At 63.6% G+C, this 57671-nt stretch carries 49 protein-coding genes (2 of these 49 only partly in view); 28 read left to right on the top strand and 21 right to left on the bottom strand.

All coding sequences use genetic code 11. The features are described from left to right. Together HF916_RS40205 and HF916_RS40200 are read right to left on the bottom strand one after the other, a co-directional pair. Window positions 1-395: the start of an alpha/beta fold hydrolase gene (locus HF916_RS40205; RefSeq protein ID WP_168794265.1), read on the bottom strand. 595 nt of this gene lie to the left of the window's left edge; the window shows 395 of its 990 coding nt (coding positions 1-395); it begins with the start codon at window positions 393-395; its stop codon lies beyond the left edge, outside the window. A gap of 104 nt (window positions 396-499) precedes the next feature. Continuing rightward, the gene (locus tag HF916_RS40200; protein WP_168794264.1) at window positions 500-1990 is read right to left on the bottom strand and encodes a flavin-containing monooxygenase; all 1491 of its coding nucleotides are present in this window, start codon (window positions 1988-1990) and stop codon (window positions 500-502) included. 155 nt (window positions 1991-2145) lie between these two features. Between HF916_RS40200 and HF916_RS40195 the strand changes: the two genes are divergently transcribed. Further along, window positions 2146-2835: a TetR family transcriptional regulator gene (locus HF916_RS40195; RefSeq protein WP_206001968.1), complete on the top strand. Its 690-nt coding sequence runs from the start codon at window positions 2146-2148 to the stop codon at window positions 2833-2835. Window positions 2836-2941: 106 nt separating this feature from the next. On the opposite strand, the gene HF916_RS40190 is transcribed toward HF916_RS40195, so the two are convergent. From HF916_RS40190 to HF916_RS40180, 3 genes are all read right to left on the bottom strand, one after another. Then, on the bottom strand, window positions 2942-4138 hold the full coding sequence (locus tag HF916_RS40190) for a tetratricopeptide repeat protein (protein ID WP_168794263.1): 1197 nt from the start codon (window positions 4136-4138) through the stop codon (window positions 2942-2944). Between the two features lie 88 nt (window positions 4139-4226). Next, on the bottom strand, window positions 4227-4907 hold the full coding sequence (locus HF916_RS40185) for a PspA/IM30 family protein (protein ID WP_168794262.1): 681 nt from the start codon (window positions 4905-4907) through the stop codon (window positions 4227-4229). Between the two features lie 570 nt (window positions 4908-5477). Continuing rightward, on the bottom strand, window positions 5478-6104 hold the full coding sequence (locus HF916_RS40180) for a hypothetical protein (protein ID WP_168794261.1): 627 nt from the start codon (window positions 6102-6104) through the stop codon (window positions 5478-5480). A 491-nt stretch (window positions 6105-6595) separates the two neighbouring features. Between HF916_RS40180 and HF916_RS40175 the strand changes: the two genes are divergently transcribed. Next, window positions 6596-9097, top strand: a complete 2502-nt coding sequence (locus HF916_RS40175; protein ID WP_168794260.1) for a penicillin-binding protein 1A — start codon at window positions 6596-6598, stop codon at window positions 9095-9097. Between the two features lie 432 nt (window positions 9098-9529). Beyond that, window positions 9530-10381 (top strand): lipid A biosynthesis lauroyl acyltransferase, encoded by an 852-nt coding sequence (locus tag HF916_RS40170; RefSeq protein WP_240975702.1) that lies wholly within the window; start codon window positions 9530-9532, stop codon window positions 10379-10381. Window positions 10382-10821: 440 nt separating this feature from the next. Here the strand turns inward: HF916_RS40170 and HF916_RS40165 are convergent, their stop codons facing one another. Genes HF916_RS40165 through HF916_RS40155 form a run of 3 tightly spaced genes read right to left on the bottom strand, consistent with a single transcriptional unit; the run spans window position 10822 to window position 16639 of the window. Then, window positions 10822-12351 (bottom strand): efflux transporter outer membrane subunit, encoded by a 1530-nt coding sequence (locus HF916_RS40165; RefSeq protein ID WP_168794258.1) that lies wholly within the window; start codon window positions 12349-12351, stop codon window positions 10822-10824. 2 nt (window positions 12352-12353) lie between these two features. Continuing rightward, the gene (locus HF916_RS40160; RefSeq protein WP_168794257.1) at window positions 12354-15491 is read right to left on the bottom strand and encodes an efflux RND transporter permease subunit; all 3138 of its coding nucleotides are present in this window, start codon (window positions 15489-15491) and stop codon (window positions 12354-12356) included. Further along, on the bottom strand, window positions 15488-16639 hold the full coding sequence (locus HF916_RS40155; RefSeq protein WP_168794256.1) for an efflux RND transporter periplasmic adaptor subunit: 1152 nt from the start codon (window positions 16637-16639) through the stop codon (window positions 15488-15490). Before HF916_RS40155 ends, HF916_RS40160 begins: the two co-directional genes overlap by 4 nt. A gap of 218 nt (window positions 16640-16857) precedes the next feature. Between HF916_RS40155 and HF916_RS40150 the strand changes: the two genes are divergently transcribed. Further along, complete coding sequence (locus tag HF916_RS40150; RefSeq protein ID WP_168794255.1) at window positions 16858-17475, top strand: TetR/AcrR family transcriptional regulator; 618 nt, start codon at window positions 16858-16860, stop codon at window positions 17473-17475. 18 nt (window positions 17476-17493) lie between these two features. Here HF916_RS40150 and HF916_RS40145 read toward each other — a convergent pair whose 3' ends face one another. After that, window positions 17494-17706, bottom strand: coding sequence for a hypothetical protein (locus HF916_RS40145; protein WP_168794254.1), 213 nt, complete (start codon window positions 17704-17706; stop codon window positions 17494-17496). Window positions 17707-17995: 289 nt separating this feature from the next. On the opposite strand from HF916_RS40145, the gene HF916_RS40140 reads away from it, so the two are divergent. Then, a complete protein-coding gene (locus HF916_RS40140) occupies window positions 17996-19054 on the top strand; it encodes a LysR family transcriptional regulator (protein ID WP_168794253.1) in 1059 nt (352 codons plus the stop codon). Window positions 19055-19171: 117 nt separating this feature from the next. On the opposite strand, the gene HF916_RS40135 is transcribed toward HF916_RS40140, so the two are convergent. The 8 genes from HF916_RS40135 to HF916_RS40100 form a co-directional block, all read right to left on the bottom strand. After that, window positions 19172-19561: a cupin domain-containing protein gene (locus HF916_RS40135; RefSeq protein ID WP_168794252.1), complete on the bottom strand. Its 390-nt coding sequence runs from the start codon at window positions 19559-19561 to the stop codon at window positions 19172-19174. Between the two features lie 99 nt (window positions 19562-19660). Continuing rightward, window positions 19661-20578 carry an AraC family transcriptional regulator gene (locus HF916_RS40130; RefSeq protein ID WP_206001967.1) on the bottom strand — a complete coding sequence of 306 codons (918 nt, stop codon included), beginning with the start codon at window positions 20576-20578 and terminating at the stop codon, window positions 19661-19663. Continuing rightward, entirely contained in the window at window positions 20575-20805 is a 231-nt protein-coding gene (locus HF916_RS40125) for a DUF2795 domain-containing protein (protein ID WP_168794251.1), read from the bottom strand. The genes HF916_RS40130 and HF916_RS40125 overlap by 4 nt, the downstream gene beginning before the upstream one ends. 188 nt (window positions 20806-20993) lie before the next feature. Beyond that, entirely contained in the window at window positions 20994-21248 is a 255-nt protein-coding gene (locus tag HF916_RS40120) for a hypothetical protein (protein ID WP_106284270.1), read from the bottom strand. A 289-nt stretch (window positions 21249-21537) separates the two neighbouring features. Continuing rightward, window positions 21538-22875: a C45 family autoproteolytic acyltransferase/hydolase gene (locus HF916_RS40115; RefSeq protein WP_168794250.1), complete on the bottom strand. Its 1338-nt coding sequence runs from the start codon at window positions 22873-22875 to the stop codon at window positions 21538-21540. Window positions 22876-23039: 164 nt separating this feature from the next. Beyond that, window positions 23040-24773 carry a ClcB-like voltage-gated chloride channel protein gene (locus tag HF916_RS40110; protein WP_168795816.1) on the bottom strand — a complete coding sequence of 578 codons (1734 nt, stop codon included), beginning with the start codon at window positions 24771-24773 and terminating at the stop codon, window positions 23040-23042. Window positions 24774-24885: 112 nt separating this feature from the next. Beyond that, entirely contained in the window at window positions 24886-25623 is a 738-nt protein-coding gene (locus tag HF916_RS40105; protein ID WP_168794249.1) for a glutathione S-transferase family protein, read from the bottom strand. 184 nt (window positions 25624-25807) lie between these two features. After that, the gene (locus tag HF916_RS40100; RefSeq protein WP_168794248.1) at window positions 25808-26905 is read right to left on the bottom strand and encodes a YeiH family protein; all 1098 of its coding nucleotides are present in this window, start codon (window positions 26903-26905) and stop codon (window positions 25808-25810) included. Between the two features lie 121 nt (window positions 26906-27026). Between HF916_RS40100 and HF916_RS40095 the strand changes: the two genes are divergently transcribed. The 8 genes from HF916_RS40095 (at window position 27027) to HF916_RS40060 (ending at window position 34951) form a co-directional block, all read left to right on the top strand. Further along, complete coding sequence (locus tag HF916_RS40095; RefSeq protein WP_168794247.1) at window positions 27027-27917, top strand: LysR family transcriptional regulator; 891 nt, start codon at window positions 27027-27029, stop codon at window positions 27915-27917. A gap of 160 nt (window positions 27918-28077) precedes the next feature. Then, complete coding sequence (locus HF916_RS40090; protein ID WP_168795815.1) at window positions 28078-28851, top strand: sugar phosphate isomerase/epimerase family protein; 774 nt, start codon at window positions 28078-28080, stop codon at window positions 28849-28851. Between the two features lie 217 nt (window positions 28852-29068). Next, window positions 29069-30040 carry a sugar kinase gene (locus HF916_RS40085; RefSeq protein WP_168794246.1) on the top strand — a complete coding sequence of 324 codons (972 nt, stop codon included), beginning with the start codon at window positions 29069-29071 and terminating at the stop codon, window positions 30038-30040. 123 nt (window positions 30041-30163) lie between these two features. Continuing rightward, window positions 30164-31459 carry an MFS transporter gene (locus HF916_RS40080; protein WP_168794245.1) on the top strand — a complete coding sequence of 432 codons (1296 nt, stop codon included), beginning with the start codon at window positions 30164-30166 and terminating at the stop codon, window positions 31457-31459. Then, on the top strand, window positions 31459-32424 hold the full coding sequence (locus HF916_RS40075) for a 2-hydroxyacid dehydrogenase (RefSeq protein WP_168794244.1): 966 nt from the start codon (window positions 31459-31461) through the stop codon (window positions 32422-32424). Before HF916_RS40080 ends, HF916_RS40075 begins: the two co-directional genes overlap by 1 nt. Before the next feature lie 25 nt (window positions 32425-32449). After that, window positions 32450-33538 carry a LacI family DNA-binding transcriptional regulator gene (locus HF916_RS40070; protein WP_168794243.1) on the top strand — a complete coding sequence of 363 codons (1089 nt, stop codon included), beginning with the start codon at window positions 32450-32452 and terminating at the stop codon, window positions 33536-33538. Between the two features lie 71 nt (window positions 33539-33609). Then, on the top strand, window positions 33610-34428 hold the full coding sequence (locus HF916_RS40065; protein ID WP_168794242.1) for a YhfC family intramembrane metalloprotease: 819 nt from the start codon (window positions 33610-33612) through the stop codon (window positions 34426-34428). A 154-nt stretch (window positions 34429-34582) separates the two neighbouring features. Then, window positions 34583-34951 carry a DUF3022 domain-containing protein gene (locus HF916_RS40060; protein ID WP_168794241.1) on the top strand — a complete coding sequence of 123 codons (369 nt, stop codon included), beginning with the start codon at window positions 34583-34585 and terminating at the stop codon, window positions 34949-34951. An 18-nt stretch (window positions 34952-34969) separates the two neighbouring features. On the opposite strand, the gene HF916_RS40055 is transcribed toward HF916_RS40060, so the two are convergent. Both HF916_RS40055 and HF916_RS40050 read right to left on the bottom strand, forming a co-directional pair. Continuing rightward, window positions 34970-35407 (bottom strand): PGDYG domain-containing protein, encoded by a 438-nt coding sequence (locus HF916_RS40055; RefSeq protein ID WP_168794240.1) that lies wholly within the window; start codon window positions 35405-35407, stop codon window positions 34970-34972. A 296-nt stretch (window positions 35408-35703) separates the two neighbouring features. Beyond that, window positions 35704-36225: a Spy/CpxP family protein refolding chaperone gene (locus HF916_RS40050; protein WP_168794239.1), complete on the bottom strand. Its 522-nt coding sequence runs from the start codon at window positions 36223-36225 to the stop codon at window positions 35704-35706. 198 nt (window positions 36226-36423) lie between these two features. Here HF916_RS40050 and HF916_RS40045 point away from each other — a divergent pair, with 198 nt between their 5' ends. The 3 genes from HF916_RS40045 to HF916_RS40035 all read left to right on the top strand — a co-directional run bounded on the left by HF916_RS40045 (window position 36424) and on the right by HF916_RS40035 (window position 39225). Next, window positions 36424-37308 (top strand): LysR family transcriptional regulator, encoded by an 885-nt coding sequence (locus HF916_RS40045; protein ID WP_168794238.1) that lies wholly within the window; start codon window positions 36424-36426, stop codon window positions 37306-37308. 138 nt (window positions 37309-37446) lie between these two features. After that, window positions 37447-37905, top strand: coding sequence for an Lrp/AsnC family transcriptional regulator (locus tag HF916_RS40040; RefSeq protein WP_168794237.1), 459 nt, complete (start codon window positions 37447-37449; stop codon window positions 37903-37905). A gap of 222 nt (window positions 37906-38127) precedes the next feature. Further along, complete coding sequence (locus tag HF916_RS40035; protein WP_168794236.1) at window positions 38128-39225, top strand: saccharopine dehydrogenase family protein; 1098 nt, start codon at window positions 38128-38130, stop codon at window positions 39223-39225. Window positions 39226-39356: 131 nt separating this feature from the next. Here the strand turns inward: HF916_RS40035 and HF916_RS40030 are convergent, their stop codons facing one another. Next, window positions 39357-39974, bottom strand: a complete 618-nt coding sequence (locus HF916_RS40030; protein WP_168794235.1) for an AAA family ATPase — start codon at window positions 39972-39974, stop codon at window positions 39357-39359. Continuing rightward, window positions 39971-40120: a cytochrome bd-I oxidase subunit CydX gene (cydX, locus tag HF916_RS40025; RefSeq protein WP_168794234.1), complete on the bottom strand. Its 150-nt coding sequence runs from the start codon at window positions 40118-40120 to the stop codon at window positions 39971-39973. The genes HF916_RS40030 and cydX overlap by 4 nt, the downstream gene beginning before the upstream one ends. Window positions 40121-40563: 443 nt before the next feature. Here cydX and HF916_RS40020 point away from each other — a divergent pair, with 443 nt between their 5' ends. The 12 genes from HF916_RS40020 to HF916_RS39965 form a co-directional block, all read left to right on the top strand. Further along, on the top strand, window positions 40564-40890 hold the full coding sequence (locus HF916_RS40020) for a hypothetical protein (RefSeq protein ID WP_240975701.1): 327 nt from the start codon (window positions 40564-40566) through the stop codon (window positions 40888-40890). Between the two features lie 179 nt (window positions 40891-41069). Continuing rightward, window positions 41070-42047, top strand: a complete 978-nt coding sequence (gene corA / locus HF916_RS40015) for a magnesium/cobalt transporter CorA (RefSeq protein ID WP_168794233.1) — start codon at window positions 41070-41072, stop codon at window positions 42045-42047. Window positions 42048-42399: 352 nt separating this feature from the next. Continuing rightward, on the top strand, window positions 42400-43362 hold the full coding sequence (locus tag HF916_RS40010; RefSeq protein WP_168794232.1) for a sugar ABC transporter substrate-binding protein: 963 nt from the start codon (window positions 42400-42402) through the stop codon (window positions 43360-43362). Between the two features lie 302 nt (window positions 43363-43664). After that, a complete protein-coding gene (locus HF916_RS40005) occupies window positions 43665-45263 on the top strand; it encodes a sugar ABC transporter ATP-binding protein (protein ID WP_168794231.1) in 1599 nt (532 codons plus the stop codon). Next, window positions 45260-46315: an ABC transporter permease gene (locus HF916_RS40000; RefSeq protein ID WP_168794230.1), complete on the top strand. Its 1056-nt coding sequence runs from the start codon at window positions 45260-45262 to the stop codon at window positions 46313-46315. The genes HF916_RS40005 and HF916_RS40000 overlap by 4 nt, the downstream gene beginning before the upstream one ends. A 168-nt stretch (window positions 46316-46483) precedes the next feature. Continuing rightward, window positions 46484-47524, top strand: coding sequence for a LacI family DNA-binding transcriptional regulator (locus HF916_RS39995; protein ID WP_168794229.1), 1041 nt, complete (start codon window positions 46484-46486; stop codon window positions 47522-47524). Window positions 47525-48115: 591 nt separating this feature from the next. After that, window positions 48116-49891 (top strand): methyl-accepting chemotaxis protein, encoded by a 1776-nt coding sequence (locus HF916_RS39990; RefSeq protein ID WP_168794228.1) that lies wholly within the window; start codon window positions 48116-48118, stop codon window positions 49889-49891. A 398-nt stretch (window positions 49892-50289) separates the two neighbouring features. Then, window positions 50290-51051, top strand: a complete 762-nt coding sequence (locus HF916_RS39985; protein WP_168794227.1) for a hydratase — start codon at window positions 50290-50292, stop codon at window positions 51049-51051. Window positions 51052-51857: 806 nt separating this feature from the next. Further along, the gene (locus tag HF916_RS39980) at window positions 51858-53780 is read left to right on the top strand and encodes a PrkA family serine protein kinase (RefSeq protein WP_132374241.1); all 1923 of its coding nucleotides are present in this window, start codon (window positions 51858-51860) and stop codon (window positions 53778-53780) included. Window positions 53781-54056: 276 nt separating this feature from the next. After that, window positions 54057-55328, top strand: coding sequence for a YeaH/YhbH family protein (locus HF916_RS39975; protein ID WP_168794226.1), 1272 nt, complete (start codon window positions 54057-54059; stop codon window positions 55326-55328). Continuing rightward, window positions 55325-57052 (top strand): SpoVR family protein, encoded by a 1728-nt coding sequence (locus tag HF916_RS39970; protein WP_168794225.1) that lies wholly within the window; start codon window positions 55325-55327, stop codon window positions 57050-57052. Before HF916_RS39975 ends, HF916_RS39970 begins: the two co-directional genes overlap by 4 nt. Window positions 57053-57325: 273 nt before the next feature. Next, window positions 57326-57671, top strand: the start of a protein-coding gene (locus HF916_RS39965) for an MFS family transporter (protein ID WP_168794224.1). The gene runs 959 nt beyond the window's last position; the window shows 346 of its 1305 coding nt (coding positions 1-346); the start codon lies at window positions 57326-57328; its stop codon lies off the right edge, out of view.

The following is a 57671-nucleotide window of genomic DNA, read 5'->3' as shown; positions in this document are numbered from 1 at the left end:
ATGCCGAGCGCCTGCATGAACATATCGATGAAACGCCGATAGGTCGGCAGATTCATCGTTTCGATTTCGCCGCTGCTGGAGCGCAGCGGTCCAGTCACGCCGAACGGCGGCAGGTCGAGGCGGATCACGCGATGCTCGCGCTTGAGTTCATCGGCGACCCGATTCCAAGTGTGCAACGAAGACGCGAAGCCGTGGATCATTACGAAGATCTCGCCGCTGCCTTCATCGACGTAATGCACGTCGGCGCCCATGATCTTCACGAATCTGGAGCCGCTTTGCGTGTAGCGTCGGCGCAATTCGTCGCGCGGCACACTGGTGATGCCGAGGCGCGCGGCGAGCGAGCGCGACGGTAGCGGGGATGTCGAGGCGGGCGTGCCGGAGTCGATGCTTGCCATGTTGGTTGTCTCCCTTGTCGTTCGATTTCTAGTTAGCGTGGCTTCGAATCGGATTCCATCGGCGGCGTCTTGTTCTCCCTGGCTGTCAGCCGCCGCGCGCGGCGTCAGGGCGCGAAGCGATAGTCGTGCGGACGCGCGCGGCGCGTGCGTTTTCGAAAGCTGAAGCTGAAGCCCGGCCACAACGCGGTAACTTTGCCGCTGCGGGTCTGATAGTAGCTACGACATCCGCTCGCCCACACGGAGTGCTGCATGTCCTTCTGCAAACGCGCGTTGAAATCGCGCTGCACGTCGGGCCGCAGATTCATCGTGCGTGCCTTGCGGCGACGCAGTACGCGCAGGCAATCGGCGATGTACTGCACCTGCGATTCGATCATGTAGAGCAGCGAGTTGTGGCCGAGGCCGGTATTCGGGCCCACGATCATGAAGAAGTTCGGAAAGTTCGCCACGCTGACACCGAGGTAGGCTTCCGGCCCGTCGCGCAGCCACTGAGCGCTGAGATCCGCGCCGTCGAGACCGGTCACCTCGAACGGCGCGGCGACGTCGTTGACCTGGAAGCCCGTGCCGCAAATGATCGCGTCGGCGGGGCGATGCACGCCGTCTTCGGTCACGATGCCGTCGGCGACGATCTCGCGGATGCCGCTCGTCACCACATCGACGTTCGGCTGGCTGAGCGCGGGATAGTAGTCGCTCGAGAGCAGCACGCGCTTGCAGCCGAACCGGTAGTTCGGCGTCAGCTTGGCGCGCAACTCGGGATCCTTGACGCGTCGTTCGAGGTAGCTCAGGCCGAACTTCATCGGCACCTTCATCAGTTCCGGATTGACGACGAATGCGATGGCGCGCGATTCGAGCTGCCAGTAGATCGCATTGCGCACGAAGCGCTGCGTGAACGGCAGATGCTGGAACAGCCAGCGGGCGCGCGCGTCGATCGGTTTGTCGGGCTTGGGCATGACCCACGGCGCGGTGCGCTGGAACAGATCGAGATGCGCGACGCGCGGCTGGATTTGCGGCACGAACTGGGCCGCGCTTGCGCCCGTGCCGATCACCGCGACGCGTTTGCTTTCGAGCGAATACGCATGGTCCCAGCGCGCCGAATGAAACAGCTTGCCTTCGAAGCGCTCGAGTCCGGCAATCCGCGGCATGGCCGGGCGGGACAGCGGACCGCTTGCGGCGATCACCACATCGGCCTCGATGTTTTCACGCACGCCGTTCACATCGATCTCCACGCGCCAGACCTGGCGCGCTTCGTCGAAACGCGCCGCGGCCACGCGCGCGTTGCAACGCACGTAACGCTCCACGCCATACTTGCGGGCGCAGTGCTTCAAATAGGCGAAGATTTCCGCCTGGCCGCCGAACGCGCGCGACCACGTTGGATTCGGCTCGAACGAAAACGAATAGAGATGCGAGGGCACGTCACAGGCCGCGCCGGGATAGGTGTTGTCACGCCAGGTGCCGCCGATATCGCTGGCCGCCTCGTAAATCGTGAACGACGTAATGCCCATTCGCTGCAGGCGAATCGCCATGCCGATGCCGGCAAACCCGCTTCCGACAATCGCGATGCGTGGCGCGGCAGGCGCGGCAGATGAGGCAGGCGTCACGGCGGTCTCCGGCATGGGGCGAGTTTCAGGCGTCTACATGTGTCTACATGTGTCTACTGCGGCATAACGCGCAGGGTAGACAACTGTGCACCTGACGTCAAGATCGTTTAGAGTACTGCTATTAAACGCGCGTAGCGCGCATCGATTGAAAACACATGACATCCGTACCGGAAGCGGCAGCCGCCGCCGAACACGGCGTTGCCGCAGGGCAGGAATTGCCGGCCGGCAAGCGCAAACTGATCGAAGCCGCGTTGCGCCTGACGGCGGGCGGCCGCAGTTTTACGAGCCTGGGTTTGCGCGAACTGGCGCGCGAGGCCGGGCTCAATCCCAACACCTTCTATCGTCATTTCGACACGCTCGACGATCTGGCGCGCGAAGCCGTCGAATCGGTGAGCCGCCGTTTGCGGCCGATGCTGCGGCGTGAGCGCTGGCTCGCCGCGCACGACGAACCGCATAGCGTGCCGCGTCGCGCCTGCGTTGCGTTCTTTGCGTTCGTGCTGGAGAGCCGCGCGGCGTTTTTGAGCGCGCTTGCCGAATATCATGGTACATCGCCGGCATTGCGCGAGGCCGTGCGCGCGAACCTTCACGAGGTGTCGGCGGAAATGGCCGACGACGTCGTTCAACTTGAATTGATGCCGACACTTTCCCGCGAAACCGTCGACGAAGTCTGCACGCAGATCGTGCTGCAACTCTTTCATCTCTCAGCTGAATATATCGATGCAGACAATGCGCGCCGCACTGCGCTGATCGCGTATGCGGAGCGTTTCATCGTCAGGCTGTTCGCCGGTTCGGTGGTGCTGGCGCAGCACGAGCCGGTCGGAGAACGGGTGCCGATGCGGGCGTGAAGCCTCAGAAAATGAATCGCCCATAACGAAACAGGCTCCATGAAGGAGCCTGTTTTCATTGACGCATGCTTGCCCGACTAGTTGGACTTCAGCAGCCGTGCGAAGCTCAGGTGTTGTCGTTCCAGCCGCCGGAGTCGTCGTTGCTGCCCATGTCGACGCCGCCGCTGTTGTCGCTCCAGTCGTTCGAACCCTGGCCGAAGTCGAGGCCGCCGCCATTGCCAGCGTCGTTGCCACGACGGCGCGCTTCGTCGTCGACGACCACGTCGCGCTCCACGACGCGCTCACGCCCGGAATTCAGCGCTTCGCCGAGTAGCACGCCGGTCAGCAGACCGCCCATGCCGCCGCCGAAACCACCGCCGCCTTGCTGCACGATAACCTGCGGCTGTTGCTGATACGGTCCTTGCTGCGGATAGGGCGCTTGCGGCGGATTGCCGAAACGTTCGGCTTCCTGCGCATACGGCGACTGCTGCTGCGCGCTGGCGGCCGGTGCGGCATACGGATCGGGCCGGCCCTCGAGGCGCGCGCGCATGCTACCGAGGCGCTGTTCCAGTTCGTCGAGCTGATACGGCGGCAGCGGATTCTTGCTGTTCGACAGCGTTTCGACGAGGCCACGCAACTGGTCTTCGGTTGCTTCGACTTCCTTCTCCAGCGCCTCATGACCTTGCACGGTGGAGAGCTTCACGTCGAGCTTGAGCGAACGCACGGTGTTGAGCATTTCCGTGGCGCGCTTGAGCTGCACGCGACGCTCGTCGTCGGCGCGCGTGTCGCCTTGGGCGCGGGCGCGCCGCAAGGTCCAGCGCAACACCAGCGCGATCACGCCGACAAGGACAAGGATGCCGATCCACATGCCCATGCCCGGACCATGCCGTTGCGGCGCTTGCGGCGCGATGGCCGACTGTTGCTGCACAGCCGGCGCGGTCTGCTGCGCGAACGGGTTGGCCGCGCGGCTGGTGGTGTTGCCGCCCGTGGCGCCTGCGCGTTCCGCGTCCTTGCGAATGCGCGCTTCGGTTTGCGCGAAGCGGGTCGGGTCAGTGAAGCGGATTTGCGGGTCGAGTGTCTTGGCCTGCTGCACCTGGGCGAGCGCGTCGGCGGAACGGCCTTCGCGGTCGAGCACCTGGGCATACAGATAGTGCGCGCGCGCATTGTTCGGATGCGCCTGCAGCACTTCGCTCAGACTGGCGTCGGCCTGTTGCCAGTTGCCTTGCGACATGGCCGATTCGATCTGCTGAACGGTGGGCACTGCGAACGCCACGGCCGACACGAACAGCAGTGAGGCAAACGCGGTTGCGAGAAATTTTTTCATTTACGGACCGGGCGCGTTGCGCCCGTCTCCTTCAGTCGATTCCGGCGGCTCACACGAAGGCCGCCGGTATGTACTGCTGCCGACGCAGTTACTGGGCCGGTGTATTGATCTGCTTCTTCAATGCTTCGAGACGATCTTCGACGGACGGCCCGCGGTTCAGATCCGCGAGCTTGTCGTCGAGCGCCTTGCCGCTCTTCACGTCGGCCGAATTCAGGCGGGCGTCCGAACGGGCATTCGACAGCGCGACCTTGTCTTCCATTTTCTGGAAATCTTCGGACAGATTCTTGCCGCCGATGCCGCCCAATGCCGTGGCCGCCACGTCTTTCGCCTGAGCGATCTGCTGCTTGGCTTGCAGAATGCTCGAGCGGGCGTTCAGGTCGTTGCGGCGCGTGCGCATGTCTTCGATCTGACTCTTGAGCTGCGCCACCGACGGCTCCAGCGTAGTCAGTTCCTTGGCGAGCGCGTCGCGTTCGGCTTCGGCCGTGGCTTGCGCGCCCAGGGCTTCCCGCGCGAGCGCTTCGTCGCCGGATTGCAGCGCGCGTTTCGCGCCGTCTTCGTATTTTTTCGCCTTGTCCGCGGCAACATCGCGCTTGCTTTGCTGCGTGGCCACTTGCGCCTGGATCTCGATCAGCGAGTTCTCGGCTTTGGCGATGCTCTCGTCGAGTTCGCGCACGATCTGGCGCGAGTCGCGCGACGGATCTTGCACGGAGTCGGCTGCGTCGTTCAGGAGACCTTTAAGCGTGCGGGAAATGCTGTCAAAAAGCGACATGAAAACCTCCAAAGAATGTAAACGGCGCTGAATAATCCCGCGCGCTTAACTGCATTCAACTGCTACTTTACGCCGCTGCGTGCGAAGCTGCGCAACGTTCGGACCGGAGTTCGGGGCGCGCGCGCCGATTGCAATAGCGGCAACGTAAATTGTTCGATTCGAATATCGAGTGGCAAACAGCTCAAAGGTTAAATCGCGCGACGCGTCATTCAGCCGCTCGCGGATATTACACCACGCGCTCTCTTAAAACCGCCTCAAAGGGCGCGATGACAGATTAGCCAACTTTGCGCGCGGCACGTGTCGTCGGCGTGAATAGGCGCGGTGCGCGTGTGCGGTGTTTACGTCCATTGTCGCCGTACGCGAGCATGGCTGAATACGTCCAACAGCCGTGCATGCAACGACACAAAAGACGCAAACGCCGAAGCTATTTTCAACGCGCAACGAGCCGCCGTTAATCGCTGGATGAGTGCCAACCTTGCAATGCCGAAAGCTCGCGCATTTTGAGTGACGCCGATGTAACGATATGCGACGCGCCGGAACGCGTCGTGCGTTATGCGTCGCACAGGCTCATTACGCGAAACGGCCGCCTTTCGTGCTGGGATCGCCAAGCGGATCGTCGTCGTCGCGCGGGGTGTCGACGCGCGGGCGTTTGAGCACGCTGCGCATTTGCGCTTCCGTATCGGTCGGCGGTGTGGATCCTCCCGCCGCCGCCGCTTCGGCCGCTGCCACGCGCGCGACGGCTTCGGCGGTTGCCGCGGCTTCCTCGTCGATGCCGACGGCGAGGGCGGCGGCGAGACCGGCCGGCAACAACGGCGCGGGCTCAGGCTCTGCTTGCCCCAAGGGCGCATGTGGCAATGCGCCCGGCGCCGGCGCGTTGGAACCCGCCGCGCCATCCGTGGACGCGCCGGTTGCGTTTTCGCCGCGCGTTTGCAAAGCCGGCGGTAATGCGGCGCGCGCGTGCCGCGTGCCGCGCGCGACCCGTTGCAGCGCGGCGTTGAGCGCGTCCGGCGCGCGGGGCGCGCGCAGGCGGTCGACGATGCTCGCCGCCTTCACCTGTTCGCTGGTCGCGCCGAAGCTCAAGACCGCGCGCCGCATCAGTTCGCTGACGCTGATGCCCATATTCTCGGCGGTGGTGGTGATCGCGAGTTTCTGCGCGGTCGTGACGAATACGACGATGCGTTCGCTGGGCTTATTCATAGTCGGCTCGCATACTTGTTGGCATGGGCGGTTCAAAGCGGGCATTTGGCGGACGCCGTGACGCGGGCAGGTGTTAGCGCGCGCCGAGTCCATCATATGACGAGTTGCCCCGCTGCGGAAAGGGCGCGACATGAAAATCCTGTGACATCAATGAGTTGTAGCGTTTGCGGGCCGCTTGTCCACAGGCCTTTCAACATTTTCTGTGAATAACTCGGGCGGCGCGTGAAAGCGCTCGTAAGACTGCCCGGAACGACAGACTCATTTCGCGCGAAGGGAATTCTTACAAAAAAACTAACTTGGACCGCGCGTGATTTCTTTTAAAATACGCTGTTACGTTGCGCCGGGCTCGGTCCGGGCGTGCCGTGCGGCCGGCCGGGGGCAAGGGGCCGCGCGGTGGTGTGCGCCTCAGGCTACGAGGCTCGATCACGATCCATGTGCGCGCCACGAGCGCGTGCAGAAAGGCGTTCAGTCATGCGCCCACTATTCCAGTCATGCCAATCATCAAACGACCGCATTCATCCAATTCTCCGTCTGGTGAAGACCGGGATTCCTACCAACGCACTCCAGGACGCAATGCAGCTTCGCGCGACGCCGAGGCCGGCCGCCGTTCCATCGGCGCGACTCTCGCTATCTGGTTCGCCAGCCTGCTCGCGACCATCGCGGTGGTGGGCGCGCTGATCGTCGGCTATGCGCTCGTGGTGATGGGGCCGCAACTGCCGTCGCTCGACGCGCTGACCGACTATCGTCCGAAGGTGCCGCTGCGGGTCTACACGGCGGACCATGTGCTGATCGGCGAGTTCGGCGAGGAGCGGCGCTCTCTCGTGCGCTTCCAGGACATTCCCGATCAGATGAAGAAAGCGGTGCTAGCGATCGAAGACTATCGCTTCTACGAGCACGGCGGTGTCGACTTCATCGGCATTCTGCGGGCGGGTGTCTCCGACCTCTCGCACGGCGGCGCCTCGCAGGGCGCGAGCACGATCACCATGCAGGTGGCGCGTAACTTCTTCCTCTCGAGCGAGAAGACCTACACGCGCAAGATTTACGAAATGCTGCTCGCGTACAAGATCGAGCGCGCGCTGACCAAGGATCAGATTCTCGAGCTGTACATGAACCAGATTTATCTGGGCGAACGCGCCTATGGTTTCGCCGCGGCCGCGCGCGTGTACTTCGGCAAGGATCTGAAAGACATCACGCTGGCGGAATCGGCGATGCTGGCTGGCTTGCCGAAGGCACCGTCCGCGTACAATCCGGTGGTCAACCCGAAGCGCGCGAAGATCCGTCAGGAGTACATTCTGCGGCGCATGCTCGAACTGAGATACATCAGCCAGGATCAGTACGATCAGGCCGTGAAGGAAGAGATTCACACCAAAAATCCGGGCAACGAATATAGCGTGCATGCCGAGTACATCGCCGAAATGGTCCGGCAGATGATGTATGCGCAATACAAGGACGAAACCTATACGCGCGGCCTGAACGTCACCACCACGATCGACTCCGCCGACCAGGACGCCGCTTATCGCGCGGTGCGCAAGGGCGTGATGGATTACGAGCGGCGCCATGGCTATCGCGGGCCGGAAGGTTTCGTGCAACTGCCCGCGCCGGGCGACGACCGCGATCAGACCATCGACGACGCGCTAACCGATCACCCCGACAACGGCGAGATTATTGCAGCGGTGGTGACGGACGTGGGTCCGAAGCAGGTCAAGACGCAACTCGTGGACGGTACACAGGTGACGATCAGCGGCGATGGTCTGCGTTTCGCCGCCGCCGCATTGAGCGCGCGCGCCACGGCCGCCACGAAGATCAAGGTCGGCTCGATCGTGCGCGTTATCGCCGACGACAAGGGCAACTGGCAGCTCACGCAATTGCCGCAGGTCGAAGGCGCGCTGGTGTCGCTCACGCCGCAGGACGGCGCGATCCGCTCGCTGGTGGGCGGCTTCGACTTCAACAAGAACAAGTTCAACCACGTCACGCAGGCGTGGCGTCAGCCGGGTTCGAGCTTCAAGCCGTTCATCTATTCGGCGGCGCTCGACAAGGGCCTCGGACCGGCCACGATCATCAACGACGCGCCGTTGTATTTCCCGTCGAGCACGCCGGGCGGCGACGCGTGGGAGCCGAAGGACGACGACCAGCCGGACGGTCCGATGCCGCTGCGTCTCGCGTTGCAGAAGTCGAAGAACCTCGTGTCGATCCGCATTCTGTCGTTCATCGGTACCAAGTACGCGCAAGACTTCGTCACGCAGCGTTTCGGTTTCGACGCCGACAAGACCCCGCCGTATCTGCCGATGGCGCTCGGTGCGGGCCTCGTTACGCCGTTGCAGTCGGCGGGTGCGTATTCGGTGTTCGCGAACGGCGGCTTCCGGATCAATCCGTATCTGATCAACGAGGTGACGGATGCGCGCGGCCAACCGCTCTCCAAGGCGCAGCCGCTGACGGCCGGACGCGATGCGCCGCGCACGCTGGAACCGCGCAACGCATACATCATGAACAGCCTGCTGCATTCGGTGGCGACGGCCGGCACGGGTGCGGGCACCAATGCGCTGCATCGTACGGACTTGCAGGGCAAGACGGGGACGACCAACGACGCGAAGGACGGCTGGTTCGCCGGTTATCAGCAGTCGCTCGTGGCGGTGGCGTGGATGGGTTATGACCAGCCGAAGAGTCTCGGCAGCCGCGAATTCGGCGCGCAACTGGCGTTGCCGATCTGGGTGGAATACATGCAGCGCGCGCTGCGCGGGGTACCGCAAAGCGAACCGGCGCAACCGGACGGCGTGACTTCGGTCGACGGCGAACTGTTCTATACGGACATGACGCCGGGCAATGGCTTCGTCGCCAGCATCGGTCTGGATTCGGCGAATCCCACCGCCGGCGTGAGCGATGCGGTCGGCGGCGTGGGCCCGGCGGGTATGACGCCGCCGGTGGTGCCGCCGCCGAGTGTCTCGTCGAACGAGAAGAAGCAGATCATGGATCTGTTCGAGTCGAACAAGCCGTGATGTTCTCCAAGGGGACTCCCTTGGAGCGCGGCGGGCGTGTGTGGGCCGTGTGAATCTTGCGGCCGCGCACGCGGGCAAGTTTTTGAAAGAGCAGGAAAGCGCCGCCCGGCACGGCTTTCGTGCCGTTTGTCGGGTGGTCCACCCGGCGGATTGTGTGCCCGGCATGCGCGGTGTGTTTTAATCACGCCGGCGGTGCTTTTCTCAAGGGTCCTGAAGGACGCCCGATCCCTAAACGGTGTCGGCCTCCGGCACCGCTGCGTCTCGCCGCGAGCGAGACGTCCATTCTCGAATTCCGCGCCGCGCGAGACCCGGTATGACGCGCGCGTATGTCACTTCGTCCGCCGGCAACGTTGAGGTTGCCACGGACGGCGTGTTTGCCATCCAGCATCCACCGGGTCCCGCCTTGTGAAAAGTCGAATCCTGATCTGTCTGATGACAGGTCTGCTGCGCGCGTTTGCTTTTATGCCGTATAGCGTCGTCGCGCGAATTGGCACCGGTATCGGCGCCTTGCTGTACCGCATTCCCAGCACGCGCCGGCGCGTCGTGCATACCAATCTGAAGCTGTGTTTCCCGGACATGAGCGACGAGGCGCGCGAACGTCTGGCGCGCGCGCACTTTTGTCACGTGATCCGCAGCTATGTCGAGCGCGGGCCGCAATGGTTCGGCAATGCGCAGGCGCTGGCGCGGCTCGTCGAAGTGGAGAGCGCGATCGATCTGTCCGACATGGCGGGGCAGCCGACGATTTTCGTCGGCTTCCATTTCGTCGGCATCGAGGCGGGCTGCATGATGTATTCGACGCGGCATCCGGTCGCCTCGCTCTACACGCCGATGTCGAACCTCCTGCTCGATGCGATGGCCAAGCGGCAGCGCGGTCGCTTCGGCACGGAGATGATTCCGCGCAGCGATAGTGTGCGACGCGCGTTGCGCGCGCTGCGCGACGGCAAGCCGGTGATGCTCGCCGCGGATATGGATTTCGGCTTACGCGATTCGGTGTTCGTGCCGTTCTTCGGCGTGCCAGCCTGCACGCTCACATCCGTCTCGCGGATGGCGCGCGCGGCGAATGCGCGGGTGGTGCCGTTCGTGACCGAAGTGCTGCCGGATTATCGCGGATACAAGCTGAGTATTTTCGAAGCGTTGAGCGATTTTCCGTCCGACGACGCGGCGGTTGACGCGCGGCGTATCACCGAGTTTCTCGAGACGCAGGTGAGGCGGATTCCTGACCAATACTATTGGGTGCACAAGCGGTTCAAGAATCGGCCGGCGGGTGAGGCGAGTGTTTATTGATGTGGGGCGGCGTTAAATGCGTCTGGGGGTGAATGTGGTGCGGGGTCAAGTACTTAGGTGGGATCTCCTGGCGTTATCAACAGCCCTGTCAACACGCTCTGTGGATAAACTGCAGCACCGCCAGTCATCCCCGCGGCACTTGACCCCGCTGCATCCACCGGCACCTCAAGTAACAAACCCATTCGGGTCAAGCAGTTAACCGTGTAGCCCCGGAGTTATCAACAACCCTGTCAACACAAACTGGGGATAACGTTGAGGCCTCCCAGGGTCTTCGTTGAGTGAAAAAGCCATCGTTCAACGCCCGCTGGTTCATTCCGTACCGCACACACAATTCCCCATGCGTTCAAGGTGTTAGCCTGCTTGTCAGATAGTTTTCAACAGGCTCATCAACAAAAAGTGGGGATAAGTCCGTGGCGATCAGTACGGAATCCCAGGTTTAGCTAATCGACAACGCCCGCGTTCGCCGCCGGAACCGCCGACGCCGAAGCCGCGGTCGCTGCGTTTGCGGAAGACGCCGCCGATTCAAGCGGCGGATTCCCCATCGCCTGGAACAACGCCGCCGTATCCGTCAAGCGCGCGCTCGTGTAGCGGATCTCATCGAGCTGCGCGTTGCGAAACTGCTGCTCACTCGAACGCGCTGACGCAATAGGCACCGCACCCAGCCGATAGCGCCCTGAGGTTTCGTCGAAGATACCTTGCGCCGAACGCGCGGCAATGTTCGCGGCATCGAGCGCCTGCGAGTCGTGCTCGAGCGCGGCGAGCGTGTCGGCGACATTCTGGAACGCGGCCAATACCGTCTGTTTGTACTGCGAGACCGTGGCATCGTACGTATCGACCGCCGCGCGCCGTTGCGCGAACAGGGCGCCGCCATGAAACAGCGGCTGCGACAGCGCCGCGCCGATGCTCCAGATCGCGCCCGCGCCGGAGAGCGCCACCGGCCAGCTAAAGCCGCCTTGTCCCATCGACGCGCTCAACGACAGGCTCGGGAACATCTGCGCCGTGGCGACGCCGACATCGGCCGCCGCGGCCTTCAAGGCGGCATCGGCGGCCTGGATGTCGGGACGCGCGCGCAGCAGTTCCGAGGGCACCACCACGGGCACCTGTTCAGGCACATGCAACTGCGCGAGTTCGAGATCGTCCGGCGCCGCATCCGGCGTGCGGCCCAGCAGCACCGCCAACGCGTGACGCGTGCTCAGCCATTGCTGCTTCAGCCCCGGCAAACTCGCGGACAGACTGGCCGCGCTTTGCTGCGCGCTCAACTGATCGGCATGCGAAACCGCGCCCAATGCATAGCGCCGCTGCGTATCGCGAGCCTGATCGTTGGCGATCGTCACGAGCCGTTCGGTCGTCTCGATCTGCGCATGCAGCGCGGCGCTGGTGATCGCGGCGGTCACGATATTGGCGGCCAGCGCGCGGCGCGCGGCGTCGAACTGATACGCCTGAACGTTGACGCGCGCCGCGAGCGCCGCGTCGGCCAGACGCGCGGCACCGAACAGGTCGAACGTATAGTGCGCCTGCAATTGACCGACGAAGATGTTGTATAGAAACGTGTTCGGTCCGATCTCGGGGATCGCCAACGCGCGATTGCGAGTCGCCTGGCCGCCCAGGTCGATGGTCGGCAACAGCGAACTGCCGATCTGCGCGCGCAACTGCTCACGCGCGGCGGCGAGGCTCTTGTCGGTCGCGGCGAGCGTTGGGCTGTTGCGCAGGCCTTCATCGACGAGCGCGTTCAGCGCGTCCGACTGATACAGCTTCCACCATTCGGGCACCGGCTTCGCGCCGACCACGAACTGCTGCGTGACGCCTTGCGCGGGCACGGTTTGCGTCGGCTGCGCCTGTGCGCCGTAGTGCGCCGGTTGCGGCATCGCGGGCGGCTCGCCGCTCGGCCCGAACGAGCAGGCGGCGAGCGTGCATGCCATGCCGGTGAGGGCGGCGATGCGCGAGTATCGGGAGAAGACGAAAGTGGCCATGCTCAATTTCCCGTATGCGTCGTGCCGGACGCGGACGGCGTCTGCGGCTCGCGTTCATCGGTACGCACGCGGAACGATACGGCGTACAGCGCGGGCAGATAGAACAGCGTGAGGATGGTGGCGCTCGTAATGCCGCCCATCAGCGCGGTCGCCATCGGGCCGAAGAAGTTCGAGCGCAGCAGCGGAATCAGCGCGAGCACGGCGGCGGCCGCGGTCAGCGTGATCGGCCGGAAGCGCCGCACGGTCGCGCCGACGATTGCATCGAAACGCTTATGTCCCGACGCAATGTCCTGTTCGATCTGATCGACCAGGATCACCGAGTTGCGCATGATGATGCCGAACATCGCGATCACGCCGAGCATCGCGACAAAGCCGAACGGCTGGCCGAACAGCAGCAGCGTGAGCACCACACCGATCAGCCCGAGTGGCGCGGTCAGCACGACCATCAACACGCGTGCGAAACTTTGCAGCTGGATCATCAGCAGCGTGAGCACGGCGATGATCATGATCGGCATCTGCGCGTTGATCGACGTTTGACCCTTGCCGCTTTCCTCGACCGCGCCGCCGATCTCGATCCGATAGCCGACCGGCAGGGTGGCGCGAATCGGGCCCAGCGCCTTGTCCACCGCATGCGTGACGTCGATGCCTTGCGCGCCGGGCGCGACGTCGGATTGCACGGTGAGGGTCGGCTGACGGTCGCGTTCCCAGATCACGCCGTATTCGAGGTCGTTGCGCAAATGGCCGAGCGTGCCGAGCGGCACGGGACCGTTCGGCGTGGGCATCGCTAGCGTGACGAGTTGCGCGGGATCGACGCGCTCCGCCTTCGGCGCGCGCAGATCGACGCTGATCAGTTTGTCGCGTTCGCGATACTGCGTGACGGTGTAGCCGGAGAGCGTCATCGCGAGGAAGCTCGAAATGTCGTCGGAGCTCACGCCGAGTTCGCGCGCTTTCTTCTGATCGACTTCGAAACGCACCGAGCGCTCGGCGGGTTCGTCCCAATCGAACTGGACGTTGCTGGTGCCGCGGTCCGAACGCATGGTCGCGGCGACGCGCTCGGCGATCGAGCGCACGGTGGCGATATCGTCGCCGCTCACGCGGAACTGCACCGGATAGCCGACGGGCGGCCCATTCTCGAGGCGCGACAGGCGCGTGCGAATCGCCGGAAAGTTGTTGCGCAATTCCGGTTCGAGCCATTGCGCGAGCTTTTCGCGATCCTTCACCGACTTCGCCGTGATCACGAACTGCGCGAAATTGGGTTGCGGCAATTGCTGATCGAGCGGCAGATAGAAACGCGGCGCGCCGGTGCCGACGAAGTCGACCGTATGATCGATTTCCGGGCGGCCGACCAGCGCTTTTTCCAGCCGCTGGGCCTCGCGCAACGTGGCTTCGAACGACGCGCCTTCGGGCAGGCGCACGTCCACCAGCAACTCGGGACGGTCCGAACTCGGGAAGAACTGCTGCGGCACCAGCGCGAAACCCGCCATGGCCAGCACGAACAGCACGACGGTGATCGCCAGCACGACGAAGCGCCGCTCGATGCACCAGCCGATCCAGCCGCGCAGGCGCCGATAGAAACGCGTGTCGTAGATGTCGTGCTCGTGATCGTCGGGCAGATGAGTTTCGTGCGCCTCGCGTTTGCGCTCGGGCAGCAGGTGATAGCCGAGCAGCGGAATCAGCACCACCGCGGCGAGCCACGAGGCGATCAGCGCGATCGCCGACACTTCGAAAATCGAGCGCGTGTATTCGCCGGTGCTCGACTTGGCCAACGCGATCGGCAGAAAACCGGCGACGGTGACGAGCGTGCCGGTCAGCATCGGGAACGCGGTGCTGGTGTACGCATAGGCCGCAGCGCGCGTGCGGTTCCAGCCTTGCTCCAGCTTTACCGACATCATCTCGACCGCGATGATCGCGTCGTCGACGAGCAGCCCCAGGGCGAGCACTAGCGTGCCAAGCGACACCTTGTGCAGGCCGATGTCGAACAGATACATGCACAAGGCGGTGACGGCAAGCACCACCGGGATCGAGATCACGACCACCATGCCGGTGCGCACGCCGAGCGACACCAGGCTCACCACCAGCACGATCGCCACCGCTTCGGCGACGGCTTCGAGAAAGTCGTCGACCGAATGCTCGACCGCGTTCGGCATGCTCGACACTTCGACCAGTTGCAGGCCGGCGGGCAGCGCCTTTCGCAACTGCACCATCTGCTGATCGAGCGCCTTGCCGAGACGGATCACGTCGCCGCCCGGCTGCATTGTCACGCCGATGCCGAGCACGGCCTTGCCGCCGGCGCGCATCTGCGTGGCGACCGGATCGTCGTAGCCGCGCTTGATCGTGGCGATATCGCCGAGACGGAACGAACGGTTGTTGATGCGAATCAGTGTGTCGGCGAGCGCGTTGACGTCCTTGAACTGGCCGGTGGGGCGCACGAACACGCGGTCGTCGGAGGTGGTCAGCGTGCCGGCTTGCGAGACGCTGTTCTGCGAATTGATGGCCTGGCCGAGTTGTTGCGGCGAGATGCCGAGGCGCGTGAGTTGCGTGTTGGCGATCTCGATGTAGATGTGCTGGTCCGGATCGCCGAAATAATCGACCTTGCCGACGCCCGGCACGCGCAGCAGCACCGTGCGCAACTGGTCCGCGTAGTCGTGCAGTTGTGCGGGAGAGAAGCCGTCCCCTTCGAGCGTGTAGATGTTGGTGTAGACGTCGCCGAATTCGTCGTTGAAGAACGGGCCTTGAATGCCTTGCGGCAGCGTCGCCGCGATGTCGCCGACTTTCTTGCGTACCTGATACCAGGTCTCGGGCACGTCCTTGACCGGCGCCGAGTCCTTCATCGAGAAGAACATCAGCGATTCACCGGGGCGCGAGTAGCTGCGCACGAAGTCGATGGCGGGCGTCTCCTGCAATTTGCGGCCGATGCGGTCCGTGACCTGTTCCTGCATCTGGCGCGCGGTGGCGCCCGGCCAGAAGGTGCGGATCACCATCACGCGGAACGTGAAGGGCGGATCTTCGGATTGTGCGAGCCGCGTATAGGCGAGGATGCCGAAGGCGGTCGCGAGCGCGATCAGGAAAACCACCAGCGCCTGGTGGCGCAGCGCCCATGCGGACAGGTTGAAGCGTCCTTCTTCATGCGGGGTGCTCATGAAGCGAAGTCCTCGGGATGCAGCGGCGCAATCGCGCGGACTTTTTCGCCGGCGGTCACCGTATGCACGCCTTGCAGCACGACGCGTTCGCCGTCCTTGAGGCCCTGACCGATCACCACGGTGCGCTCGTTGTAACGCGTGACCGTCACGCGGCGCAGTTCCAGCGCGTTATCCGCGGCGCGCACGATCCACACGGCGGGCTGCGTGCCATCATGGAACAACGCCGTGGCGGGCACGGTGAACGAGCCGTGCTGATCGGCCGAGACGTTAGCCGGCGCGGCGAGTTCGATATCCGCGGTCATGCCGAGGCGCACGTCTGACCCAGGATTGTCGAGCGTGAGTTTGGCGCGATAGGTGCGGCTTTGCGGGTCGGCGGCGGGCGACAGTTCGCGCACGCGTGCCGTGAATTTGCGCCCCGGCAGCGCGGCGAGCGTGACGTTGGCGGTTTGCCCGACCGAGAGCGCGGCGAGCGCGCTTTCCGGCACGTCGCACACTACGTCGATATCGCCACTCCACGCGAGGTTGTAGACGGCCTGGCCCGCGGAGACATTCTGGCCCGTGTCGGCCTGTTCGGCGGTAATCACGCCGGCGTGATCGGCGGCGAGCGTGGTGTATTGCAACTGGTCTTTCGACAACGCTGCCTGCTGCGCGGCTTGATCGCGCTGCGCGACAGCGGATGCGTACGCATTGGTGGTCTGTTCGAGTTGCGCGGGCGCGATCAGGTTTTCTTTGGCCTGCGCCTGATCGCGATCGAGTTGCTGCTTCGCATACACGAGAGCGTGTTGCGCGGCGGCGAATTGCGCCTGCGCGCTCGCGGCATTCTTCTGCGCGTCCGCCGGATCGAGGCGGGCGACAATCTGCCCGTTCTTCACGACATCGCCGAGACGCACGCGCCGCTCGACGACCTTGCCGCCGACGCGAAACGACAGCGGCGTCGAATAGCGCGCCTGCACTTCGCCAGGCAAGGATGCCGCCTGCGTGGCGCTGCCGTCCGCGTGCACGGCGACGGCTACCACCGGACGCGGCTCGGGCGCCGCGGCTTCCTTCTTCGAACACGCGGCCAGCGTGACGGCGCCGGCCAGAACCAGCACGAATGCGGCGCGCTGCAGGCGCGCGCGATGACGATGCCGATGGGACTGCGGACGCATCGCGGACGATGCGGGAAGACCGGGACGCTTCACAATTACCCCAACTGGAGACAGCGAACGAACAGGGCAAGCCGCAGCGGCCCGCCAGCGAAGACGCGCCGGCCGTTCATGCAATTGGCATACGCGACTGATTCAGGATGACGAGATGAATTCTAATACACACTTGTATCTGAATGTTGAGGTGAATTGGAATTCTTTTCAGTGCTAGACTTGCGGCCATGAAACGGCAACGACTGACACGCGAGCAGAGCAAGGACCAGACGCGCGAGCGTCTGCTCGACGCTGCGCAAGCAATTTTTATGAAGAAGGGGTTTGTCGCGGCGAGTGTCGAGGACATCGCCGGGGCGGCGGGCTATACGCGTGGCGCGTTCTATTCGAACTTCGGCAGCAAGAGCGAGTTGTTTCTCGAACTATTGCGGCGCGACCACGAGATCATGCAGGCAGGGCTGCAGGGCATCTTCGCGAGCGCGGCATCGCGTGAGGAAATGGAAGAGCGCGTGCTGCGCTACTACAGCAACCTGCATCGCGAGAACAAGTGTTTCCTGCTGTGGGCGGAGGCGAAGCTGCTCGCGGTGCGCGACGGCCGCTTCCGGATACGCTTTAACGCGTTCATGCACGACAAGCTCGAGCAGTTGGGCGCGTACATTCGCGAGTTTTCGGCGCGGGTCGGCACGCCGATGCTAATGGCGCCGGAGACGCTCGCGATCGGCTTGATGGGCTTGTGCGACGGCATGCAGTTCTTCTACACGGTCGACCCGCAGAACGTGCCGGCGGAGAGAGTTGAAGCGGTGCTGGCGGGATTTTTCGCGCGCGTGGTGTTCGGGCGCGATGCGTAAAAGCGTTGAAACGGGCGATCAGTTGGTCGGCAACTGTGCGCAGGCGTCGGCAACCGGCGTAGCGCATACGTACGAATACTGACCGCTGTAGCGCAGCACTTCTTTACCCACGTGCAGGACCACTTTGATGTCCGGGCAGCGCTCATAAGCGATGAATGCCGAGCAGGCCGCGGCGGACCAGCAGACCAGCGAGAACGCGATTTTTTCGAGAAGCTGAAAACGGTGTGTCATGGCGATTGATTGCGATTGATTTCGTTTCGGACGCTATGTTACCAGAGTGCTAGGGTTTATACCTAGTCCAAATCAGCAATGAAGCTCGCAATGAAGCGCGTCATCAACTCGTAAGCGTGACGCGAGCGCCTCGGAAACCTGTCCGGATTGTCATGTTCAGGTCAGGGTTGGGACATGATCGGGTCGATACAATCGGATCGTTGGGCAAATCCGCGCGCGCCTTGCCGCGCGGGTCGACACAGGCGCGAAGGGTGCGCCGGCCCGGCTTTACCGAGGCAGGAGTCGTCCCATGAACCAATTGCAGTCGATGCGCGTATTCGTCAAGGTGGCCGACCTCGGCAGTTTCGTCGGCGCGGCCGGCGCGCTGGATCTTTCCACCGCGGTCGTCACGCGCCATGTCGCCGATCTGGAAGCGCGCCTCGGCACGCGCCTGCTCAATCGCACCACGCGCCGGCTGTCGCTGACCGAGTCCGGCACGACGTATCTGGAGCGCGTGCGTCACATTCTCGACGACCTGGAAGGCGTGGAGCAGATGGTGGTGGCGCGCAATCACGAGCCGGTCGGCACCTTGCGCATCGTCGCGCCGGTGGTGTTCGGGCTGCACAGCCTCGCGCCAGTGGTCCAGTCTTATGCCGCGCGTTATCCGGATGTCGTGCCCGACGTCACACTCGCGGATCGTCATGTCGATCTGGTGGAAGAGGGCTTCGACGTCGGCATTTTCGTGGCGCGGCACATGCGCAGCGCGAGCATCGTCACGCGACGGCTCACTACCGGTTTCATGACGGTGTGTGCGACGCCCGCTTATCTGGCGCAGCACGGCACGCCGACCCGGCCGGAGCATCTGCTCTCGCACCCGTGTCTGAGCCGGCCGTCCGAGCAGGGCGGCGAGGAGCGTGTGTTCACCGGACCGGATGGCGAAGTCCGCGTGCGCCCGACGAATGCGATCGTCGCGAACAATACGGAGATGCTCAGGCAGTTCGCGCTGCTGGGCATGGGCGTGGCGATTCTGCCGAGCTATCTGATCGGCCGCGACCTGGCGTCCGGCCGGCTGGTGCCGCTGCTACGCGACTACCGTTTGCCGCAGATCGAAGTCACGATCGCCTATCCGAGCCGCCTGCATTTGCCGGCGAAGGTGCGCACGTTCATCGATCACCTCGTGGAGTATTTCCAACAGCCGGGCCAGCAGATGCTCGATCCGCGTGCTGTGACGCCGGCGCGTTCCGGGCTCGCGGCGGCGGAGGTTGCAGCGGACATGGACGACCTGTCGGTGCCGGAATTGACTGCGGACGCTGGGCGTCCCTTGCACAAGACTGCGCGCTCGCGGATCGCGGCGTCGTCGCCGTTTTGATGCCGGGTGCGAGGGGGTATCAAGGATTTAGGCGCGGCGTTAAGGCGTTCTCTCAAGCATGCGTGCCGGCGTGATGCGCTTCGCCTGAAGGCGCAGCCGCAAAGCCGCGCCAACAACCTAAATCCACACGTCGTTCGCCGCCGTCCGTTCGCTGGCTTCCTCGCCGGTATTCTTCACGCCGCGCGGCTCGATCAGCAGCAGCTTCACTTCGCGTTCGGCGTATGGCTTGTGCTCGATGCCCTTCGGCACCACGAACATTTCTCCCGCCGAAATCAGCACGAAACCATCGCGCATGTCGATGCGCAATTGCCCCTCGAGCACGATGAAGGTTTCATCGGTGTCGGCGTGCTCGTGCCAGATGAAATCCCCTTCGATTCGCACCAGCTTGAACTGATAGTCGTTCATTTCGGCGACCACGCGTGCTTGCCACTGGTCGTTGAAGAGCCGCAGTTTTTCCGCGAAGTTGATGGCCTGATAGGGCCGTTGACTGACCTGAGCGTTGGACATCGCAGTGCTCCTCCTGAGCGGTTGTGTCAGGTAGGAGCGTACGGCGCAAACCGGAGCCGGGTCTTGAACGTTTGTGCGCGCTTGTCCGGCGCGGCACGCTCAGGCGCGCCTTCGCCTAAGCGCGCCGGGCGCCGACGAGCCGAGCATCTTCAGCCACTGCGCCGGCGCGACGCCCCAAGCGTGCTTGAAGTGCCGCGTCATGTGGCTCTGATCGGCAAAGCCGCTCGCCGCTGAGGCGTCGGCGAGCGACGCGCCCTTGAGCACAAGTTGCCGCACGAAATCGAGACGCCGCATGGTCAGATAGCGATGCGGACTGGTGCCGAACAGTGCGCGAAAATCCCGCGACAGACTCCAGCGGTCGCGGCCCGCCGCGGCCGCGAGTTCGTCGAGCGTGACGGCGCGATCGAGCGACGCCAGCAGGTAGTCGCGCGCAAGCGTTGCCGCCCGGTAATCCACCGGACGGGGTGTGTCCGGCGCGCCTGCCACCGTGTCGAGTGCGACGGCCAGATCGTAGAGCGCGCTGTCCTGTTCGAGCGGATCGATCGCGCTGTCCATCGCGCGTAGCAGGCTTTCCGTGGCGGCGAACAGGCGCGGATCGTTCGACAGGCCGCCTTCCAGGAATGGCAACGGCTTGCCGCCGAGCGCCTGCTGGAACAGCGCCGGATCGACATAGATCATGCGGTAGTGGAAACCGTCACCGGTGCCGGCCTGGCCGTCGTGCGGTTCGTCGGGATGCAGCACCATGGTGCCGCCCGGCAAGCTGTTGCGGGTGCTGCCGCGATAGCGAAAGCTCTGCACACCGGCCAGCGTGCGGCCGATCGCATAGGTATCGTGGCGGTGCATCGCGTAGCCGGCCTGATGAAAGAACGCCTCGATCCGTTCGATGCCGCCCGCGCCGGCCGTCTGCGGCGAGCGATAGATCCAGTCGGAACCGCGCTTGGTCTGGCCAGACGAAAGCGTAAGCGAAGGGGAAGACGACTGGGAACGCGGCGGCGACGACGCCGGTTCCTCGCTCACGCGCCGAGCCCCGGACCGTAATTGCCGCTGATAAAGCGCGTCACGGAGGCCACGTCGGGGTAATCCTGTTCCGGCAAGCCGTCGAGCATCGACAGCACTTCGTTGCTCGCGCCGGCTTCGCGCGCGACGTCGACCAGCGCGTCCTTGTAGGTCGGAAATTGGACTTCGCTCAGAACGTCGGTGATCTGCAGGTCAATCGATTCGCCGGGAATAGCCGATGCGGTCATGCAAACGCTCCTGTTGATACGGTTGGACGTGATGAGGACGTGAGTGTTGCCGCTGAACGAAATGCCAGAGCCCGTGCTGTTTGCCGCATACCGCTTTTAAAAGTGCACAGCCGCGCTTGCCATCGTCGCCGTTTCAGGCTGCGAAGTCTCACGCACACAACTGGCGCGCACGTCCGCACATACTGGCGTCAGGTCTGCAAATGCTCGTTCTGTCCGGTGAAGCTTCGATCGAGATGCCGAGATTTGGGCAGCGCGATATGTTGCCATTGTTGCGGACGATTATTGTCAGTGGCGGCAACGTCCGGCGCCGCAGGGGCGACGGGTGCTGCGTTGGCGCGTTCGGCAAGACTATTGGCGTTCGTGCTGTCCGGCGCGGTATGAACCGGCGCGGCAAAGCACGAGGCTGACAGCGTCACCATGGTCAACAGTGTCGAGGTTTTCATCGCCCGACCTCCTAAGCTCATGCGGCGCTGACAGTTGAGCAAGCGCTGTGCCGTCCCCGCGTCGAAAGGACGGCGCATGCTCCACGCGGTGTGGCCGAGGTGTTGCAACGGCGGCTACCGCGCATCCTCCATCTTAGGCGCGCAAATTCTGCAGAGCGCGCACGTTTGCGGCAAAACGGTATTGTAGATTTCAGATAATGGCAGAAACGCGGCAACAACGCAGTAGCGCCGTCGCGAACGGTCGTGCGATGCGGATGTTGCAGTGCGGCAGGCGCCGCAGGCGCGGCCTCTAGCGCAGCACGTCGAAGCGCGTCCATGGCCACGAAGGCCGGTCGCGCATATAGCCGTTCAGCCAGTTCCACTGCGGATGCCGCTTCATGAACGCCTGCGCGTCGAACGGCCGCCCGCAAGGGTGGCCCCAGCGCGCGCTGAACGCCATCTCGCGCGCCATGTCGCTGTCGACCACTTTGCCGTCATTGGCGCCCCATGGATTGAACGGCCCTTGATCGGTGCCGCCGAAACGCGCGTCGTCCAGTTCCAGATGCCCGCAGATGGTGCGCGAGCATGGGTTGTCGTTGCGGTCGAGATAGACGTCGTGATGATCGGCGATCATCTCCTTGGCCAGTTCCACATCGATCTTGCCGCGATGCATTTCCTCGAGTTGCATGAAGCGCAGGCGCCGTGCGCCGTTCTTGCGCACGTCCGTATAGTCCTCACCTTCGCCGAGGCATTCCTGGTTGCGGATCTTCAGATCGGTCGCGGTGTTGTAGCCGCTGTAGAACCCGTCCTTGGTGCTCTCGAACCCGGAGAAGTGCAGGCCCAGTTCGTAGCGCGCGATCTCGCCGGTCTTGGTGTCGCCGAGCAGCCAGCTGTTCGCATAGCCGCCGTTATTGGCGATCGCGAACATTTCGCACCATTCGCCGATGCTGTTCGCGTACTGCGACGCGCGCCGCGAGCGGTAGAACTCGGGCGCGCCCGCCGCGTTGTAGCCGGCGAAGTTGGAGATGGTGGTTTCCGTCACCATCAGCCCGGCAGCGGTGACCCAGAAATCCGTGAGGCTGGAAATGCAGCCGGGCAAGCCTTGCATGAGGATGCGGTTGCCCTGGTCGGGCACGATGTCGAAGATGACGTTGAACGCGTCGCCGGCGGCGTAGCGGTCCCACGAGTTGTGCGCCATCACGATGCGGCCGTCGCGGGTCGCGCGGCCGGTGGCGATGAATGCGCTGCAGTGGTGCCCGCGCCGTCCGCGCCACGGCTTCACGCCGAGGTTCGGCTGCTTCTGCGACGCGTGGGTCGGCCACCAGCTTTGCAGCAGATCCATGTAGCCGTTCCACGCCAGCACTTCGGCGAACGGCAGCTTCGCGCCGTCGGCGATGCCCTGGATTTCGTCGGCGAATTCGGTGTCGAGTTTGTTGGCGAACTGGGAGACGGCGGCGTTCACGAAAGTCTCGAAGTCTTCGCCGGTGTCCCACTTGGCGAGGTAGCGGGCGGTGTGGATCGCGTTGCGGATTTCGCTGGCGAGCAACTGGCCGTGCTGCTCGCCGCGATCGTACGGCTCGCCTTCGATATGCAGGAAAATCCAGCCCGCCTGGTCGCGGCGCACGGCATCGAGGGACGGTTCGCTCATCTTCGCTCCGATCGAAGGACGGGCGTCCCGGTGCGCCCGTTCTGGCGTAACGCGCGCTGCCGGCGTTCGCCGCAGCGGTCTGTCCATTGTAGAGAATTTGCGGCGCTTTGCACGGGCCCCAAAGGGACCGCGGGCGCGGCCCGTAAGCGGATTGGGCGCGGCGCCTAGCGCGTCGGATTCATGCGGAAATACGCGTCGAGCAGCGAGGTTTTGTAGACCACGCCGGCGAGTGTGGGATGCGCGGCGCTTTCGATTACCGGCAGGCGCTCGCCCTGAAACGCGAGGAAATGCTGCAACGCCACGCCTAGCGGCATGTCCGGCGTGAGCACGTCGAAATGCGGTTGCAGATAGTTTGCCGCGGTCTTCGCGGACGTGTCGGTGCCGTCGAGCAGATCGGAGGTGATGTCTTTGAGCGCGACCACGCCGAGAAACGCGCCGGAGTCGTTCGCCACGTAGAGGTACTTCACCGGATATTCGAGGAACACGCGTGTCATGTCCTGCACGGACGCATTGGGCAACACGACGGTTTCGGCGGGGCGGATCAGCTCGCGCATCTGCGTGGCGCGCAGGCGCGAGCGTTCCTGTTCCTCGTGATTGCGGCGCAGCGTGATTTCGTACATGGAGGTCTTGCCGATCGCGCGCGATACGAAATAGGCGACCACGCAGGAGAGCATCAGCGGCAGCACGACCTGATAGCTGAGCGTCATCTCGAAGATCATCAGGATCGCCATCAGCGGCGCCTGGGTGGCGCCCGCCAGAAACGCGCCCATGCCGACCATCGCGTACGCGAACGGCGCCGACGTCCCGTGCGGCCACAGCGCGTGCATGCCCTGGCCGAACAGCGAGCCGACCACCGCGCCGACGAACAGCGTTGGCGTAAACACCCCGCCGACCGCGCCGGAACCCGCCGTGGCCGCCGTGGCGACGAGCTTGAACACCAGCACGAGGACGAGCGCGGTCCACGTCCACGGCGAATGCAAAATCGAGTTGACGACGCTATAACCGTTGCCCCACACCTCGGGTGTCCAGACCGACAGAATGCCGACCACCAGGCCGCCGAGCGCGAGCCTCAACGGCAGCGGCACCGGCAGCTTGCGAAAGCTCTGCTTCGACACGTCGAGCAGCCGCAGAAACTGCGGAGCAGCCGCGCCGCACAGCACGCCGAGCGCGACGAACAGCAGCACTTCGAGGCCGGTCACCGGTGGGAACACCGGCATTTCGTACGGCGGCTTGTAGCCGGCGAATTCACGCATCGTGATGTTGGCGACCACCGCCGAGACCACCACGGGTCCGAAGCTCTCCATCGCGATCGAGCCGAGCACGATCTCGGTGACGAAAAACGCGCCCGCGATCGGCGCGCTGTACGCGGAGGTGATCCCGGCCGCCGCGCCGCAGGCTACCAGCAGACGCAGCCGCGTCGGATCGAAATGCACCCAGCGTCCGATCAACGAACCGGCGAGTGCCGCCAGTTGCACCATCGGACCTTCACGGCCGATCGAGCCGCCGCTCGAAATCGTGAACAGCGACGACACGCTGCGCCACAAGCTCAGCTTGACCGGCACCACGCCGTCGCCGATCGCGACCGCTTCCATGTAATCGACGTGATTGGATTTGTCCTCGTAACGCCGCGCGATCAGCAGAAAGAAGCCGGCGATCAGGCCGCCCGCCGCGGGCAGCCAGATGCGCACGGTCCACGGCAAGCCGCGCGCCATTTCGACGAAACTGCCGGACTTGCCGACGATCGCGAATTGCAGCAGCGCGATGCCCTCGCGAAAGGCGATCGTCGCGAAGGCGCCCGCGACGCCGACCACGACCGACCAGATCAGCATCGTGTGGGCGTCGGAGAGACGGAACAGATCTTGGGCGCGGGTGCGCAGCTTTAGCAGGAATGAAAGCACGTCGACGGTACGGGTCGTGAAAGTGGGTTGAATAGCGCGCACGGCAACAGCATCGCGCCCGCTTTGGACGGCGGGCGCAAGACGTTGAGCGAGCGAGGGAAGAAGGCGCGCCTCAAGTCGCCGCCTTGTCGAGTTCCGGGTAGTGCCGGAAGATGCAGGCCTCGTTGTGTTCGATGCGCCGGTCAGACTGCAGATACGCGGCGATGTTCGGCCGCTCGATCACCGCATCGTGCAACGCGGCGAGCCGCGGGTAGTGTTCGCCGAATCGCTTGAGCGCGCGGGGAAACGCGTACAGCAAGCCGTCGATCAACTGGAACATCGACAGGTCGACGTAAGTGAGCGCGTCGCCCACCATGAACTGATCGCCGGCCGGATTCTGTTTGAGCACGCGCTCGAAGTACGACATGAACTTCGGAATGCGGTTGTCGATGAAGTCGTGCGCGCGCACTTTGGCGGCGTCTTTCTGGTCTTCGTAGTAAAGCGCGCTGGCGAGCGGGTGATGCGTGTCGTGCGCCTCGGTGACCATGTCGGCGATGGTCAGTTGCAGTCCGTTAGCCACATAGCGCAGGCTCTCCACCGTGGGTGCGAGGTTCAGCCGCGGGCCGAGATAGAACAGGATGTTGGCGGTCTGCGCGATCATCAGGTCGCCGTCTTTCAGAAACGGCGGCGCGAACGGCGGATACGGCTCGTCCTTGCTCTTCATCACCGACATCATCGCGTTCGTGCCGAAACCCGCCGACCGTTCGCCGCGCGCTACTTCCACGTAGTCGGCGCCGGCCTCTTCCAGCGCGAGCCGCACGAATTCGCCGCGGCCTTGCAGGCCGTCCCAATAGTAAAGTTCCAGGCTCATCGATCGATCCTCATTCCGGTTGCATTGACACAGACGCGAAGACGGGGCGCAGAAGCGAGTTGCCTAAGCACGCTGCATGAGCTGACGACGCCAGCAACCAGTATGCCGCGCGAGCGCGCCGGATGGGTCTCCAGAATGCGCAAAACCCCGCACGCGGCGGGGTGGGGGTGAAGGCGAGGGCGGCTTAGCCGAACAGGTGCTGGACAGTCCATGTAATACCCAGTCCGCCGGCAATCAGCCACACATACAGGATGAAGCCGGTGGTCAGTGCGCGGGGACCGGCCTGACGGATCTGCGCAATGCGCGTTTCGATGCCGAGCGCGGTCATGGCCATGGTCAGCGCGAAGGTGTCCAGCGTGTTGAGCGTGCTGGTCGCGGCTTCCGGCAGCACATGCAGCGAGTTGATCACGACGAAGGCGAGAAAGCCGAGCGCGAACCAGGGAATCGCCAGCTTGCGCGGCGCGTTGCCGTGGGCGCCGTCTTGCGCGCCGGCCGCAGCCGAATCGCGACGCGCCGAGCGGTTCACCCACATGCCGACCACCAGCAGCACCGGCACCAGCAACATCACGCGGGTCATCTTGACGATGGTGGCGATGTGCGTCGCTTCCGGGCTCACGTTGCTGGCCGCACCGACCACCTGCGCCACTTCATGGATCGTGCCGCCGAAAAAGAGGCCCGCGCCGACTGTGTCCAGATGCAGCCAGCCTGCCTTGAACAGGACCGGATAAAGGAACATCGAGAGCGTGCCGAACAGCACCACGCTGCCCACGGCCATCGCGCTTTTATGTGGCTTCGATTGAAGCGTCGATTCGAAGGCGAGCACGGCGGCGGCGCCGCAGATCGCGCTGCCCGCGGCGGTCAGCAGGGCCGTGTCGCGGTCGAGCTTCATGATTTTCATGCCGGCCCACGTGCCGATCACGAGCGTGCTGACCACGATCAGGACGGATTCCGCGAGGCCGGGCACGCCGACCTGAGCGATTTCCTGCAGGCTCACACGCAGCCCGAAGAAGGCCACGGCGATACGCAGCAACTTGCGCGCCGAAAAATTGACGCCGGCCGCCCAGCTGGCGGGCATGCCGTCGCGCAGCGCGTTGCCGTAAATGGCGCCGGCCACGATGCCGACGATCAGCGGGCTCAAGCCCAATCCGGCAATGGCGGGAATCGCGGCGATGCGCGTGACGGCAGCGGCAAACAGTGCGACGAACAGAATGCCGTTGAGCTGCCCACGGGTGGAAAACCCGGCAGGCGTCGTACTGGCAGCGGTGAGATGAACGGTGGACATGGAGCAGCCCTTTTCTGTGACTGACGAAGATTCGATGGGGCTAATCCTAAATTAGATATATCGATATGAAAAATCATGATTTAGAATGTAAGGTATCGCTTCAGCCGATACTTTGACCTCCATGACCCCCGATCAACTTATAACGTTTGCTGCCGTCGCCGAGCATCGCAATATCAGCCGGGCGGCTGTGGCGCTGCATTTGTCGCAGCCCGCCGTGTCCGGCCAGTTGCGGCAGTTGCAGGACGAATTTGGCGAGCCGCTATATCAGCGCGACGGCCGCGGCGTGCGTCTCACGCCCGCGGGCGAGCAACTCGCCAGCTACGCCACGCGGCTGCGCGACACCTGGCGGCAGGCGCATGCGTACCGCGACGCCTTGCGCGGCCTCGAACAGGGCACCTTGCGGATCGGCGCGAGCACCACGCCCGCGAGTTACCTGCTGCCGTATCTGATCGCCGACTTCCATCGCCGCTATCCAGACGTGACGCTGCATACGGCGGACGGCAACACCACGGAGATCGTCGGCGCGCTCGATTCGGTGGATATCGCGATGATCGAGGGGCCGGTCGGCGTGGATCTGCCGCCGGATACCGCGGTGCATGCGTGGCGCGAAGACGAGATCGTCGCGATCATGCCGCGCTCGCATCCATTGGCGCAACTGGCCGAAGGCGATTCGGCGGGGCTGGCGGCCTTCGGCGAATATCCGCTGGTGTTGCGCGAGGCGGGCTCGGGCGTGCGGCAGATCGTCGAGCGCGCGTTTGCGCGGGCGGGCGTGCCCATGCGCGTGGCGCTGGAGATCGCCGGCGTCGAAGGCGTGAAAGAAGCGGTGCGGGCGGGCATGGGCATCGGCTTCGTCTCCGCCATGTCGATGCGGCACGAAGACCGGGCGCTGTGCCTGCTGTCGCTCAGTCCGGAACCGCTCACGCGGCGCCTGTCGATTCTGGTGCCGCATGCGAGCGCGCCGTCGCGGGTCGTGGAGCAGTTTCTCGCGCTGTGTCTGGCGGATGGAATTTGATGCGCGTATGCCAACTCACGCCTGGGGATTTCCACTATGGTGCACGACGGCGGCCTCGGCGCACTATTCGGGCATCGGAAGCGCCTCGGCGCTTTTTTTCGAAGTGTGTTTGGAACCGGTTCCAAATGCCGATCATGAGACAGATGTGAGTAAATTCGACATGGCTGACGCAGTGGACGTGGTGATTGTCGCAAGCGCATTCGGGATGAACGCGGTCCGCACGGACGGTCATCTGAAGTGGGCGCGAGCGAGCAAACAGGCCGGCGCGGCGGCCTTCGAAGTGCGCCGTGAACTGTTCGCCGACGAAACCGACGCCGCGCCGCACAACCTGCGCGCGCTCGGCAAGCAGATCGCGGAACTGGGCTTGTGGTCCGTGTACTCCACGCCGGCTTCGCTGTACACGGCGCAGGGCACGCTCGACACCGAAGCGTTGCGCCTCTCGGTCGAAGAAGCGCTCGCCCTCGGCGCGCGCTTCGTGAAGTTGCAGCTCGGCGGTTTCACCACCGACGCCAATGCCGCCGTGATCGCCGATCACATGCGCTGCGCGGAACTGCGCCTCGTCGTCGAAAACGGGCAGTTGGCCGAGGGCGGTTCGCTCGCGCAGTTCATCGGCCTGTTTGACGCGTTGGAGCGTGAGGGCCACGCCGACCTGCTCGGCATGACCTTCGACATCGGCAACTGGGCCTGGCGCGAGGTTGTGCCGCTCGACGCCGCCGCGCAACTGGCGGCGCATGTGGAATACATCCATTGCAAGACGACGGTGGGCGAGGGCGCACGACGCTTTCCCGCCGCCCCGGCCGCCGACGACGCCCAGTTCGCCGCGGTGCTCGACAAGCTGCCGCGCCACGTGCCGCGCGGCATCGAGTTTCCGTTCGATGTAAGCCGTGTCGACGCGGACGCGGCGCATTATGTCGCATGGCTGGCCGCCGCGTGAGCGGTATGTGGAATCTGAGAGAGAGCGGCGACACCGAAAACAGCACGCGGCGACAAGCACGCGGCAAACGGGTGCAGCAACGGAAAGCTTGAACGGTGCGCGCAAAACGGCAGGCGCAAACAGCACGCAGCAAACCTCGCGCTGCAAACGGTAAGCAGCAAGCACCCACACAAAACGCGCAAAACACGCAGCAAAAAGGATCACGCAGGAGCGAAGCATGAGCAAGACAAACGCAGCACTCGATGTCATCACCTACGGCGAAGCGATGGCCATGTTCGTGGCCGCCGAAACCGGCCCGCTCGCGGGTGTCGGGCAGTTCACGAAGCGCGTCGCCGGCGCCGATCTGAACGTGGCGATCGGTTTGTCGCGCCTCGGCTTCAAAGTGGGCTGGATGAGCCGCGTCGGCAACGATTCGTTCGGCCAGTACGTGCGCGACACGTTGACGAAAGAGGGCATCGACCAGGGCTGCGTCACGACCGACGAGCGCTATCCAACCGGCTTCCAGCTCAAGTCGAAAAACGACGACGGCAGCGACCCGGCGATCGAGTATTTCCGCAAGGGTTCGGCGGCGAGCCATCTGTCGGTGGCGGACTATGCGGCGGACTACGTACTGCCGGCGCGTCATCTGCACCTGACCGGCGTCGCGCCCGCCATTTCGGCGAGCTCGCGCGAACTCGCGTTCCATCTGGCGCGCGAAATGCGTGCCGCCGGTAAGACGATTTCCTTCGACCCGAACCTGCGTCCGACGCTGTGGCCGTCGCGCGCCGCAATGGTCGAAGGCCTGAACGCGCTCGCCGCGCTGGCCGACTGGGTGCTGCCCGGCATCGGCGAGGGCGAGATTCTGACCGGCTATACGCAGCCGGAGGACGTCGCCGGGTTCTATCTGGACCTCGGCGCGCGCGGCGTGATCATTAAGCTCGGCGCGCAGGGCGCGTACTTTCGCACCGCCGACGATGCCGCCGTGATCGCCGGTCAGCCGGTCGCAAAAGTCGTGGACACGGTCGGCGCCGGCGATGGTTTCGCTGTCGGCGTAGTCAGCGCGTTGCTGGAAGGCAAGTCGTTGCCGCAAGCGGTGGCGCGCGGCAACCGCATCGGCGCGCTGGCGATTCAGGTGATCGGCGATTCGGAAGGGCTGCCGAGCCGCGCCGAACTCGACGCACTGGAAGCGGCCGACGCGGCCGCGGCCTGACAACCCGGGGCGACCGCAAAGCGCCGCGTTCAATCAAGCCGCCTCGATAACAGCAAGAGCGCTCGAACAGAGCGCCCATAAACGTCCATCATTGTTTCGGGAAGCCGTCCAAGGAGACATCCCATGACCTCATCGCTTGCGATTCGCCGTTGGTGGACGATCATGCCGATCGTGTTCATCACCTACAGCCTCGCTTATCTGGATCGCGCGAACTTCGGTTTCGCGTCGGCCGCCGGCATCAACCAGGATCTCGGCATCAGCAAGGGACTGTCGTCGCTGATCGGCGCGCTGTTCTTCCTCGGTTATTTCTTCTTCCAGATTCCCGGCGCAATCTACGCGGAACGCCGCAGCGTCAAGAAGCTCGTGTTCTGGAGCCTGGTGCTGTGGGGCGGTTGCGCGTCGCTCACCGGCATGGTCAGCAATATTCCGTCGCTGATGGTGATCCGCTTCGTACTCGGCGTGGTCGAAGCGGCGGTGATGCCGGCCATGCTGATTTTCATCAGCAACTGGTTTACCAAAAGCGAGCGCTCGCGCGCCAACACTTTCCTGATTCTCGGCAATCCGGTGACGGTGCTGTGGATGTCGGTGGTGTCGGGCTATCTGGTGCATTCGTTCGGCTGGCGTCACATGTTTATCGCCGAAGGCGCGCCCGCGATTCTCTGGGCCGTGTGCTGGTGGTTCATCGTGCAGGACAAGCCGCAACAGGTGTCGTGGCTCACGCAGCAGCAAAAGGACGACCTCGCCGAAACGCTGCGCGCCGAGCAGGCCGCGATCAAGCCGGTGCGCAACTATAGCGACGCGTTTCGCACGCCCGCGGTGATCAAGCTGTGCGCGCAATATTTCTGCTGGAGCATTGGCGTGTATGGCTTCGTGCTGTGGCTGCCGTCGATCCTGAAGAACGGTTCGACGCTCGGCATGGTCGAAACCGGCTGGCTCTCGGCGCTGCCTTATCTTGCCGCGACCATCGCGATGCTTGCAGCTTCGTGGGCATCGGATAAACTCAACCGCCGCAAAGTATTCGTGTGGCCGTTCCTGCTGATCGGCGCGGTCGCGTTCGCGGCTTCGTACGCGCTCGGCTCAACGCATTTCTGGCTCTCGTACGCATTGCTGGTGATCGCCGGCGGCGCGATGTACGCGCCGTACGGCCCGTTCTTCGCGATCGTGCCGGAACTGCTGCCGAAGAACGTCGCGGGCGGCGCGATGGCGCTGATCAACAGCATGGGCGCGCTCGGTTCGTTCGTCGGCTCGTATGTGGTCGGCTATCTGAACGGCGCGACCGGTTCGCCCGCGGCATCGTATGCATTCATGAGCGTGGCGCTGCTCGCCGCCGTGATTCTGACGCTGATCGTCAAACCGCAGCAGCAGGAAACCAACAACGCGGCCACCGCTCGTCACACCGTTGCAAGGAAAATAAGCTGATGAAGAAGATCGTCGCCTGGAAGTCGTTGCCCGAAGATGTGCTCGCGTATCTGCAACAGCATGCGGAAGTCGTGCAGGTCGATGCAGCGCAGCACGACACGTTTGTGGCCGCGCTGAAAGACGCGGACGGCGGCATCGGTTCGAGCGTGACGATCACGTCCGCGATGCTCGAAGGCGCGACGCGGCTCAAGGCGTTATCGACCATCTCGGTCGGCTTCGACCAGTTCGACGTGGCCGATCTCACGCGTCGCGGCATCGTGCTCGCGCACACGCCGGACGTGTTGACCGAGTCCACCGCGGACACGGTGTTCTCGCTGATTCTCGCGTCGGCGCGGCGGGTGGTCGAACTCGCCGAGTGGGTGAAGGCGGGGCACTGGCAGCACAGCATCGGCCCGGCTCTGTTCGGCGTCGACGTGCAGGGCAAGACGCTCGGCATCGTCGGGCTCGGGCGGATCGGCGGCGCGGTGGCGCGGCGCGCGGCGCTCGGCTTCAACATGAAGGTGCTGTACACCAACCGCAGCGCGAACCCGCAGGCCGAAGAGGCGTACGGTGCGCGGCGCGTCGAGTTGGCGGAGTTGCTCGCCACTTCTGATTTTGTCTGCCTGCAAGTGCCCTTGACGCCAGAGACGAAGCATCTGATCGGCGCGGCCGAGTTGAAGTCGATGAAGAAGAGCGCGATCCTGATCAACGCCTCGCGCGGCGCGACCGTCGATGAAAAGGCGCTGATCGAGGCGCTGCAAAACGGCACGATCCACGGCGCCGGTCTCGATGTGTTTGAGACCGAACCGCTGCCGGCCGACTCGCCGCTGCTGAAGCTGGCGAATGTGGTCGCGCTGCCGCATATCGGTTCGGCGACCCACGAAACCCGTCACGCGATGGCGCGCAATGCGGCGGAAAACCTGGTCGCCGCGCTTGACGGCACGCTCACAACTAACATCGTCAACCGCGACGTTCTTTCAAAATGAGCCGATTCCGATCGATGAGGAGCCGATGAGCGCGATGCCTCAGGCCACGCCGCGCCGCGCGACGATCACCGACGTCGCGCGCGAAGCCGGCACTGGCAAGACCAGCATCTCGCGCTATCTGAACGGCGAGATGAGCGTGCTGTCGCCGGAACTGCGCGCGCGCATCGAGGCCGCGATCGCGCGGCTCGACTATCAGCCAAACCAGATGGCGCGTGGCCTCAAGCGTGGCCGCAACCGCCTGATCGGCATGCTGCTCGCCGACCTGACGAATCCCTACACGGTCGAAGTGCTGCAAGGCGTGGAAGCGGCATGCCACGCGCTCGGGTTGATGCCGCTGATCTGTCATGCGGCGAACGAAGTCGAGATGGAGCGGCGTTATCTGCAACTGCTCACCACTTACCGGGTGGAAGGTGTGATCGTCAACGCGCTCGGTGTGCGCGAGGAAACGCTTCGGCCGGTGGGCGGCGGCGGGATTCCGGCGGTGCTGGTAGACCGTTCGGTGGATGGACTCGTCACGGACATGGTCGGACTCGACAATCGGGCGGCGGCGGAGCTCGGCACGCGGCATCTGCTGGACAATGGTTTTGACGATATCTGGTTCGTGGTTCAGCCTTTCGAGCAGGTCAGCTCGCGGCAACTGCGCGAAGCGGCGTTTCGCGAGGCGATGCGTGCTCAAGGCGAGCAACGCGGCAAGAGCGCCGCGCGTGGTCACACGCTGGTGCTGAATCTCGCGGATGCCGCTGACGTCGAGCGCAGCCTCGCCGAACTGGACCGCGCGATCGACGCAGCCGCCCACGCGCACAACGCCGCCGGCGCCACGGGCAACGCCGCGCGCATCGCCCTGTTTGCAGCGAACGCGCCCGTCGCGTTGTGTCTCGCCTTGCATCTGAAAGCGCGCTACGGCGCAGACTGGCAAGCCCGCGTCGCGCTGCTTTCCATCGACGACCCCGAGTGGGCCGAATTGACCGGCGTCACCACGATTCGCCAGCCGACCTACGAGATCGGCTATCGCGCGGTCGAGTTCCTGCACGAACGCATCGAAGGCGTTCAGACCACTGCCCGCGACTGTCTTCTGCCGGGCGAATTGATCGTCCGCGCCTCCACTTTGCGCTGAATTCGCGCCGATCTGCGATCATTCGGGCTGCGGCGCGCAGCGGGTGCGCGCCGGACATCGCAAGGAAACTCATGGTTGTTGCACCGCTTACCCTCTCGAGCCTCGCCCTCGCGACGCTGCTCGTCGCCGCTTTACCCTTCCTGATCTACCGCCGTCTGCGCCGACCGCTCGCGCTCAAGCCGCGTGACGCCATCACCGGCATCGCCGTGTTCGCGCTGTTCGCCATGGTGATCGAGCGCGCGTTGAACGACTACTTGCTGCATCGGAATGAAGCGACCGCGAACTTCCTGTCGAATCCGCTCGCCTTCGTGGTGTACGGCGCGCTGGCTGCGGGTATTTGCGAGGAAGTGGGGCGGTTCATCGGCATGCGGCTGCTGCTCAAGCGGGCGGCGGCGAAGTCGGGCTCGACGTCGCTCGCGGCGGGAACGAACGACGGCACCGCGCTGACTTATGGCCTCGGCCACGGCGGCGCCGAAGCGTGGCTAGTCGGCGTGCTGGTGCAGATTCAATGGATCCTGTTCGCGGTCTTCGAAAACCGCGGCGAACTGGACGGCTACCTCAGCAATCTGCCGACCGATTCGGTGATGCGCATCCATCTGATTCTTGCCAGCCTGACGCCGCAGACCGCCGGCATTTTCGCGCTCGAACGCGTGGCCGCGCTGGTGTTCCAGATCGGCTTGTCGGTGTTGATGTGGCGCGGCTTGCGGTCCGGTTGGCGCGGCATCCTGCCGCTCGCGATCGTGTTGCATGCGCTGGTGGATGTGCCCGCCGCGTTGTTCCAGGCGCAACTCGTGCCGCTCGCGGCGGTGGACGCCGTGTATGCCGTGGGAGCGGTGATCGTCACGGGGTTGCTGTTCCGGGCGTACAGGCGTCCCGTGGTGGTCGCTTGATGCGCGCATCGTGCACGCTCGCCGACTGCGTGACGACCACGCGATAGTCGCATGACGGCGACTCGATGGCGCGCATGAAATGCGCTCCGTCTTGAACCGTCAACCGTTCTCTACAATCGGCCTCTTTTCAAGGCCACCCTTTCGGCACACTTCAATGGAAGAAGCTTACCAATACGACTGCGCCAATCCCGAGTTCGAGGAACTGGCGCGCGTCATCAGCGATCTGTTCCCCGAGCAGACGCAGTTCATCCAACGCGCCGCGGAAGACGGCACGCCGACGCTGGCGATTCTCTGGGTGGCGATGCGTTTCGGCTCGACTGCGCGCCGTATCGTAATGACCGTGGTGATCGCGCCGGCCGCGTTGGCGCGTTATCGCGCGTTGCCGGCACGGCTGCGAGGCCGCAGTTTCGCGGTGCTGCGCGCGTATGTCGAAGCGAGCATCGGCTCGCTCGAAGAACAGTATGCGAACGGCGAAGCGGTGCCGCGCGATGTCACCGTGGATCTCGGTGACGAGTTCGCTTAAAGCACATGCGGAAACGGCTCAATCGGCGAGCCGGTAGACCTTCGCGAAGCGGGCGGCCTGCACCACGCCGTAGTCGCCCGGCGCGTATTGCATGACCCAGTCGCCGGCGACGCCGCGCAGCACGTCGCCGCCGTTTGCCGAGCGCGCGAGCGTGAACGCTTCATGCATCTGTTTAGCCAGAACGACGGCGGGGCGGTTGCGGTATGCGCCGGCTTCGCCGTGCGAGACGGCTGCGTCGGCGGGCACGTATTTGGCGTCGAAGCGTTCGCGCGAGACGACCCAGCGGTCGCCCGTCGAGCCGGTGATCAGCGCGTCGCCGCGGACGTAGCGGTTCGGGCCTTCGAGGCTCATCAGTTCGCCTTCGGCGGCGGCGAATTCCACGCTGACCGTTTCGTCTTTGACGACGCGGCAGGCGGTGGCGTCTTGACTCAGGTCGAGATTTTTCAGTTCGGTCATGAAGCGAGCAGGTGTGGAGAGTTTGACGGCGGCGCCGGACTTCAAGTCTTCGGGCCGCGTACGACTCGCATCATGCCAGATGCATCTGGCGACCGGTTTCTTTTGCGATGGATGGCGGCGCGGATCGTCTGTCTGTCGCGCGGAATCGCCAGGGCGGGAAGAGCCCGGCCGGCGTGTGGACTGCAGGAAAGTTCGACGTGCGGCAAGCGTGAGGGCGAACCCTGCCGCACACGGCAAAAGATATCCGCCGCGCGCAGCGTGGAGAACCCACACTGCGCACCAGCGGGTTTTTACACTTACGGCTTCACCGTGGCGTCGCTTGCCGGGGCAGACGCTGCCTTGCCGCCTTTACCCTTGCCTTTGCCATGATGACCATGGCCTTCCACGCCGCCCGGCTGATGGAAGGTCACGTCAGCCAGCTTCTTCTGTTCCGGCGAGAAGCTGTTGTACAGCGGATCGAACGCATCGACGAGCTTCTTCATGCCGTCCGCGTGCGCTTGCGCGATCGTCGCGTATTGCTTCATGTCGTCGAGCGCCGACACGTTGGTGGCGGCCCGGCGTTGCTGGAACAGTTGGCCCATCGTTTGGCCGTTGCCGCGCATCACGTCGGCGAATGCGTTCCACTGCGATTCCTGCGCCGAGGTGATCTTCAGTTGCGAATGCAGGTAGGCGATGCGGTCTTCGACGTTGCGCTCATGGCCGGCCTTGCCGGCGGGTGCGGAAGCGGCGCTCACCGGTGCCGACGCCGGCGCGGAAGTTTGTGCGAACGCGCCGCTCATGGCGACTGCGGTGGCCAGCATTACCAGTGCTTTTTTCATCGAAACTCCTGATGTCTATTCGAATTGGGACAAGGCTCGCGTGCGAGCGGCCCGTCGTGCGGTGGTCATGCGCGGGTCATGACGATGCGCGGCGGCCGGCTGCCCACTTTGCCGTCGCCGCTATTAATATCACGATATCCCTACAATGCGGCTCTTGTGCGACAAACGCTTACAACCGAAACGAACAGGAAATAGCGGGTGGATAAATTCGTCAGCATGGAAATTTTCGTCGCCGTGGTCGAGGCGGGCAGCCTGACGGCGGCCGCTGAGCGCTTCGACATTTCGTCGGCGATGGTGGGCAAGCATATCCGTTCGCTCGAAACGCGGCTCGCCACGCGGCTGTTGACGCGCACCACACGTCGGCAAAGTCTGACAGAGATCGGCCGGCAGTATTACGAGCAATGCCGGCGCATCCTGGCCGACGTGAAAGAAGCCGAGTCGCTCGCCGAGGCGATGGCCGCCGCGCCGCGCGGCGTGCTCAAGGTGACGGTGCCGCTCACGTACGGCGTCGAAGTCTTCGCCCCAGCGATGACCGAGTACCTCACCGCCTGGCCGGACATCACGCTCGAACTCGATCTGTCGAACCGTGTGATCGACCTGGTGGAAGAGGGCTTCGACGCGTCGGTGCGCATTGGCCGGTTGCCGGATTCGAGTTTCGTCGCGCGGCCGTTGAAGCCTTACCGGATGCGCGCGTGCGCGTCGCCGGCGTATCTGGCGCGCGCCGGCACGCCGCGCACGCCGGAGGATCTGATGCATCACGAATGCCTGGGGTTTCTGCATTGGGGCCGCGAAGGTTTGTGGCGACTCGGCGGCGACAACGCGGATGAATGCCAGTTGCGTGCCGGACGGTTTCGCGCGAACAACGGCCAGGCGCTCAAGGTGGCCGCGTTGCACGGCTTCGGGTTGGTGTTGCAGCCGGAGGCGCTGCTGGCGAGAGAAATTGCCAGCGGCGAACTGGTGTCGGTGCTGGAAGATTATTTGCCCGATGGCGCGCCAGTGCATCTGGTGTATCCGCGTGATCGCCGCGCCACGCCCAAGCTCACCAGCTTTATCGATTTCGTGGTCGAACGGTTCGGTGTATGAGCCTGACGGCGGATGCGATGCGCTGTGCCGCCTGCCATTTCGCTCGGCATGTTCATGGCGATAGGCCCGGTGACTTCTCCATTTGCCGATGAAGACGCGCGATAATCCGCCTCACCTGAGCCACTTCCTTTTCCCTCGATGAGACCTCCGCGCCTCGACCAACTCGACGACCTCGACCGCAACCTCGTTGCGCTGCTGCAAGCGAACGCCCGCGAGAGCGTCGCTAACCTCGCCCGCCAGCTCGACGTGGCACGCACCACGGTGATCGCGCGCATCGCGCGGCTCGAGCGCAGCAACGTGATTGCCGGGTACAGCGTGCGGCTCGGTCAGGACGTGCTCGACGCGAGCATCGTGGCTTATGTCGGCATCATCATCGCGCCGAAGCATGGGCCAGCCGTGCAGAAACGCCTTGGCAAAATGCCCGAAGTGCAGTTGCTGTGCGCGGTGAGCGGCGAGTTCGATTACGTTGCGTGGCTGCGCGCCGATTCGCCCGATCGTCTGAACGATCTGCTCGATCAGATCGGCGAACTGGAAGGCGTGGAGCGGACCACGACTTCGATCATTCTGGCGCGCAAGATCGACCGCGGCATGGTGTGAGCGCCGCCCGACGTTTACACCGTTTTAACAACTTTCCGACATATCGACTGATTGGTTCGTCATAACGTCGAACTTCATGGTCATACCGCAGCATTCTGCGCGTATGAACTGTTTTTGCTTCTCCCTAAACTGTTGCTGAAGGGTACAGCCCGCCGGGCGCCGCGCCACGAGCGCAGCGCACTTCCCAAGCTGGAGACAGCACACAATAATCAGGAGAAGCGCATGAAAGTAGCCATCGTTGGCGCAGGTTTGATTGGCCACACCATCGCCCACATGTTGCGCGAAACTGGCGACTACGAAGTCGTCGCGTTCGACCGCGACCAGCACGCGCTCGACAAACTCGCTGCCCAGGGCATTCCGACCCACCGCGTGGATTCCGCCGATGCCGCCGCTCTGCGCGCCGCCGTGCAAGGCTTCGACGCGCTCGTCAACGCGCTGCCGTATTACCTCGCGGTGAACGTGGCCTCGGCGGCCAAGGGCGCGGGCGTGCATTACTTCGATCTGACGGAAGACGTGCGCGCCACGCATGCAATCCGCGCGATCGCCGACGACGCCGATCACGCCTTCATGCCGCAGTGCGGTCTCGCGCCGGGCTTTATCGGCATCGCCGCGCACGAACTGGCGAACCGCTTCACGGAAATCCGCGACGTCAAGATGCGCGTGGGCGCGCTGCCGGAATTCCCGACCAACGCGCTGAAGTACAACCTGACGTGGAGCGTCGACGGTCTGATCAACGAGTACTGCCAGCCGTGCGAAGCGATTCGCGACAGCCGCACGCAGTGGGTGCAGCCGCTCGAAGGCCTCGAACATTTCTCGCTCGACGGCACCGAATACGAAGCCTTCAATACCTCCGGCGGCTTGGGTACGCTGTGCGAAACGCTCTCAGGCCGGGTCGAGTCGCTCGACTACAAGTCGGTGCGTTATCCGGGCCACCGCAACCTGATGCAATTCCTGCTCGAAGACCTGCGTCTTGCCAGCGATCGTGACACGCTCAAGACCATCATGCGCCGTTCGGTGCCGTCCACTGCGCAAGACGTGGTGCTGGTGTTCATTACGGTGAGCGGCATGCGCGATGGTCAACTGGTGCAGGAAGTCTTCACCCGCAAGATCTTCGCAAAGACGGTGTGCGGCGTGCCGATGAGCGCGATCCAGATCACCACGGCCGGCGCGATGTGCGCGGTGCTCGATCTGTTCCGCGAACAGAAGCTGCCGCAGAAGGGCTTCGTGCGCCAGGAGCAGGTGTCGCTGCGCGACTTCCTCGCGAACCGCTTCGGCCAGTTGTACGAGGGGCAGGCGCTGGAGACGATGGCTACGGTCTGAAGGATCGGCACCGAGGGCCGTGCGACAACGTGGCAACAGGCATGAATGTCTGCCGCGAGCAGCAAAGACGGCTTCGCAGAGAGCCTAGGAAACGCCCCGTTCGGGGCGTTTTTATTGATGCCGACGCTACGCTACACAGGCACCGGCGGCATGATCATCGCCGCCTGCGGCTCGCCGACGATGCGCGCCAGCAGGGCTTCATAATCCGCCGAAGTCGGCGCGGTATTGTCGAACATCAACAGGTCGTCGCAGATATCGCCGCTGGGCACGAAGCGGCGTTGCCGATACTCGTCCCAGTGCGCGAGTTTGTAGGCATCGTCCGGATTGGCGCGCTCCACGATCCGCCGATGCGCCGTCTCTTCCGACGTATAGACCCACACGACCCGTAGCGCCACGTCCGCACCCACCCCCAGCCACGCGCGATCGAATAGGCGCCGCTCGCGCACTTCGCGCGAGAGCGGCCCGACCACGATCGCGCTGATGCCGAGTTCGAGATTGTCGCGGGCGGTATCGAGCAGGCCGCGATATTCGGGATCGCGCAGATGCTGCAGGAACAGCGGGCTGTCGCGGTCGTTCGGATCGCCGGTCAGCATGGCCATGGCCGCCGCGCTATAGCCGCCATAAAGCGTATCTTTATCGAGCAGGCAGAAGGGCGTGGCGCCCGCTCTCATCAGCGGGCCGAGCAGCTTCTTCGCGAGCGTGGTCTTGCCGGTGCCCGCGTGACCGCAGAAGAAAACCAGATGAGTCACGAAGGCGCGTCCTCGGGCGAGGCGGGTACGGCGCCGGCGCGTTGCGGGTCACGCGTGAATTTGTCGCCGGCCTCCAGCCACATCACGTTGATGATGCCGAAGCCCAACGCCACGCCGATGCCGAGAATCCAGGTGAAATACCACATTGCAGTCTCCTTGATCGTATGTCCGGCGAGGCCAGACCTGAAGCGTTGCGCATTGTCGTTCGAGCGAAGGCGAGATGCCGGCAGGCGACGGTATGCGCTGGAACCGAGGGTAAATCCACCACGCGGACCTCACGCGCGGCAGCCCACGGAACCGCCCTTTGCAGCGATCATGAAGAAGAACGCGACGCCGTGCAAGAGGTCGCAGGGTCGGCCGTTCGGCCAGGCTGGCAGAACGGGCGGGCGTTGCTATCATGCATAACGAAGGTTGGGCAGCAGCAACGGGCAGCAGCAATCAGGACGGCCAGGCATCGTCCCGCATACCGATCGGAAAGAAGAAGCACACAAGCAGGACCATAACCAACAACACGGGAGACCCAGCATGCCGACGCGTCCGCACCACCATCGCCAAGCCGCGCGGGTCGCATTGGCGAAGCTAGGCGCGCTTGCCGCGCATCGTCCAGCCCGGCTACACGGAGCCGGGCACGGGGCTCGTCGCCGTGGACGTCCGCCGTGAGCGTTCCCGCGACGTGATCGTCCGCTTTCGCGACGCCCTGGTGTATATCGACGGCGAGCAGGTCACCGACCTGATGAACGGCGAGCACGTAGTCTTCTATCTGAGCCCGGGCGTGCATCGCATCGGCGTATCGACGCAGTTCGATCCGGTCGTCGAAATGCGCTTCACGGTGACGGCCGATACGCGCTACACGAACCGCGCGTCGGTCACGTTCGGCGACGATCACCGCATCGCGCTGCGCCGGGTCGCGCAATAGCGTGCGCTGCCTCGCGGGTGTGGCGCACCGGCGGCCGCGAGGCTTAACAATTCGATACATAGCCTTCACGCATAGCCCGTAACATGGCGGCTAACGCAAATTCGTTTATGCAGATCCGCCGCCAGTCTTACGTATCGTAAGCGTCCGGCCGGTCTGTTCCGTTTTCAAGGTAATCCAACATGCTGATCAATTGCGCCGCCTACCAGGACGGCCGGAAGCTGGCAGACATCGACATCGATAGCATCAGCGACTACGTGGCGCGGCCCGAGTGTTTCGTCTGGGTGGCGCTGAAAGACCCAAGCCCGGACGAGCTGGCCGTGATGAAACACGAGTTCGGTCTGCACGAGCTCGCGATCGAAGACGCGCAGAACGGCCATCAGCGTCCCAAGATCGAGGAGTACGGCGAGTCGCTGTTCGCGGTGATGCACACGGTGGAAATGGACGAAGAAGGCGAACTGCTGATCGGCGAAGTCGACGTGTTCGTCGGCGCCAACTATGTGCTATCGGTGCGGCGCGGCACCCGCGCCGGCTTCCAGAACGTGCGCGCCCGCTGCGAGCGCGAGCCGCAACTGCTCAAGGAAGGCTCGGCGTTCGTGCTGTATGCGCTCGCCGACGATATCGTCGATCGTTATTTCCCGATCATCGAGGCGATGAACAGCGAGATCGAAGCGCTCGAAGACCGCATTTTCGACCGCAACAATTCGGCGGCGTCGCGCGCGATCATCCAGGATCTGTACTCGCTGAAACGGCGCCTCGTGATCTTGCAGCACCATATCGCGCCATTGCAGGAAGCCGTCAGCAAATTGACGGGCGGCCGCATTCCGAGCATCTGCGAAGGCATGCAGGCGTACTTCCGCGATGTCTACGACCATCTCGAGCGGATCGTCAGGATCATCGACGGACGGCGCGAAATGATCGTCACCGCCGTGCAGGTCAATCTCGGCATGATTTCGCTGGCCGAGAGCGAGGTGACCAAACGGCTCGGTTCTTTCGCGGCGCTGTTCGCGGTGCCGACCATGATCGCCGGCATCTACGGGATGAATTTCCAGAGCATCCCCGAGCTGCACTACCAGTACGGCTATCCGATCTGTCTTCTGGTCATGCTGACCGTCGACCTCGTGCTGTACTGGCGCTTCCGCAAGGCCGGCTGGCTCTGATGGGCGGGCAGGGTGGCGTTCGTCGGCGCCGCTCCCCGCTTGCACCGCACGCAATAAAAGTCCAGCATAGGCGGCCCGTCGGCCTGCGATCTTGCAGCCGGCGGTCAATCTGCCACGCACGGACCAAGCGAGGAACCCTTTGCCACACGCCGCCTGCCGGCGCGCTGAAGCGGCGCGCCGCTTCGATTCGACCGGGCGCAGTGCATCACCGTGCGTACCGCATGCCGATGCACTGCAACACCGCGCATCGTTGACAATCAGAATAGACTGCGCTGAGAATGGCCCTCGCAAACGTTTGCGCACTAATTTAAATAAGGCTCCATCGCGAGCCTGACAGACCCTGGAGATAGGCATGAACCAACGCATTCGCCGCCGCATCCTGACGGCCGCCGTCCTCGCCACCGCTACCGCCGCCTTGCCGTTTTCCTCCGCGTACGCGCAGAGCACGCCCGCTCATAAGCCGAAGGTCGCGCTGGTGATGAAGTCGCTCGCCAACGAGTTCTTCCTGACCATGGAGACCGGCGCGAAGGACTATCAGAAGCACAATCCGTCGCAATTCGACCTGATCACCAACGGCATCAAGGACGAGACCGATACGGCGAACCAGATCCGCATCGTCGAGCAGATGATCGTCTCGAAGGTCGACGCGATCGTGCTGGCGCCGGCCGACTCGAAGGCGCTGGTGCCGGTCGTCAAGAAAGCGGTGGACGCGGGCATCATCGTCGTGAACATCGACAACCGGCTCGACCCGGATGTGCTCAAGTCGAAAGACCTGAACGTGCCGTTCGTCGGCCCGGATAACCGCAAGGGCGCGCAGAAGGTCGGCGATTACCTGGCCAAGAAGCTCAAGGCGGGCGACGAGGTCGGCATCATCGAAGGCGTATCGACCACCACCAACGCGCAGCAGCGCACCGCCGGTTTCAAGGATGCGATGCAGAAGGTCGGCGCCAAGGTCGTCTCGGTGCAGTCGGGTGAATGGGAAATCGACAAGGGCAACGCGGTGGCGTCGGCCATGCTCAACGAATACCCGAATTTGAAGGCCCTCCTCGCCGGCAACGACAACATGGCGATCGGCGCGGTCTCGGCCGTGCGCGCGTCGGGCAGGCAAGGCAAGGTGCTGGTGGTCGGCTACGACAACATCAACGCGATCAAGCCGATGCTCAAGGACGGCCGCGTGCTCGCCACCGCGGATCAGTACGCCGCCAAGCAGGCCGTGTTCGGTATCGACACCGCGCTGAAGGCGCTCAGCGAGCACAAGAAGCAGGCGGATCTGTCCGGCGTGGTGGAAACGCCGTGCGATCTGGTCACGAAGTAGGCATCGCCCGGTCAGTGCCGGGGTAGGTCGGGTACGCGGGTTTGCCGGCGCCGCGTCATGTTCCATGCGTGATCTGCGCTCGCAAACCCGCGTCTATTCAACAAACGCTCAAGAAAACTGCCGCGCCGCCGTTAATTCCAGAGGTAAGCGTCATGACGGTGCCGCGCGACGGGAGGGTGCGTGGCTTTTTAGCGCCCGCGCATTCCGCGCATTGGGCCGGCATGACACGGGGCGTGAGGGCTGCGGCTTCATTCGAGCGAATCGCGTGAGGCCGCAGCTACCGCCCCGGAACCAGGATTGCGATGGATTCAACCGACCACGACGCCGTGCCTGCCGTCCTGTCTGTCAGCGGCATCGGCAAGACCTACGCCGAACCGGTGCTCGCCGACATTTCGCTGTCGCTGCGCGCCGGCGAGGTATTGGCGCTGACGGGCGAGAACGGCGCGGGCAAGAGTACGCTGTCCAAAATCATCGGCGGGCTCGTCGATCCGACCACCGGCACGATGCAACTCGGCGGCGTGCCTTATGCGCCGGCGAGCCGCACCCAGGCCGAGGCGCTCGGCGTGCGCATGGTGATGCAGGAGCTGAATCTGCTGCCGACCTTGTCGGTGGCGGAAAACCTGTTCCTGAACCGCTTGCCGCGGGTCGGCGCGTTCAGCTTCGGCTGGATCGACCGGCGCAAGCTGCGCGAAGACGCGCGTCACGCCATGGCGCAGGTCGGGCTCGATGCGATCGATCCGGACACGCTGGTCGGCGAGCTCGGCATCGGCCATCAGCAGATGGTGGAAATCGCGCGCAATCTGATCGACGATTGCCGCGTGCTGATCCTCGACGAACCGACCGCGATGCTGACCGCGCGCGAAGTCGATCTGCTGTTCGAACAGATCGACCGGCTGAAGGCGCGCGGCGTGGCGCTGGTCTACATCTCGCACCGGCTCGAGGAGCTCGCGCGGGTGGCCGAGCAGATCGCGGTCCTGCGCGACGGACGGCTGGTGCATGTCGACACGATGGCCAACCTGACCAGCGACGAAATCGTCACATGGATGGTCGGCCGGGAACTCGGCGAGCGGATCGATCTGGGCGTGCGCAACATCGGCGCGCCGCTGTTGAAAGTGGACCGGCTCACACGCGGCAAGGTGGTGCGCGAGGTGTCGTTCGAAGTGCGCGCGGGCGAGGTTTTTGGCATCAGCGGGCTGATCGGCGCGGGCCGCACGGAGTTGATGCGGCTGATCTACGGCGCGGATCCGAAGGACAGCGGCACCGTTTCGCTGGCTGCAACGCCGGGCGCGCCGCCCACGCCGGTGCAGATCGCTTCGCCTTCGGACGCGGTGCGCGCGGGCATCGCGCTGATTACCGAGGACCGTAAAGGCGAAGGCCTGCTGTTGCCGCAGCCGATCGCGGCCAACGTGTCGCTCGGCAATATCGGCAGCGTGGCGCGGCACGGCATCGTCGATGCGAAGCGGGAGAACGCGCTGGCGCAGACGCAGATCGCGGCGATGCGGATCCGCACTTCCGGGCCGGGGCAGATTGTCGGCGAGCTGTCGGGCGGCAACCAGCAGAAGGTCGTGATCGGCCGCTGGCTGGCGCGCGATTGCCGCGTGCTGTTATTCGACGAACCTACGCGCGGCATCGACGTCGGCGCGAAGTTCGATATTTATGGCCTGATGGGTGCGCTGGCCCGTGAAGGGCGCGCGCTCGTCGTGGTGTCGAGCGACCTGCGCGAGCTCATGCTGATCTGCGACCGGATCGGCGTGATGTCCGCGGGCAGCATGACGGGTGTGTTCGAGCGCGATAACTGGTCGCAGGATGCGTTGCTGGCCGCGGCGTTCGCCGGCTACCGCAGCCGCGAAGCGTTGCTGCACGCCGCCCCCGACACTAGCGAAGCAGGGAGTGTGTCATGAACGATCAACCGTTGCGTGAAGCATCGGGCGACAAGCCGGGTACGGCGAGCGGCACGGGCACCGTCGCGCCGCCGGCCGATCCGTCGGCGCCGCTCGCGAGCGGCAAACCGGCCGGCACGCGGCTCGGTTTTTCGAATTACCTGGGGCTCGCCGGCGCGTTGCTGGGGATGATCGTGCTGTTCTCGCTGCTGAGTTCGCACTTTCTGACCTACGACACGTTCAGTACGATCGCCAACCAGATTCCCGATCTGGTCGTGATGTCGGTGGGGATGACCTTCGTGCTGATCATCGCCGGAATCGATCTCTCGGTGGGATCGGTGCTGGCGCTGGGCGCGTCGGTGGTGAGCGTGGCCGCGCTGAAGTGGGGCTGGGGGCCGTTGCCGTCGGCGGTGCTCGGCGTCGCCGCGGCGGCGCTGACCGGCACCGTCACCGGCGCGGTGACGGTGGGCTGGCGGATTCCGTCATTCATCGTCTCGCTCGGTGTGCTGGAAGCGGCACGCGGCCTGGCGTACCAGATGACGAATTCGCGCACCGCCTACATCGGCGACGCGTTCGACTTCCTGTCGAACCCGATCGCGCTCGGCATCTCGCCGGCGTTCCTGATCGCGGTGGCGGTGATGGTCATCGCGCAACTGGTGCTCACGCGCACGGTGTTCGGCCGCTATCTGGTCGGCATCGGCACCAACGAGGAAGCCGTGCGGCTCGCGGGCGTCAATCCGCGGCCGTACAAGGTCATCGTGTTCGCGCTGATGGGCGCGCTCTCGGGGCTGGCCGCGCTGTTCCAGATTTCGCGTCTGGAAGCGGCCGATCCGAACGCGGGCCAGGGCGTGGAACTGCAGGTGATCGCGGCCGTGGTGATCGGCGGCACGAGCCTGATGGGCGGGCGCGGCTCGGTGATCAGCACTTTTTTCGGCGTGTTGATCATTTCCGTGCTGGCGGCTGGCCTCGCGCAGATCGGCGCGAACGAGCCGACCAAGCGCATGATCACCGGCGCGGTGATCGTGGTGGCGGTGGTGCTGGATACGTATCGCAGCCGCCGCAAGCGGGCCTGACCGGTGATGGGCACCGCAAGCCGGCAGAGTAACGCAACCCAGGCAGTCACAGCGTCATGAGCGGTAAAGCGTAAGAATTCATGGGTTTGATCTGTCTTCGATGAAGACGTCCGGTGGGTCGCCAGGTGGCGCGGCCGGCGGGTAAAACAGGCAGGAGAGCAACAGGTTATGGCGACGATCAAGGATGTAGCGGCTGCGGCAGGCGTGTCGTTCACGACGGTATCGCACGTGGTGAACAACTCGCGGCCGGTGTCGGCGGACGTGCGCGCGAAGGTCGAACACGCGATCCGTCAGCTCCACTATGTTCCGTCGGCGGTGGCCCGCTCGCTGAAGGCGCGGTCGACGGCGACCATCGGGCTGGTCGTGCCCAACTCCACGAATCCGTATTTCGCGGAACTGGCGCGCGGCATCGAGGACGGTTGTTCGCGCAACGGCTACTGCGTGTTCTTCTGCAATTCCGACGACGATCCGGCCAAGCAGCGTAACTATCTGCGCGTGCTGCAGGAAAAGCGCATCGACGGCCTGATCGTCGCTTCGGCCGGCGACGACGCCGTGCTGGCGCAGACGCTCGCCGACTCGCACGAGCCGCTGGTCATTCTGGATCGCAACATCGAAGGGCTGAACGCGGATCTGGTGCAGATCGACCACGAGAAGGGCGGGTATCTGGCGACCCGGCATCTGCTCGAACTGGGGCATGTACGGATCGGCTGCATCACCGGGCCGGTTCAGACGGCGGTCAGCGCGATGCGCGTGCACGGCTTTATCCGCGCGATGACGGAGCGCGGCATCGAGATTCCGCCCGATGCGATCGTGGAAAGCGATTTTTCGGGCACCGGCGGCCACCGTGCCGCCGCGCAGCTGTTCGACACGGTCAGGCCATCGGCGATTTTTGCCGGCAACGACATGATGGGCATCGGTGCGCTGCGTGCCGCGGCGGAACGCAATATCAGCGTGCCGCACGATTGCTCGATCATCGGGTTCGACGATATCGAGTTGGGGCGTTTCACCTATCCGGCGCTCTCGACCGTCGGGCAATCGGTGCGCGCGCTTGGCGATATGGCCGCGCAGACGCTGATCGAGCGGATTGCCGGGACCACGTCTGGCACGCCGCGCGCGCCGGGTCGCCGGCGTGTGGTGTCGCCGCGGCTGATCGTGCGCGAGTCCACCGCGACATGGGCCGGCGCGGCCAAGCGCGATCTGGCGGCGTGACTGGATACGATGCGCGGATTTCAAACGCGCATTTGTGGCTAGCGGAGCGGTCGCTCGCGCGAGGCGATTCCTTTGGCGCAACACGTAGTCTTCGATTTTCACCCGCAGCGGGTTGCTGAACAGTTCGGCCGACCGCGCAGGCGCTGTCGGGTGCGGCGCTGGAATAGCGCGCATGTCCTGGCGCTGAACAGCATTTCGGCGCTTGCCCTCGTCGCACCAGGAGCGCGGGTCGATCGGATTCAGCCTTGCGGTGCTCGCTATCGTCGCGGCATCCAGGACCTGCGGCGCAACGCCGTCAGCACACTGCCAGCCGCCGCAACGGCGTGCCGTCTCTCACTCCCGGCCCTTAGCCACCGGCGCTCCCGTTCTACATCAGCGGCGTGCCAATCCGCAGTCTGTCAGCCTCTTGTAATTTATTCCAGCTGCTTACGGCATCTTTCCTCCTACCATATAAATCCTTCAAGTACGCGGTCGCCATGCCGTAAACAGGACTATTAGAGAGCGGCATCAGAAAAGCGCCACTACGCAGACGCCACACGCCAAACCGCGCTGCGTACGCAGCCTCTCATTTTGTTAAGCACAGGAACAAGCATGTTGAACAAAGGCATTACGATCAAGGCGCGGATAGGCCTCACGATGGCTTTTCTCGCCGCGCTGCTCGTCGCCATCGGCGTATTCGGTTTGTTCGGCATGAGCCGTTCGAATGACGCCTATAAGGATACGTTCACCAACGCCATGCCGGGCGCGGTCGATATCGGCAACGCCGAGCTTTTTGCCGCGCGCGAGCGGCTGGCGCTCGACCGCGCGGCGTTCATGATCGGCACGCCGGAAGCGGTGCCGACGCTCGAGCGCGCGCGCAGCATGCGCGCCACGTCCGACACGTGGTGGAAAAAATACATGGACTTGCCGCGCGCCGCGGATGAAGACCGCCTCGCGCAGGACGTCCTCTCCAAGCGTGACGCGCTGCATCAGCAGATGGACGCCTTCGGGGCGATCGTGACCGCGAACGAGCCGCCCAAGCTGGTCGACGGCGCCAAACGTCTGCAAGCCGCCTACAACGACCTCGCCAATTCCGACGACGCGCTGCGCAAATACCAGTTCACCTCGGCGACAGAGGGCTACGACTCCGCGCAAAGCAGCTTCGACTTGTTCCGCATGGTCAGCGCGGGCGCTCTGCTGATCGGCGTGCTGGCGGCGGTGATCTCGTACCTGACGCTGAGCCGCGCCATCGCCCGGCCGCTCGATGCCGCCCTCGGCCATTTCGACGCGATTGCAGCGGGCGATCTGCGCCGCCCGGTCGTCGTGACCTCGCGCGATGAAATGGGGCAGTTGCTCGAAGGCATCGCCAAAATGCAGCGCAGTCTCACCGAAACGGTGCGTACCGTGCGCAGCGGCAGTGAATCGATTGCCACGGCCACGCGCCAGATCGCGGCCGGCAATATCGACCTGTCCTCGCGTACCGAAGAGCAGGCGTCGGCGCTGCAGGAAACCGCGTCGAGCATGGAAGAGCTGACCGGCACGGTCAAGCAGAACGCCGACAACGCCCGCCAGGCGAGTTCGCTGGCGGCCAATGCGTCGGAGATCGCCAACAAGGGCAGCGCGGTGGTCGGCCTGGTGGTCGGCACGATGGGCGACATCAATCAAAGCTCGGCCAAGATCGCCGACATTATTTCGATCATCGAAGGGATTGCGTTCCAGACCAACATCCTCGCCTTGAATGCGGCTGTGGAAGCGGCGCGGGCCGGCGAAGAAGGGCGCGGTTTCGCGGTCGTGGCCGGTGAAGTGCGCAGCCTCGCGCAGCGCTCGTCGGCGGCGGCGAAGGAAATCAAGGAACTGATCGACACCTCGGTGGAGCGCGTGCAGTCGGGCTCCGCCCTGGTCGACGAAGCCGGCCGCACCATGACCGAAATCATCGGCGCGGTGCAGCGCGTGACTGACATCATGGGCGAAATCGCCGCGGCGTCGGAAGAGCAGAGCAGCGGCATCGATCAGGTGGCGCGCGCCGTCACGCAAATGGACGAAGTCACGCAGCAAAACGCCGCGCTGGTCGAAGAAGCGGCGGCCGCAGCGTCGTCGCTCGAAGACCAGGCCGGCAAACTGCGCACCGCGGTGGCCGTGTTCCAACTCGAAGAAAGCGGTTACAAGGCGCCCGTGAGTGCGCCGCCGAAGCGCACATCCACGCCGCTGCGTTCGGTGGTCGCACGCAAGGTCTCGCACGCTCGTGCTGCGCAACCCGCGCCGCACGCCGCAGTTGCGACGAAGGCGCCGGCCGGGACGGCACAGTCCGTTGCCGCACCGGCACGCGCGCCTGCTAAAGCGACAGTGACCGCCAGTGCGGGCAACGATCAGGATTGGGAAACGTTCTAAGCGGCAGTCAGTTGCAACATTCATTCCCGGCGCCGCAGCTAATCCCATTAGATGGGTAGACGCCGGAAAAGGATGACCGCCTCGCTTCAAAAGACCGCGATTGCGCACGCATTCGCGGTCTTTTTTTTTGGTGTGCGCATTAAGTAACGTTTGCGACATCAGTCGGCACCCTGGCGAGTGTCATGATCCGGTACATTGACGGACGCACTGATGTAACTCCCCTTGGGGAACGCTACCCGGCATGGTGCGGCAAGCGCGCACGGCCCGTTAGCCCGCGAGCCTGGTTCCGCCGCCTTCGACCGCCGCAATGCATGGCCCAACGCATGGCCCGACGCATGGCCACCACCCACCAGCACGCTACAACCAACCGCTCAATGCGCCAGCCACAAAGGACCGACATGACGCCATACGACCTCGCGAACCGCCTCGTCGAAGCACGCCGGCAGCATCGCCCGATCGATGCGCCCGCACCCGACAGCCTGCCGCCCGATGCCGCAACCGCGTACGCGATCCAGCAGGCGGTCATTGCGGGTCTCGGTGACTCGACCGGCGCCTGGAAGATCGGCGCCAAAGCGCCGGGCGCCGCCGCCGCGGGTGCGCCGATTCCGGCCTCGCTGGTGCTGCGATCGCCGGCGCGCGTCGCGCATGACGGCTTCTTCCGGGTGCTGGTCGAGCTGGAGATCGCCTTCCGCTTCGCCGAGGCGATCGAACCGCGCGGCCGGGCCTATGCGCGCGACGAGGTGCTCTCGAAGGTCGGCGTCGTCTTGCCGGCCATCGAGATCGTCGATAGCCGCTTCACCGAGTGGCCGAATGTCGCGCCGCTCGCGCAACTGGCCGACGCCCAGAACAACGGCGCGTTGATCACGGGCCATCCGGTCGCTTATGCCGGTCTCGCGCGCGGCTTCGACTTCGTGTCGCCTGAACTGGAGCTGAGCTTCGACGGCGCTTCGCTCCTACCGGAAGCCACCGGCAATCCGGCCGGCGACCCGCGCGAACTGCTGGTGTGGTTCGTCAACCATTGCGCCGCCATGGGCATTACGATCGAGCCCGAGTGGACTATCACCACTGGTTCGTACGTCGGCGCACACAGGCTGGACAAAGCGGGCATCGTGCGCGGCCACATCGACGGCCTTGGCGAAGTGGAGATTGAACTGACCTGAGAAGCCGCGCGCTTGTAACAGCGTGCTTGTAACAACGCATTACGAAGCTTCATTCAAACGGCTGCCTGCGGGTGGCCGTTTTACATTCTTCGCATCTGCGACGGCGGCTCTGCCGTATACGCCTATTGAAGCGATGCATGGCGTTGTCGTCATCCAGTTATACATGCGGCTAACCATGCTCTCGACGCGGTTAATGCGCGCACCTCTCGTAGGCGAGTCATGACACGCCATGTAAATGACGCGGAACAAAACCGTTCATGAGTTGACGAACCGCATGAAGCTGCACGGACTTTGCTTAAGCGTGAGACGGCGCATGAAGCGCGCATGAACATGTAACAGGCATGTGTCGGTGTAGACCGAACGCTCGTGTCGCGCGTTGAGGAAAAAGTAACGGGACACAGAAAGCGTGCAGACGTCCGCGCTTTTAGCAACAAAGTGTGCGTGTGCAGACATGCCGTCTGATACAGCAGTGGGATCGTTCGATGAACGTAACGGCTGGCGCAAGAGAGTATTGCGGGACATCTGGAGGAGCATCGAGCAGCACTGCAGTAGAGTGCTGATGAGGCGGCAAGGCAGCAGTAGTAGGGTGGCGACGTATCACCGCAATCGCGGCGATATGCGTGCAAGATTGTAGGCGGTCGAAATTTTGTTACCAAGTGAGGATTGTTGGGAGGCGAATACGGCGCGATTTTCGCAACGTAGTTCGTGAAAAAAAATTTAAAAGGGTTTAGGATGAATTCGAGCGATGTCGTTTCTGAATAGCGCGCCGCGCACGACATCGATCTAGACTTCGGCGAGGAGGTAGCATGGATATCTACAGCAGTTTCGCGACCCGCTTCGAGAAAACGCGAGAAGATGAGCTCTCGCTCGAGGAGTATCTCGCGCTCTGCAAAGACAATCCCGCCGCGTACGCCACGGCTGGCGAACGCATGTTGACGGCGATCGGGGAGCCGGAACAGATCGACACTCGTAACGATCCGCGCATGTCGCGCATCTTCGCGAACAAGGTCATCAAGGTATACCCCGCATTCCGTGAGTTCTACGGAATGGAAGAGGTGATCGAGCAGGTGGTCGCCTACTTCCGCCACTCGGCCCAGGGGCTCGAAGAAAAGAAGCAGATCCTGTATCTGTTGGGCCCGGTCGGCGGCGGTAAATCGTCGATTGCGGAACGTCTCAAGCAGCTCATGGAACGCGTGCCGTTCTACTCGATCAAGGGCTCGCCCGTCAACGAGTCGCCCCTCGGTCTGTTCGATTACGAGGAAGACGGCCCGATTCTCGAAGAACAATACGGTATTCCACGCCGCTACCTGAAAAGCATTCTTAGCCCGTGGGCGGTCAAGCGCCTGCACGAATTCAACGGCGACATCCGCAAATTTCGCGTGGTGCGCCGCTATCCGTCGATCCTTCGCCAGATCGGTATAGCCAAAACCGAGCCGGGTGACGAAAACAATCAGGACATTTCGTCGCTGGTCGGTAAGGTCGACATCCGCAAACTCGAACAGTACGCACAAGATGACGCGGACGCATACAGCTACTCCGGTGGCTTGTGTCTCGCCAACCAGGGGCTGCTCGAGTTCGTCGAAATGTTCAAGGCGCCGATCAAGGTGCTGCACCCGCTGCTTACCGCCACCCAGGAAGGCAACTTCAAGGGCACGGAAGGCTTCGGTGCGATCCCGTTCGACGGCGTGATTCTGGCTCACTCGAACGAGTCCGAATGGAAGGCGTTCCGCAACAACCGCAACAACGAAGCACTGCTCGACCGGATCTTCGTGGTGAAGGTGCCTTACTGCCTGCGCTACGGTGAAGAGGTTAAGATCTACGAAAAGCTGCTGCGTAATTCGTCGCTGGCGAATGCGGTGTGCGCGCCGGGCACGCTGAAGATGATGGCGCAGATGTCGGTGCTCACGCGTCTGCAGGAGCCGGAGAATTCGAGCCTGTTCTCGAAGATGCAGGTGTACGACGGCGAGAATCTCAAGGACACCGATCCGAAGGCCAAGTCGTATCAGGAGTACCGCGATTTTGCGGGCGTCGATGAAGGGATGACCGGCGTGTCGACCCGCTTCGCGTTCAAGATCATGTCGCGCGTCTTCAACTTCGACTCGACCGAGGTCGCGGCCAATCCGGTGCACCTGATGTATGTGCTCGAACAGCAGATCGAACGCGAGCAGTTCCCACCGGAAACCGAGCAGAAGTATCTGTCGTTCATTAAAGACGTGCTCGCCTCGCGCTATGCGGAGTTCATCGGCAAGGAAATTCAGACCGCGTATCTGGAGTCATATTCCGAGTACGGTCAGAACATCTTCGATCGCTATGTGACGTACGCGGACTTCTGGATTCAGGATCAGGAGTTCCGCGACCATGATACCGGCGAGAGTTTCGACCGCGCGGCGCTGAACGCCGAACTGGAGAAGATCGAGAAACCCGCGGGCATCAGCAACCCGAAGGACTTCCGCAACGAGATCGTGAACTTCGTGCTGCGTGCGCGTGCTGCCAATGGCGGGAAGAACCCGGCCTGGGTCAGCTACGAGAAGCTGCGCGTCGTGATCGAAAAGAAGATGTTCTCGAACACGGAAGAGCTGTTGCCGGTGATCTCGTTCAACGCCAAGGGCTCGGCGGAGGAACAACGCAAGCACGAAGACTTCGTCAATCGCATGGTGACGAAGGGCTATACGCCGAAGCAGGTGCGCTTGCTGTGTGACTGGTATCTGCGCGTGCGCAAGTCGTCATGATGCGCATTGCGTGCCGCCCGCGCGGTCCGACCGCGCGGGCACCCTGCGAGGCGCAAGCTGCATGGACATAGCGTTGCTTTAGGCAGCGTGCGTCTCGCGCACCGGAAATAGCAGTGCAGTGCGTGGGAGGAAGAGGCGCTAAAGTGCTTCATCCGATCGACGTGCTCTGCATGGGACCCGAGTAAGTGCTGAAGTGCTAACTCGGGTCGACATGCGACTGCATAGGATCGGAGTAAGCGCTAAAGCGCTAACTCCGATCGATACGGGAGACCGGGCGTGCTTCATCAAATCATCGACCGCAGGTTAGCAGGCAAGAACAAAAGCATTGCGAATCGCGAACGTTTTTTGCGTCGCGTTAAGAACTATATTCGTCGCGCCGTTTCGGAAGCCGTGCGCGACCGCAGCATCAAGGACATTCAGAACACCCAGAGCATCACCATCCCGCGCAAGGACATTGCGGAACCGTCGTTCCGGCATGGCCCCGGCGGCAAGCGGGAAATGGTGCATCCGGGCAATTCCGACTACATCCGCGGCGACAAGATCCAGCGCCCGCAAGGGGGCGGCGGCGGAGGCGGGGGCAACCAGGCCAGCAATGAAGGCGACGGTCAGGACGACTTCGTGTTCGAACTGAGCCGCGAAGAATTCATGCAGTATTTCTTCGACGATCTCGAACTGCCACGTCTCGTCAAAACCCATCTGCTTGCCGTCCCGACGTGGAAAAGCATCCGCGCGGGCTGGGCTGCCGAAGGCACGCCGAACAACATCGACGTGGTCCGTTCGCTGCGCAGCGCACTCGGCCGCCGCATCGCGCTCGGTGCGCCGCTCGTCAACCAGTTGCACGAGATGGAGCGGCAACTGGAGACGATGAAAGCCGATCCCGACGATCGTCGCGACGACATCAAACTGCTCGAAGAGGAGATTCACCATTTGCGCGGCCGCATCTGGCGGATTCCGTTCATCGATCCGTTTGATCTGCGCTATGTGAATCGCGTGAAGCAGCCCACGCCTTCCAGCCAGGCAGTCATGTTCTGTCTGATGGATGTGTCCGGTTCCATGGACGAGCAGCGCAAGGACCTCGCCAAGCGCTTCTTCATCCTGCTATATCTGTTCCTCAAGCGTAACTACGAGAAGATCGAAGTGGTGTTCATCCGCCACCACACGCGCGCCGAAGAGGTCGACGAAGACACGTTCTTCCATTCGACCGAGAGCGGCGGCACGGTGGTGTCGAGCGCGCTGGAGCTGATGCAGAAGGTGATGGACGAGCGCTATTCGCCGACTGAATGGAATATTTACGGCGCTCAGGCGTCAGACGGCGACAACTGGACCGACGACTCGCCGAAGTGCCGCAAGATACTCTCGGATGACATCCTGGAGAAGGTGCGCTATTTTGCGTATATTCAGGTGACGCCGGAAGAACAGAATCTGTGGCTGGAATATGCGCAGTTGGCCTTGAGCCAGCCGCACATGGCGATGAAGAAGGTCGAAACCGCGGCTGACATTTATCCGGTGTTTCGCGAGTTGTTCGAAAAGCAGGCGGCTAATTCATGACGAACAAGCACCTGCACAACGAAGTGCGCGGCGAGCCAGAGAACGGCGCGCCGGAGCGCGGAAAAGGCGTGCCGCAGCAGCAACAGTCGGGGCATGCCGAGGCGAGGGCGGACGATACCGGAGCCGCCGCCGGAGCAGTCGACACCGCTGCAGCACGGGGACACACCGGAACGCCCACTGAGGGGCAAAGGGAAGTCCGTATGAACGTAGCCGATAGACGGCCTCTGCCGTGCCCGTCCGACTGGACCTTCGAATTGATCGAAGAGTACGACTCGCATATTGCCCGTGTTGCAGAGCAATATGAACTCGACGTGTATCCGATCCAGCTCGAACTCATCAGCGCCGAACAGATGATGGATGCGTACGCGTCCGTCGGTATGCCGGTGAACTACCGTCACTGGTCGTTCGGCAAACACTTTCTCTCCACCGAAAAAAGCTACCGTCGCGGGCAGATGGGGCTGGCGTACGAGATCGTCATCAATTCGAACCCCTGCATCGCGTATCTGATGGAAGAGAACACGATGACGATGCAGGCGCTCGTCATCGCCCATGCGGCTTATGGGCACAACTCGTTCTTCAAGGGCAACTATCTGTTCCGGCTGTGGACGGATGCGCACGCGATCATCGACTACCTCGTCTACGCGAAGAATTACATCGCGGAGTGCGAGGAGCGTTTCGGGCTCGACCGTGTCGAGGAACTGCTCGACTCGTGCCACGCGTTGATGAACTATGGCGTGGACCGTTACAAGCGTCCGCAGAAGCTGTCGCTCCAGAAGGAGTTTGCGGCGCGCCGTGAACGCGAGGCCTATCTGCAGTCGCAAGTGAACGAACTGTGGCGTACCTTGCCGACTCGCCATACGCCGTTGCCGGAGGAGGTCGAGGAGCGCTATCCGCCGGAGCCGCAGGAAAACCTGCTGTATTTCGCGGAGAAAAATGCGCCGCTGCTGGAGCCGTGGGAGCGGGAAGTGATCCGCATCGTGCGCAAGGTCGGCCAGTATTTTTATCCGCAACGGCAGACCCAGGTGATGAACGAGGGCTGGGCGACGTTCTGGCACTACACCTTGCTCAACACCATGTACAACCAGGGCAAGCTGGAAGACGGCTTCATGATGGAGTTTCTCCATTCGCACAGCAACGTGGTCTACCAGCCGCCGGTCACGAAGCCGTACTACAGCGGTATCAATCCGTACGCGCTGGGTTTTTCGATGATGAGCGACATTCGCCGGATCTGCGAGGCGCCGACGGAAGAAGACCGCAAGTGGTTCCCGGAACTGGCGGGCAGTCCGTGGCTCCCGGCCATGCACTACGCGATGCGCAACTTCAAGGACGAGAGCTTCGTCGCGCAGTATCTGTCGCCGCATCTGATCCGCGAAATGCGCCTCTTCTCGGTGCTCGACGACGACATGCGCGATGCGCTAGAAGTCTCGGCGATTCATGACGACAGCGGCTATCAGTACGTGCGTCAGGCGTTGTCGCGGCAGTACGACATGCATCACCGCGAGCCGAATATTCAGGTGTGGGCGGTGAATACGCGTGGCGACCGGAGTTTGACGCTGCGGCACTTCATGAGCGACAACCGGCATCTGTCGGGCGATAGCGCCGAAGTGCTCAAGCACATGGCGCGGCTGTGGCAGTTCGATGTTTATCTGGAAAGCGTCGATGAGAATGGCACGGTCCGCAAGCGTTACGAGTGCCGCTATGTGCCGCCGGCGGTTAAGGTGTGACCGGCGGATTGCAACACGACGCGCCACGTTCGGTGCGATAAACAAAAGCCAGCTTCCGTTCGAGCTGGCTTTTTTCTTATGTGCGAAGCAGCAAATTAAGACACAAGCGCCGCCCCGAGACAACGTCGCCCTTCACCGCTCGAACAAAGCTCCAACTCATCCTTGCGATTCTGTAAAATTAGCGTGTACGGGATAAATGTTCCCGTGCGCGCGATCTAAGAGCGTGCGCCACGCCCGCGACCTCCGTTTAAAGAAAAGGAAAAAGACAACAGCATGACCGACCTAACCGATCAAACCGTGGCCTCGGCTCACGACACACGGCGCCGCATCTTCGCCATCGTTGGCGCTTCATCGGGCAATCTCGTCGAGTGGTTCGACTTTTACGTGTATTCGTTCTGCGCGCTGTACTTCGCGCCGGCGTTCTTCCCGAGCGGCAACACCACCACGCAGTTGCTCAACACGGCGGGCGTTTTCGCCGCCGGCTTCCTGATGCGTCCGATCGGCGGCTGGTTCTTCGGCCGCCTCGCCGACAAGCACGGCCGCCGCACGGCCATGATGGTGTCGGTGTTCATGATGTGCGGCGGCTCGCTCGTGATCGCCGTGCTGCCTACCTACGCGC

The organism is Paraburkholderia aromaticivorans (assembly GCF_012689525.1).
GTDB lineage: Bacteria > Pseudomonadota > Gammaproteobacteria > Burkholderiales > Burkholderiaceae > Paraburkholderia > Paraburkholderia aromaticivorans_A.
Note: the sequence above shows the minus strand (reverse complement) of the source record. Positions and strands in the feature narration are given on the sequence as shown.

Coding starts and splice junctions, on each gene's coding strand:
- HF916_RS40195 (WP_206001968.1), top strand. CDS start 2,146: ATGACATCCGTACCGGAAGCGGCAGCCGCCGCCGAACACGGCGTTGCC.
- HF916_RS40190 (WP_168794263.1), bottom strand. CDS start 4,138: ATGAAAAAATTTCTCGCAACCGCGTTTGCCTCACTGCTGTTCGTGTCG.
- HF916_RS40185 (WP_168794262.1), bottom strand. CDS start 4,907: ATGTCGCTTTTTGACAGCATTTCCCGCACGCTTAAAGGTCTCCTGAAC.
- HF916_RS40180 (WP_168794261.1), bottom strand. CDS start 6,104: ATGAATAAGCCCAGCGAACGCATCGTCGTATTCGTCACGACCGCGCAG.
- HF916_RS40175 (WP_168794260.1), top strand. CDS start 6,596: ATGCCAATCATCAAACGACCGCATTCATCCAATTCTCCGTCTGGTGAA.
- HF916_RS40170 (WP_240975702.1), top strand. CDS start 9,530: ATGACAGGTCTGCTGCGCGCGTTTGCTTTTATGCCGTATAGCGTCGTC.
- HF916_RS40165 (WP_168794258.1), bottom strand. CDS start 12,351: ATGGCCACTTTCGTCTTCTCCCGATACTCGCGCATCGCCGCCCTCACC.
- HF916_RS40160 (WP_168794257.1), bottom strand. CDS start 15,491: ATGAGCACCCCGCATGAAGAAGGACGCTTCAACCTGTCCGCATGGGCG.
- HF916_RS40155 (WP_168794256.1), bottom strand. CDS start 16,639: ATGCGTCCGCAGTCCCATCGGCATCGTCATCGCGCGCGCCTGCAGCGC.
- HF916_RS40150 (WP_168794255.1), top strand. CDS start 16,858: ATGAAACGGCAACGACTGACACGCGAGCAGAGCAAGGACCAGACGCGC.
- HF916_RS40145 (WP_168794254.1), bottom strand. CDS start 17,706: ATGACACACCGTTTTCAGCTTCTCGAAAAAATCGCGTTCTCGCTGGTC.
- HF916_RS40140 (WP_168794253.1), top strand. CDS start 17,996: ATGAACCAATTGCAGTCGATGCGCGTATTCGTCAAGGTGGCCGACCTC.
- HF916_RS40135 (WP_168794252.1), bottom strand. CDS start 19,561: ATGTCCAACGCTCAGGTCAGTCAACGGCCCTATCAGGCCATCAACTTC.
- HF916_RS40125 (WP_168794251.1), bottom strand. CDS start 20,805: ATGACCGCATCGGCTATTCCCGGCGAATCGATTGACCTGCAGATCACC.
- HF916_RS40120 (WP_106284270.1), bottom strand. CDS start 21,248: ATGAAAACCTCGACACTGTTGACCATGGTGACGCTGTCAGCCTCGTGC.
- HF916_RS40115 (WP_168794250.1), bottom strand. CDS start 22,875: ATGAGCGAACCGTCCCTCGATGCCGTGCGCCGCGACCAGGCGGGCTGG.
- HF916_RS40105 (WP_168794249.1), bottom strand. CDS start 25,623: ATGAGCCTGGAACTTTACTATTGGGACGGCCTGCAAGGCCGCGGCGAA.
- HF916_RS40100 (WP_168794248.1), bottom strand. CDS start 26,905: ATGTCCACCGTTCATCTCACCGCTGCCAGTACGACGCCTGCCGGGTTT.
- HF916_RS40095 (WP_168794247.1), top strand. CDS start 27,027: ATGACCCCCGATCAACTTATAACGTTTGCTGCCGTCGCCGAGCATCGC.
- HF916_RS40090 (WP_168795815.1), top strand. CDS start 28,078: ATGGCTGACGCAGTGGACGTGGTGATTGTCGCAAGCGCATTCGGGATG.
- HF916_RS40085 (WP_168794246.1), top strand. CDS start 29,069: ATGAGCAAGACAAACGCAGCACTCGATGTCATCACCTACGGCGAAGCG.
- HF916_RS40080 (WP_168794245.1), top strand. CDS start 30,164: ATGACCTCATCGCTTGCGATTCGCCGTTGGTGGACGATCATGCCGATC.
- HF916_RS40075 (WP_168794244.1), top strand. CDS start 31,459: ATGAAGAAGATCGTCGCCTGGAAGTCGTTGCCCGAAGATGTGCTCGCG.
- HF916_RS40070 (WP_168794243.1), top strand. CDS start 32,450: ATGAGCGCGATGCCTCAGGCCACGCCGCGCCGCGCGACGATCACCGAC.
- HF916_RS40065 (WP_168794242.1), top strand. CDS start 33,610: ATGGTTGTTGCACCGCTTACCCTCTCGAGCCTCGCCCTCGCGACGCTG.
- HF916_RS40060 (WP_168794241.1), top strand. CDS start 34,583: ATGGAAGAAGCTTACCAATACGACTGCGCCAATCCCGAGTTCGAGGAA.
- HF916_RS40055 (WP_168794240.1), bottom strand. CDS start 35,407: ATGACCGAACTGAAAAATCTCGACCTGAGTCAAGACGCCACCGCCTGC.
- HF916_RS40050 (WP_168794239.1), bottom strand. CDS start 36,225: ATGAAAAAAGCACTGGTAATGCTGGCCACCGCAGTCGCCATGAGCGGC.
- HF916_RS40040 (WP_168794237.1), top strand. CDS start 37,447: ATGAGACCTCCGCGCCTCGACCAACTCGACGACCTCGACCGCAACCTC.
- HF916_RS40035 (WP_168794236.1), top strand. CDS start 38,128: ATGAAAGTAGCCATCGTTGGCGCAGGTTTGATTGGCCACACCATCGCC.
- cydX (WP_168794234.1), bottom strand. CDS start 40,120: ATGTGGTATTTCACCTGGATTCTCGGCATCGGCGTGGCGTTGGGCTTC.
- corA (WP_168794233.1), top strand. CDS start 41,070: ATGCTGATCAATTGCGCCGCCTACCAGGACGGCCGGAAGCTGGCAGAC.
- HF916_RS40010 (WP_168794232.1), top strand. CDS start 42,400: ATGAACCAACGCATTCGCCGCCGCATCCTGACGGCCGCCGTCCTCGCC.
- HF916_RS40005 (WP_168794231.1), top strand. CDS start 43,665: ATGGATTCAACCGACCACGACGCCGTGCCTGCCGTCCTGTCTGTCAGC.
- HF916_RS40000 (WP_168794230.1), top strand. CDS start 45,260: ATGAACGATCAACCGTTGCGTGAAGCATCGGGCGACAAGCCGGGTACG.
- HF916_RS39995 (WP_168794229.1), top strand. CDS start 46,484: ATGGCGACGATCAAGGATGTAGCGGCTGCGGCAGGCGTGTCGTTCACG.
- HF916_RS39990 (WP_168794228.1), top strand. CDS start 48,116: ATGTTGAACAAAGGCATTACGATCAAGGCGCGGATAGGCCTCACGATG.
- HF916_RS39985 (WP_168794227.1), top strand. CDS start 50,290: ATGACGCCATACGACCTCGCGAACCGCCTCGTCGAAGCACGCCGGCAG.
- HF916_RS39980 (WP_132374241.1), top strand. CDS start 51,858: ATGGATATCTACAGCAGTTTCGCGACCCGCTTCGAGAAAACGCGAGAA.
- HF916_RS39970 (WP_168794225.1), top strand. CDS start 55,325: ATGACGAACAAGCACCTGCACAACGAAGTGCGCGGCGAGCCAGAGAAC.